The sequence below is a fragment of the Brevundimonas sp. UBA4553 genome (genome assembly GCF_002387245.1).
Lineage (GTDB): Bacteria > Pseudomonadota > Alphaproteobacteria > Caulobacterales > Caulobacteraceae > Brevundimonas.
Map to the genome: position 1 here is coordinate 1 of NZ_DGLD01000023.1, position 57,671 is coordinate 57,671.

Genomic DNA, 57,671 nt, shown 5'->3' on the forward strand with positions numbered 1-57,671 from the left:
CCTCTCCCCTCGGCTCCACCAGGGCGGTTTCCAAGCAATTCGGCGACAGCGATGAGGCGGTGCGCGCCCGCGCGTCAGTTCTCGCGGTAGAAGTTGCAGTACCAGTCGACGAAATGGCCGACGCCCTCTTCGACGGGGGTCGAGGGGGCGTAGTCGAGGGCGGTCAGGGTGTCGGCGACGTCGGCCTCGGTATTGGCCACGTCGCCGTCTTGCATGGGCATGAGGTTTAGTTTCGCCTTGCGACCCAGTTTTTCCTCCAGCACCTCGATGTAGCGCATCAGGGCGACCGGACGGCCGGCGCCCAGGTTGAGGATGCGCCAGGGGGCGACGCCGCTGGTGGCGGGGTTGGGGGCCTTGGCGTCCCAGGTCGGGTCGATCGCGGCGGGGCGGTCCAGCGCCGCGACCACGCCGGTGACGATGTCGTCGACATAGGTGAAGTCGCGCGACATCCTGCCTTCACCGTAAACGTCGATGGGCTCGTCCTTGAGGATGGCGCGGGTGAATTTGAACAGGGCCATGTCCGGGCGGCCCCACGGTCCATAGACGGTAAAGAAGCGCAGCCCCGTGGCCGGGAAACCGAACAGGTGGGCGTAGGAGTGGGCCATGGCCTCATTGGCCAGCTTGGTCGCCGCATAGACGGTCAGCGGATGGTCGGCGGGGTCGCGCACCGAAAACGGCAGAGCGGCGTTGGCGCCGAAGACCGAGCTGGTTGAGGCGAAGACGAGGTTGGTCGCCTTCACCGCGCGGCACCCCTCGAGGATGCTGAGGAAGCCGACGACGTTGGAATCCACATAGGTCTCGGGCGCTTCGAGGCTGTAGCGAACCCCGGCCTGGGCGGCGAGGTGGACGACGCGGCGCGGTTGGCGCTCGGCGAACAGGGCGGCGACGCCGGTGCGGTCGGCCAGGTCGAGCGTGTGGTGACGATAGGCGGGGTAGGCCTGAAGCTGGGCCAGACGGGCGTGCTTGAGCGCCGGGTCGTAATAGGCGTTGAGGTTGTCCAGACCGATGACCGTCTCGCCGCGCTCCAGCAACCGCCGGGCGGTGTGGAAGCCGATGAAGCCGGCGGAGCCGGTGACGAGAACGGGATCGTGGGACATGGGGCTGCGATAGACGGTTGGACGCGGTTTCGCCAGCGGGCGGCGTTTACGGCAGGGCCTCGGCCACGGCGGGGGTCGGCTCGGCGAAGCGGGCGGCGAGGCTGAAACCGCAGGCTAGAACCAGACAGGCGGCGGCGCCGATCAGCACGGGACGGACGGCGCCGACCGGCGGGCTGAGCGGACGCAGGAAGAGCAGGGCGAGCAGGCCGATCAGGGCCAGGGCGCCGGGCAGGTCCATGCCGATGCCGAGGAAGACGAAATGGCCCAGACCCATCAGCCAGGCGCCGCCGAGAACGCCTGCGACGGCGGACGGGATCAGGCCGGCGGGACGCGTCAGGCCGGGGCTGATCAGGGCCGCGAGGGCGGCGGCGATCGCGGCCAGCAGGGCGGGCCAGACGAACAGCAGGGCGGCTTCGGGCGCGGCGCCCTGGACGATGCAGCCAAATAGGAAGACGAGGGCGATGAGGCCCACCCAGCCGCCCCAGGTCGAGGTCGGCGCCTTGACCGGCCACAGCGACAGGGCGGCGGCGATGACGCCTGCGCCGAGCAGGACGGGGCTGAAGCCGCCGACCAGCAGGACCAGAGCGGTCAGGGCAGCGGTGATCCCGGCCACCGTGCGCGGTCGAGACCGGCGCGCTCCCGTCAGGAACAGCAGGGCCAGGGCTAGGATGGTCAGGACGGCGCCCGCCTCCATCCAGGGCAGGCGGCGCAGCAGGACGTAGTAGGTTTCGGATGAGGCGGCGCGGCTCGACATGGGCCCGGCCAGCAGACGCACCGCCTGGGCCAGCACCAGTCCGGCGGAGAGAAACCACAGGCCGTCCAGCAGGCCGCGACCGACCTGTCCGGCGCTCAGACCCGTCGCGCGACGCGCGCGCCAGGCGGCGAAACCGCCGAGCAGGGCGGTCAGGCCGAGCAGCACCCAGCCCGTCGCCGCCGAATGGCTGAGCATCAGGCGGCCGAAGACGTCGGCATAGACGGTGTTCGGCCCCTTGGCGGGTAGGGCGGGGGCGCGCAGCAGGGCGTCGGCGGCTTCCAGCGCTTGGGAGCCGAGGTGCTGCAATCCGCCCTTGTCGAGATTTTCGGGGGTGGCGTCGGCGGAATGATACTGGGCCGGACGGCCGATGAAGGCGAAGTTCAGCCCACCGACGCCCCGATCCTTGGGGATGGTGAAGTCGGTGCCGTTGGGCATCTGCTCGTACATGAAGACGGCCAGCGAGGTGGCGGTGGTCCCACCGTCGGCGCGCATGGCCGCGCGGCGGAACAGGTCGACGGTCGGGCCGGCCTCGCGTCCGGTCTCGAACATGGCGGCGCGGCCGCCGCCGCCGCGCGCCTCCAGATTGACCACGGCGCCGATGCGGTCGCGCAGTGGATGCCCGCCGAAGAAAATGCGGGCGCCGTCCAGGTTCAGCTCCTCCGCATCGGTCAGCAGAACCACCAGATCGCGTTCGATCGGCCCACGAGCCTTGATGGCGCGGACGGCCTCCAGAATGGCGCCGACCCCGGTGGAATCGTCAGCCGCGCCGGGCGACCCGACCACGGTGTCGTAGTGGGCCATCAGCATGACGGCGGGCTGGCTGCGGTCCTTGCCGGGCAAGACGCCGACCAGATTGATCGCCTGATTGTTCGCCGCGTCGGGATCGCCACCCGCCTTTTTCAGGCGCTGGATCGAACCGGGCGACAGCGGCCCGGTCTGTTCCTGCGGCGACAGTCCGAGTTGGGTCATGCGGGCGGTCAGATAGGTGCGGACCCGGGCGTGTTCGGTCGAGCCGACGGGATGCGGGGCGCGGGCGATCTGCTCGACGTCGGTCATGGCGCGCGCGGCCGAGAAGGCGGCGGCGGGGGCCTCGAGGGGACGGGGCTTGGGGACCTGGGTGGTCAGGACCGCCAGCGCGAAGGCGAGCGTCAGCGTTCCGAACAGCAGGGCCAGCCGCATGTGAAAGATCCTCCCCGATCCGGGAGGCAGTAGGGGGGCACAGCGCCCGGATGGCAAGAGGGCGGCGGCAGGTCTCCCCGCCGCCGCCCTCCGATGCCGTCGGCCGTGAAGGCTTAGAAGCGCTTCGACAGCTCCACGCCGTACATGCGCGGCTCGTTGACGAAGGCCGTCAGGTTGTTGAAGTCGATGGCGCCGATGACATTGGCCTCGTCCGTGATGTTGCGGACATAGGCGGCGGCTTCCAGGCCGCGGTTCAGGTCGCGCCAGCCCGCCCGCAGGCCGCCCTCGAACGCCGTGTCCTGCATGAACTCGACCGATTCATAGAGGAAGAGGTTGAAGTCCTTCTGCATGACCCAGTCGGTCGAGGCGAACAGCTCCTGGGCGTCGCCGATGGGGCGGACGTAGGAGAGGGTCAGGTTGGCTGTGTATTCGGGCGCCTGGGGGAAGGGGTTGCCGTCCACGTTGGCGCGGCGGGCCGTGCCGACCATGACGGTCGGATCGGTGACGGTGCAGTTGGCGCCGCAGACGGCGACCAGAAGGTTGCTGTCCTTGATCTCCGTGTGGTTCCAGGCGAAGCCGGCGGCCAGGCTGAAGCCCGCGCCGAGATAGACGTCGCCGTCCAGTTCCACGCCGTAGCCTTCGCCCTTGTCGGCGTTGATCAGACGGTTGGAGTTGTCGGCGCCGCCGATGGCGGTGAACTGCATGTCGCTGACTTCATACAGGTAGGCCGTTGCGTTCAGGCGCGCACGACCGTTCCACAGGCGCGACTTGAGGCCGGCCTCGTAGGACATGACGGTCTCGGAATCGGCGGTGGTCAGGACCGGCAGGTTGCGGCCCTGGATCGACGGACCGCGATAGCCCTTGGCCACGCGGGCGAAGAGGTTGAGGCTGTCGTTGACCTCATAGAGGGCGCTGACGTCCCAGCTGACCTGTTCGTCGCCGACCGAGACCTGACCCTGGGCGTTGGCCGGCGTGCCGATGACCACCCGACCCTGATAGTCGCGGCTGTCGTCGGTGTAGCGCACGCCGCCGGTCACCTTGAAGGCGTCGGTGACCTGATAGTTGGCCTGACCGAAGACGGACCACGAATCCGACTTCTGGGTGATGTCGGTCGCCTTGGTCGGGATCAGACCGCCCACGCCGTCGAAGGTGCCGGACACCAGGTTGATGCGCTCGTCCCAATAGAAGGCGCCGACCTGCCAAGCGAGGCGGTTGTCGCCGTTCGAGGACAGGCGCAGTTCATAGGTGTTCTGCTTCAGATCGCTGGACAGGGTGCCGCTTTCCGAACGGAAGGGGATGGCGCCGCTGTTGACGGGATCGTTCAGCACGCCGCCGTCGATGTCGCCGTCGCCCTGGCTGGAGCCCTGGTAGGCGCCGACCACGCCGGTCAGGGTGGCGGGACCGAAGTCGTAGGCCACCTGCAGCGACTGAGAGGTGGTCTGCTGCTTCTGGAAGTTGTTGCGGCCGCCGTCGTAATAGACCGTGTCGCGGTCGAAGCGGTCGTTCAGCTTGTTCGAGCCCTTGGTCAGGACGTTGGCGCGGTTCATCGTGCCGGTGCCCTCGTAGTCGCGGGCCTGCAGGGTCAGCAGGGTCGACAGGCGCTCGGTGGGGGTCCAGGCGACGTGGACGCGGCCGGCGATGTCGTCGAAGTTGCCGAGGTCCTTGCCGTCCGTCTTGGCGAAGGGCGCGTCATAGGCGTTGTTGACGTAGTCGTCGCGGTGGTTCCACAGGCCGGAGACGCGCATCGACAGGGTTTCGGTCAGCGGCATGGTCACGCCGCCCTCGGCGCGGCTGGAGCCGTAGTTGCCATAGGTCAGCGAGCCGAAACCGCTGAAGTCCTGGCCAGGCTTAGTGGTGTCGATCTTGATCACGCCGGCTGGGGTGTTACGGCCGAACAGGGTGCCCTGCGGGCCGCGCAGCACTTCAAGCTGCTTCACGTCGAACAGGGGGAAGCCCTTCAGATAGACGCTTTCCAGAACAATCTCGTCCATCACCACCGACACCGGCTGCGACGCGGTGAAGTCGAAGTCCACGTTGCCGAGGCCGCGGATGTAGAAGCGCGGGGCGTAGCGGCCGTTCGAGCTTTCGACCTGCAGGCTGGGGACGCGGCCCGACAGGCTAAGGATGTCGGCGCCGCCAGCCGAGATGGCGGTCAGGGTCTCGGGGCTCATCGCCGTGACGGCGAAGGGAACGTCGCGAATGTTCTCGCTGCGGCGCTGGGCGGTGACGACGATTTCGTCGACGCTGACCGCCTGCTCGGCGGCGTCAGCGGTCTGGGCCATGGCGGGCACGGCGACAAGCAGGGCCAGGCCGCTGGCGGTGGCGGCGAGGGCGGTAAGGCGAGGGGACATGGGGGAGGGTCCTCATTGAAACTGGCGAGGGCCTAGGTCCACGGCGCCGCTTTTTCCAGCCTCGACGAGGCTTGGCCGATGAAGCTTTCGCGACACGGACACGGTCGGCGAAAACTCGCGCAGGGAAGCCGGTTTGACGGCCGTCGTGCTATTGTGCGGCGCAATGTCTCATGCGAAACGGCGGGGCTGCGCCGCCTGTTTTCGGTGAGATGTCCCTGAACGCGCCGGGCGCGATACACAGGGACGCCCCATGACGATCACCCCTCTCCATCGCCGCCGTCTGTTCCAGCTGTTGACCGCCGCCGCCGTCACGCCCGGCCTGGCCGCCCTGGTCCCGGCGCCGGAGGCGGGCGTTCTGGGTCGGGTGCTGGCCATGTCTGACCTGCACTCCGCCTATGAGCGGACCGGCCAGCTGCTCGCAGCGCTGGAGGCGGAGATCACCGGGGTCGAGGCGCCGCATCTGATCGTGATCGACGGCGACATCTTCGAACACGGCAACGTCGTGTCGGTGCGTTCGGCAGGCGCGATCGACTGGGCATTCCTGGGCGAGTTGCCCAGGCTGGCGCCGACGGTGGTCAATCTGGGCAACCACGACAACGATCTGACACCGGACCTGCACGAGGTGGTGGCGCGGATGCGATCATTGGGCATCCTGGTGATCAGCAACATCGTCGACGCCCGAACGGGCCAGCCCTACGCCGAGTCCGCCGTGACCGTGCCGCTGGGACAGCGCTCGCTGCGCGTCGTGGGGGCGGGGACGAACGCGCTGAACACCTATCCCAAGGCCAGCCGCGACTGGCTGTCGATCCCAGAGCCCGGAGCCTGGGCGCAGGCGAACCTGAGCCGCCTTCTGGACGGCGCCGACCTGATGCTGGTGGTGAGCCATGCGGGGGTGGCCGGGGATCGCGACATCCTGCCCCTTTTGCCCGACGGCGCCCTGATGATCGGCGGGCACAACCATCTGCTGTTCCAGCATGAGCAGGGCCGCAGCGCCTACGCCCACACCGGTTCATGGAGCAACGCCTATACGACCGCGACCCTGTTCGACGACGGGCGGATCACCGTCGGGTCGACAGCGGTGGACCGCGCCGCCGCGCCGTCGCCGCGCCTGGCGGATCTGATCGAAACGACTCTGGCCGCCCATCTTACGGACGATGAGAAGCGGGTTCTGGGCGTCAGCCCGCGCGCCCTGACGCTGGGCGAGACCGGCCGGGCGGTCGCGGCCGTCATGGCCAAGGCGGCGGGCGTCGACGCCGGTTTCATCGGCCACACGACCATGGGCACCGGTTTGCCGGCAGGCCCGGTGACGCGCTACGCCTTCGACGCAGTGGTGCGGTTCGATGGCAAGCTGATGGTGACGGAGGTTTCGCCCGAGCGGCTGGCGGGCATCATGGCGCGCGCCAATCAGGACCGGCCCATGCCTCTGGCCGAGCGCAGCGGCGACTTCCTCTATGGTGCAGCGAACGATCCTTCCGACGACGCCGTGGTGCGTCTGGTCACGACCGACTGGTGCGCCCTGAACCAAGCCGAGTATTTCGGCGCGACCGACCTCGTCTTCAGCGAGGTTCCCGGGTTGCGGGTCAAGACGACCGCCGCCGCAGGCCTGCTAGGCGGCGCGACTTAGGGCCGATGGAGCCTTCACATAAAGCCCCTTGCGACCGGCGACGGGCCGGAAGGCGACGCTGTCGCTGTCAGGTCGTTCGTCGAGGCCGAGGAAGAGGCAGCCGTCGTCCACCAGCCGACGCTCCAGCCGGTCCAGCACCTGGGCGCGGCGCGCGGGCTCCAGATCGCTCAGCACGTGGCGGCAGAAGATGACGTCGAACTGGCGATCGTCGGCCGGCTCATCGAGCAGATTGGCGCGTTCGAACTTCACCGTGCTGCGCAGTTCCGGGCGGGCGCGCCACTGTTCGTCGGCCTGTTCAAACCAGCGCAGCATGCTGCGGGCCGACAGGCCCCGTTGAATCTCGAACGAGGTGTAAAGGCCGGCTTGAGCCTTCTCGATCGACTGGCGCGACAGGTCCGTGGCGACGATCTCGACGTCGGCGCTGTTCTCCAGCGCGGCGATGGCCAGGGAATAGGCCTCCTGTCCGGTCGATGCGCCGGCGGACCACAGACGGACCTTGCCGCCAGGACGGGCGGCGGTGAGGGCGGGCATCAGCTCACGGGCGAAGACGTCAAAGACTGCACGGTCGCGGCGGAACCAGGTCTCGCTGTTCAGCAGGGCCTCGATCACCGACCAGCCGAGCGAAGCGACCGGCTTGTTCCACAGGCTGGCCAGCATGGCTTCGACGTTGTGATAGCCCTCGCGGCGCGCCACGGGTCCCAGTCGGTGTTCGGCCAGGTGCATCCGATCCCGCGTCAGCCGGAAGCCGGCGCGGGTCGCCAGCAAGGTCTGAAGGCGATCGAAATCCTCCGGCGTCATGACGGTGACTGAACAGCTCCCACTTCGGCGAGTTTGGAATAGAGGATCTCGCCGTCGAAGGGCTTCATAACATAATCGTCGGCTCCTGCGGACAGGGCTTCTGCAATCCGGTCGGCGCGGGTCTCGATCGTGCAGAACAACACCTTGGGCGTCCGCCCGCCTGGCAACTCCCGTAGTCGTCGCAGGAAGGTCAGGCCGTCCATCACCGGCATCTGCCAATCCAGAAGCACCACATAGGGCATGGCGCCCATGCAGTAGGTCAGGGCCTCGACGCCGTCGGCCGCCTCATCCACTTCAAAGCCGAGAGCCTCGACGATGCGACGCGCGACCTTGCGGATGATCCGGCTGTCATCGACGATCAAACAGGTCTTGGGGTCCAACGGCTCTATCCGGTTGCGCGCGAAGCAGAAGCGCGCCTCGCATCATGATCGTTCCTGGGGGTTAACGGACGATGGGCGCCGTTGAAATCAGGCCCCGGTCCGGGCGATCAGACCGACCCGGCCCTCGTCGCTGGCGACATCCAGGCGCCCGCCCGTGTCGTTGACCGCCAGCCACAGCCAGTAGGGCTGGATCCATTGGCCGGCTAGACCTTCGGTTAGCCGTTCGCCTTTCAGGCCGATCAGGGCTTCGGGCTTGAGTCTGGCGCGAGCGCCTTCAGCCGACCCGATCAGCAGCAGGCGGTCGCCCTCCCGTCGCGCAGTGATGGTGGCGACCCCGCCCGTCGGAAGAGCGCTCAGGGTCATCCAGGCCAGGTTGATCAGGATGCGGGACTGGGCCTTAGTGAAGGACTCGCCGTCCGCAATGCGCCAGTCCAGGGTCGCGCGCCCGCCCTCAGACAGGCCGGCGACCAGACCGCGCAACTCGGCCGACGCGAACTGCTCGCTGGTCGTGGCGGCTCCGAAGGCGACGCGGGCGAAGTGGACGTGGGCCACCATCTTCTTCGCGCTCTGACGGATCAGGTTCATGGCGTCGTCGCGCATGTCCTGGGCGGTTGGATCCTCCAGCAGGTCCAGGCCTGACATAATGGCGCCCGCCGGGCTGATGAAATCGTGGCACAGCTTGCCTGCGATGAAGGCGGCCAGTTCGGCGCCGTCGATGGGCAGGTCGGCAGCGGCGAGTTCAGCCGAGGGCGAGGAAGGGTCAGGGAAGGTCATCGTTCGGGCGGTCTGCTGGCGGGAATGGTCAAGGCTGACCTGATTTGCCGGTTCATGAAACCGCGCGCTTGGGCTATCGAAGCGATGACATGACGCACGCCCTCGAGATCGACCTCGCCTCCGGCGCCCTCGCCGAAATCATCGCCGACATCGCCGAGGAGGCTGCGCGTCTCATCCTGCCCTACTGGCGCAGCAACACCGCTGTTGAAACGAAGGCCGACGCCAGCCCGGTGACCGAGGCCGACCGCGCCGCCGAGGCTCTGATCCTCAAGCGGCTGCGAGAGCATTGGCCCGAGGTCGAGGCGGTGGCGGAAGAGGCTGCGGCCGCGGACGGCGTGCCGGCTGCGGTCGGGGACTGGTTCTGGCTGATCGACCCGCTGGACGGGACCCGGGGCTTTGTCCAGGGGCGGGAGAGCTTCACCGTGAATATCGCGTTGATCCACGGCGTCGCGCCAGTGGCCGGCGTGGTGACGGCCCCGGCCCTAGGCGTCACCTGGGCGTCGACGGCCCCCGGCAAGGGCGCCGTCAGACGGGCGCTTGGAGAAGCCTGGCGATCCATCCAGGTTCGCGATCGCCCCGAGGACGGGATCGCCCTCGTTAGCCACAGCATCAGCGACGAAGAGGCGCAGCGCCTGGCCGCCCGTCAGGGGTGCAACCGGTGGCAAGGCACGGACTCGTCGCTCAAATTCTGCATGATCGCCGAGGGGCGCTTCGACGCCTACCCTCGCCTTGGCCCGACGAACGAGTGGGATACGGCGGCGGGGCAGGCGGTGCTGGAGGCCGCAGGCGGGCGGGTGTTGGGCGCCGATGGCTTGCGGTTGGCCTATCGCAAGCCCGGCTTCCTAAACGGCGCCTTTACGGCGCTGGGCGGCTGAGGCTGTCCTCAGGCGGCGGCTGAACCGACGCGCGCCATCTCGATCTGGGCCGACAGACCGGGCGGCAGGTCGCGTTCCGGCACGACGGCGAGGGCTTCCATCCGTTCCGGATTGACCGCGCTGACCATGACGCTGGCGATGGCCGGGTCTGTCAGGGTGAAGGCCAGGCAGATGGATTCCGCGTTCCAGTTCGGAGTCTGATGCAGGAAAGCGAACGATCCCGCATTGGCCAGGCCCGGATCGGTGTTCTTGGCACCAAAGCCGAAGAGACCCTTCTTCCTGGGCGCTGTTCCCGCGCCAGCGGCCTTGCGCTCGGTGGACAGGCTTTCCGGGAAGTAGTCGTAGGTGAAGATGGCCATGTCGCGCTCGCGCGCGGCCCGCATCCGTGACCGGATGCGCCACTCCACATTGGCGTGGAAGGGCGTGTAGAGGACGTCGAACGCTCCCGTCGACACGTAGACGTCCATGACCGGCGCGTCGCCGGACACGCCGAGCAGCCGGACGTGGCCGGCCTTGCGCTGAGCCTTGAGCACGATCAGCGAGGCCTGGGGCAGTTCGTCGTCGGCGGGTTCGTCCAGCACGGCGACGTCGAACCAGCCCAACCCCGAAGCGTGCAGCGCCTGGTCGATGGACCCGCTCAGGCCCTCGGCCGAAAAGTCGCGAAATCCCTTTCTGCGTCCGTCGCCGACGCCGAGGGTCAGGCCGACGCAGACCAGTCGCCGCTCGACGTGGCCCAGGGCCTCGCCGACGATTTCGGCCAAAACGGGGTCGGCGTTCTCGAGGTGGTAGCTGTTCACCCCGGCTTCGAGCGCGGTGAAGATCAGTTCGCTGACGGCGGCGCGGCCGCGCCCGAGCGCCTCGGTTCCCAGGCAGAGGGTGAGGTTCGAGACCGCCGCGCCGGATGTGCCGAACGGACGATAGCGCACGGTCAGCCCGCCTCGACGGGAGCCGAGGTCTCCAGCGCCAGGGCGTGAAGCTCACCGCCCATCTGCCCCTTCAGCGCGCCGTAAACCAGCTGATGCTGTCGCACGCGCGGCAGCCCCCTGAAGGCGGTCGAAACGATCCGTGCGCGATAGTGGTCGCCGTCGCCGGCCAGATCCTCGATGGCGATGTCCGCATCGGGGAAGGCCTCCACCAGATGGGCGCGCAGGACGTCGGCGGACATAGGCATGGGGAACTCTCGAAGAAACGCTCGGGGACTGTGAACTGTAAATCTTAATGAGGGCTGCGGTCGCTGTCAGCCCGCCTGCGCTCGGGGCCGTTGATACAGGGTGACGAGGGAGCCCTTGTAGTCGGCTTCGGCGTAGGGGTTATAGCCGACGCGCCCGGCCAACCTGACGGAGGGCGTGTTGTCAGGCGAGATCATGCAGACGGTGCGCCCTTCCGGCCTGTGGGCGTCGGCCCAGGCCAGGGCGGCCTGCAAAGCCTCGAGCGCCAGGCCCTGACCCTGGAAGGCAGGGGCGACGCCCCAGCCCAGTTCCGGGGCGTCGAAGGCCGGCGTCATCTCGCGGCGATAGTCCAGCACCCCGACGCTGCCGACATAGGCGCCCGTGTTGATCTCGCGGATCGACCAGTTGCCATAGCCCTTGGCCTGCCAGTGACCGAGATCGCGCAGCAGACGGAACCAGACCTCCTCCTCAGACAGACCGCGTCCCATGATATGGTGGGTGAAGTCGGCGTCGGCCCACAGGGCGATCAGGTCGTCCAGGTCGCTGACCGCGACGGGCGTCAGGGTCAGGCGGGCGGTGGTCAGAACAGTCACATCAAACCCAGTTGCTTGAAGCTGGCCACGCCTTCGCGGCCGACGATGAGGTGGTCGTGAACCTGAAGGCTGAGCGAGCGCGCGGCCTCGATCACCTGCCTAGTCATGTCGATGTCGGCGCGGCTGGGGGTCGGGTCGCCCGACGGGTGATTGTGGACGATGATCATGGCGCTGGCCGACAGCTCCAGCGCGCGACGTACTACCTCGCGCGGATAGACCGGGGCGTGATCGACGGTGCCCCGGTTCTGGATCTCGTCGAGGATCAGCTGGTTCTTCTTGTCGAGATAGAGGACGCGGAACTGCTCGCGCGGTTCGTGCTGGAGGCTGAGCCGGACGTAGGCCAGCAGGGCGGTCCAGGAGGAGATGACGGTGCGCTTGTTGGCCTCCTCCTTGGCCACACGACGCGAGACCTCGTGCAGGGCGGCCAGGTCCAGGGCGGTCTCGGCGCCGACCCCCTTGGAACGACCACGGGAATCCTCGGACCGGACCGTCATCAGGTCCTCGACCGAGGCGGCCAGGACGGCGGCCAGCGAGCCGAACCGGGTCAGCAGGGCCTTGGCGATCGGCTTGACGTCGCCCTGCGGCTGATTGCGGAACAGAAACAGCTCCAGCAGTTCGTAGTCAGGCAGGTGATGGAGGCCGGCCGTTCGCGCACGTTCGCGCAGCCGCTCGCGATGACCGGCGTGGTGCGGTTTGGCCTTCGGCGTTTCCGGCGGTTGATCGAGCATCAGCCTCCCCCGAGAGGGAGACTAGCTCAGAATTTCGGGCGGAACAGGCCCTTCGGCGAGGCCGAGAAGATTTCCAGTCCGTCCTCGGTCACCCCGATGGTGTGCTCGCATTGGGACGACAGCGACTTGTCGCGGGTCACGGCGGTCCAGCCGTCGGACAGGACCTTCACCGCCGGCTTGCCCAGGTTCACCATCGGTTCGACGGTGAAGAACATCCCCGGCTTCAGCACGGCCCCCTCGCCGCGCCGGCCGTAGTGCAGGACATTGGGGCTGTCGTGGAAGACGCGGCCGATGCCGTGGCCGCAGAAGTCGCGGACCACGCTCATGCGCTGGGCTTCCACGAACTTCTGGATGGCGTAGCCGATGTCGCCGAAGGTGTTGCCCGGCTTGACCTGGGCCAGGCCCAGTTCAAGCGAGTCATAGGTGACCTCGATCAGCTTCCTGGCGCGAGCATTGACTTCGCCGACCGGATACATCCGGCTTGAGTCGCCGTGCCAGCCGTCGACGATGACCGTGTGGTCGATGTTGACGATGTCGCCTTCCTTCAGGACCTTGTCGCCGGGAATGCCGTGACAGACGACGTGGTTGATCGAGGTGCAGACGGTCTTGGTGTAGCCCTTGTAGCCGAGGCAGGCGGGGATGCCGCCGCGGGCCAGGGTGAATTCGCGCACGAGGTCGTCGAGCTCGCCGGTGGTGACGCCGGGCTTCACGTGCTCGCCGATCATGTCCAGCGCCTCGGCCACCAGACGGCCGGCCTTGCGCATGCCCTCGAAGGCGGCCGCGTCGTGGATGCGGATCTCGTGGCTGCGGACGAAGGCGTCGTTATCCAGGTCGGGGGTCTCGTACATGATCTGCTTTCGGGCGCGCCGCTGGAGAAAGGGGGGCGGCAGGGCTGCTTCTTGGGGGTCAGATGGCGAGACTAGCACAAAACCTCAACCCCGTCAGGCGGCGCCGATGACGCGGGGTAAGGCGGCGCCTATCTGGGGAGGATGACCGATCACCCCGCCCCCACCGCCGCCGTCCTGATCATCGGGGACGAGATCCTGTCCGGCCGGACCCAGGACGTGAACCTGAACGCCATCGCCCGGTTTCTGGCGCCGCTGGGGATCGACCTGATGGAGGCGCGCACGGTCGGTGACCGGCAGGATCAGATCGTGGCGGCGCTGAACGCCCTGCGGAGCGCCCATGACCATGTCTTCACCACCGGGGGCATAGGCCCTACCCACGACGACATCACCGCCGACGCCGTGGGGGCGGCCTTCGGCGTGGCGGTGAGCGAACACCCGGAAGCCCTGGCTATCCTGGAGCGGCGCTACGGGCCGGGCGAGTTCACCGCGGCGCGGCGGCGCATGGCCCGCATCCCCGAGGGAGGAAGCCTGATCGCCAACCCGGTGACCGACGCGCCGGGCTTCCAGATCGGCAATGTCTTCGTCATGGCGGGCGTGCCCAGGATCATGGAGGCCATGCTGCAGGACGTGGCCCCGCGGCTGGCCGCCGGGACAGTGGTCCATAGCCGCGCCATCCGCGTCGTGGGGGTGGGCGAAAGCGCCATCGCGGACGTCCTGAGAGCCGCCGCCGAGGGGCGGCCCGACCTGTCCTTCGGCTCCTATCCCTTTGGCTTCGGCGGCGACCAAACGGTGGGAACCCAGCTGGTGATTCGTGGCCGTGACGGCCGGAAAGTTGACGCGGCGGAACATGATCTTTCTCAAGAACTGCGTTCTTTGGGCATTGATATTGCCGTAACGTAACCTCACCAAGGTGTGAAATTGTGCGACTTCGCCGCCACGGTTTCGCCGATTTGCGGTCCGACAGGGGCCTTGGGCGCAACGCTTTCACGACATAGGCGCTGTGGCTGCTAGCGTCGCCTCCCTCCCCGAACAACGACCCGTCGCATCAGTAAGGACGGGCGGTCCCACATAGGTGAAACAGTATGACTCCCAGGAACATGGTTCGCATCAGCGGCCTCGCGGTCCTTATGGCCTCCGTGGCCGCGCCGGCGTTTGCCGGATCCTTCTATCTGCAGGAACAGTCGGTGCGCGGCGCCGGTCGCGCCTTCTCGGGTGAAGCCGCCGACCGCGGCACGGGCTCGATGTGGTGGAACCCCGCCGCCATCGCCCGCAGCGGCCGCGAGCTGTCGTTCGGCATGCACGCCATCCGCATCGGCTCCGAGGTGAAGAACAACGGCTCCTACGTCACCTATCCGGGCGGCGCCAATGTGCCGGTGGTCAACCCGCGCAACACCGAAGTCGATCCGATCGAAAGCGGCCTGGTGCCGAACTTCGCCTTCTCCACTCCGATCGGCGACCGCTTCGCCGTCGGCGTTTCGGTGGCCGCCCCCTATAATTTCACCACGAAGTACGAGCCGGGTTCGTTCGCCCGCTACGACGCCCTGACCTCGGAGCTTCGCTCGGGCGACGCCAGCCTGACCGTGGCCTATCAGGTCAACGACTGGCTGGACGTCGGCGCCGGCGTGAACGCCCAGTACGTCAAGGCCAAGCTGACCTCGGCCATGCCGTCGGTCTCGCCCCTTCTGCCCGACGGCTCGTCCTCGCTGGAAGGCGACGGCTGGGACTTCGGCTGGAACGTCGGCGCCCAGGTGCACAAGGGCCCGTGGGACTTCGGCCTGTCCTATCGCTCGGCCATCGAGCATGAACTGGACGGCGACGTGAACATCGTCCTGACCGGCCCCCTGGCGCCCAACAGCGTCTCGACCGGCGGCATGGCCAGCTTCAACACCCCGTGGTTCGCCTCGGCCTCGGTCCGTTACGCCGTCAACGACAAGCTGACCCTGAACGCCCAGGTCAACCGCATCGGCTGGTCCGAGTTCGACGCCATCAACGTCGAGTACCCGAACGGCGGCGACTCGATCCATCAGGACTACAAGGACGTCACCACGGGCGCGATCGGCCTGGACTACGCCTTCAGCGACAAGACCACCCTGCGCGCCGGCGTCGGCTATGATCCGACCCCGACCCGCGACAGCCTGCGCACGGCCCGTATCCCGGACGCTGACCGCTGGCTGTTCTCGGTCGGCGGTTCGACCGAGGTGACCGAGGGCGTGACCTTCGACGCCGGCCTGACCTACATCGCCTTCAGCGACTCGGAGATCTACGACGACCGCACCTTCTATGCGGGCACGCCGGCGGCGGTGACCTCGCATCTGCGCGGGACGGCCGAGGGTTCGGCCCTGGTCGCCTCGCTGGGAGCGCGCTGGGCCTTCTGATCCGGCGACATCGCGAACCGGAATGCGGCGGCTCTCTTGCGGGGGCCGCCGTTTTTCATGAGCGGGATTGCACGGCGCCGCGAAAAAAACAGTGCAATTGGTGCAAGGGACGCCGACGGGAAGGTCGGCCCGGGCGGGGGCCAGAGGTGAGGTCGCGCGGCGAAAGCTGCGAAGCGGGGCGTCTGGGCGGTCATGCATGCAGTCTAGGCGCGGGTTGAACCTCGGCGCGCAAAATGGATGAAAGCGGGGCTAGGGCGTTGTTTTCACAGAAGGTGGACTGCGAGGTCTGGAGCGGATGGCGCTCGAGAAATCTTCTCCCATCGGGAGAGGGTGGACGGGGACGGTGAAATTGAAAACGCCGGGCTCTCGAGGAGAGCCCGGCGTTTCAGTCCGGTCGCTGAGCGATGGATCAGCCCTGCGAGCCGTAGCCCTTGCCGCCGTTCGACGGGCGGCGACGGGGGCGGCGCTTCATTTCGCCGACCGGCTTGGGCTCGGCCGAGGGATTGGCGCGCGGCGACGACTTGGGACGCTCGGCCGCCATCGGGTCGTAGACCGCGGCCGGACGTTCGGCGTGGTGGGTGCGGTCACGGTTGGCGCCGCCCTTGCGCTGACGGTGCGGCTGACCGCCGCCCTCCGGCTTGACGCCGTCGCGACGCGGGTTGCGGGCGCGGCCTTCGCCGCCCTCGCCGCCACGTCCGCCGCGACCGCCACGGCCTTCACGTTCGGGCAGGGTGGCCTTCTGCTTGACGCCGGCCGCCATGATCGAGGCGTCCAACTGGGCCAAGGCCTTGTCGTTGCGGCGATCGACGGCCGGGATCTTCTGGCGCGTGACCTTCTCGATGTCCTTGAGCAGCTTCATCTCGTCGCCGGCGACGAAGCTGATGGCCGTGCCGTCGGCGCCCGCGCGGGCCGTACGGCCGATGCGGTGGACGTAGGCTTCCGGCACATAGGGCAGCTCGAAGTTCACCACGTGGGTGACCTTGTCCACGTCGATGCCGCGGGCGGCGATGTCGGTGGCGACCAGAACGCGCAGCTTGCCCTGCTTGAAGGCTTCCAGGGCGCGTTCGCGTTGCGACTGGCTCTTGTTGCCGTGGATGGCGCCGGCTTCGACGCCGCCGGCCTCCAGGTAGGCCGCGACCTTGTCAGCGCCGTGCTTGGTCTTGGTGAAGACCAGGCAGCGCGTATAGGCGGGATCGGAGAAGAGTTCGGTCAGCAGGGCGCGCTTGCGGCCCTGTTCAATGTGGATGACCGACTGCTTGATGCGCTCGACCGTGGTCGACTGCGGCGTGACCTGGACCTTGACCGGGTCCTTCAGCAACTCGCCGGCCAGCTTGCCGATCTCCGACGGCATGGTGGCCGAGAAGAAGAGGTTCTGACGTTTGGCGGGGATGCGGCTGACGATCTGACGGATGGGCTTGATGAAGCCCAGGTCCAGCATCTGGTCGGCTTCGTCGAGGACGAAGATTTCCGTCGACGACAGGTCCAGCGTCTTCTGTTGCAGGTGGTCCAGCAGGCGGCCGGGCGCGGCGACCAGGACGTCGAGGCCCTGTTGCAGGGCGCGTTCCTGCGGGCCGTATTTCACGCCGCCGAAGATGACGGCGACTCGGAAGCCCAGATGGGCGCCGTACTGCTTGAAGCTGTCGGCGATCTGGGTGGCCAGTTCGCGGGTCGGCGACAGGATCAGGGCGCGCGTGGTGCGCGGCTGGGGCGCGATGCGGTTCTCGGCCAGGCGATGCAGGATCGGCAGGGCGAAGGCCGCGGTCTTGCCGGTGCCGGTCTGGGCGATGCCCAGCAGGTCCTTGCCCGCCATGACGTCGGGGATGGCCTTGGCCTGGATCGGCGTCGGCTTTTCGTAGCCGGTCGAAGCCAGCGCCTGGAGAAGGGCCTTGTTCAGGCCCATGGATTCAAAAGTGGTGTTGCTCACGTAGCGTCTTTCGCTTGCGGCGAAGCGTGTCCCCGCGTGCGTCGCGTCGAGAAGGCGGATGCCTTCTGACCGCACGCAACAACAAAGAGACGCACCGCCAGTCCCGATAGAGCTTCGGAATGAAGCCGTCGGGGTGGATCGGGGCGCCGCCCCGCGTGTCCGGACGACGTAATGACTCTGAGGTCTTGCCGGCTGCGTCTGCAATCAGGTCTTCGGGGAGGAAGACCCACACGCGTTGCAGGAAGCCGGCCATCGCATGATGCGATGCAGCGCAGATGGGCCTCAATAAGGGCCAAGTCAAGGCGGCTTGATCGCCGCCTAGACGGTTCGACGTCAGGCGTGGCCGTTCAGGGCGGCGTAGATCTCGTCGTAGCGCCCGTCGATCTCGGCGCGGCGCAAGGGTTTGACCCGCTCGACCAGGACCTCGCCACGGGGGGTGTCGCCGCGTTCGATCAGGCCGATCACCTCGGCCGTATAGTCGGCCAGGGGCATGGAGGCGGGGTTCCGGGCGTGGCCGGGCATGAGGTCGGTGGCAACGGCCGGCGGCGCCAGTTCCAGCACCTCGACCGAGCTTTCGGCCAGCTGGGTGCGCAGGGACTGGGTCCAGGAATGCATGGCCGCCTTGGTGGCGTTGTAGGTCGGGGTGGCGACCAGAGGGATGAAGGCGAGGCCGGAGGTGACCGTGACCACGGTCGAGGCCGGGCGGTGGCGCAGGTGCGGAAGGAGGGCCATGGTCAACCGGATCGGACCCAGCAGGTTGGTGGCGATGGTGGTCTCGGCCGTCTCCAGCGAGAAGGGCTCGGCGGTCAGGTCCTCGGACTGCATGATCCCGGCGTTGTTGACGACGACGTTCAGATCGGGATGCTCCAGTACGACCCGGGCGGCGAAGGCGCGGATAGCGGCGGCGTCCTCCATGTCGAGCGTCGCCCAGGCCATGCCGGGGTGGGCGGCGGCGACGGCCCGCAACGGCGCTTCGCGACGTCCGGTGACGATGACGCGATTGCCGCGCGCGTGCAGGCTCTCGGCCAGGGCGCGGCCGATGCCGCTGCCGCCGCCGGTGATCAGGATGGTGTTGCCGGTGATCTTCATGTCGGGCTCCTTCAACGTGCGCATTCACGCCGAGGCTCAGCTATGGTCTATGCTCTCCTTTAGAAAGTAGGCACCAGAAGCCGCCATACTTACCGGCTGGGAAGATTTGGACATGACGCACTATCCGCCTGCGAGAATTTCGTCGCCTCACAGCGATGACCCGGTCGATCCGCGCGTGGAGGCCCTGGTCAACGAGGTGATCGGCCGGGTGGCGGACAAGTGGACCATGCTGATCCTGGAGGTGCTGGAGCAGCACGGGGAGCAGCGCTTCACCCGCCTGGGCGAACGGGTCGGCGGCATCAGCCAGAAGATGCTGACCCAGACCTTGCGGCAGATGGAACGCGACGGCCTGGTGGTGCGGACCGTGCATCCGGTCATCCCGCCACGCGTCGAATACCGCCTGACCGACCTGGGCGTGACCCTGGCCGAAGCCTTCTGCGGGGTCTGGACCTGGGCGGAGGCGAATCTGGATCGGATCGACGCCGCGCGTCAGGCCTTCGACGCGCGCAAGGCGGCGGGCTAGCCCAGCAGGCTCACCGCCATATTCACCGCCAGGGCCAGGATCACGGTGTTGAACAGGAAGGCCACCAGGCTGTGCAGGGTGGCGATGCGGCGCAGGGTCCGACTGGAGATCTGGATGTCGGCGGTCTGGCTGGCGACGCCGATGATCAGGGCGAAGTGCAGGAAGTCCCAGTAGTCGGGGTCGTCCTCGCCCGGGAAGATCAGGCCCTGACGGTCGCCGCCCGCCTCGGCCGGGGCATAGAACTCGTGCGCGTAGTGCAGGGTGAAGATGACGTGCACGAACAGCCAGGACAGGGCGATGACGCCCATGGAGAAGAAAGCCGAGGCGGCGGACGGCGGGCCGCCCCCCGCCGCCTCCATGACGATGATGAAGACGCTGGCCGCCGCCGCCAGCAGGCTGAGCGGCAGGACCGCGCCGCCAGCCTGATCCAGTTCGGCGGCGCGCTGACGGATGGCCTCGACCGAGCGGGCGCGCATCAGGCGGATGAAGGTCAGGGCCAGGAAGGCCGCGGCGCCAGCGCCCCAGCCCGCCGCCAGCCGCGTCGGCCAGTCGCGGACGCCCGATCCGAGGGCGATGACCGCGACCAGAACCGCCAGCCCCAGCCACAGGGCGGCGTGCAGACGGAACAGGCGGGCGATCCAACTCATGCAGCGGAGCATGCCGCGCTTCTTGATGGCGAGCCAGAGGGCGGTGGTGGAGGTGGTCGAAGGGCTGAACGAATCGGCGCTCGGTCCGTTGAAACGGGCTGGAGGACCGGATCATGGCTGCGCGACCGACCTGGCAGGGGCATCTGAAGCTGTCGCTGGTGACCTGTCCGGTCGCCCTCTACACCGCGACCAGCAGCGTGAACGACGTGCGCTTTCATCTGATCAATCCGGCCACCAACAACCGCATCCGCATGGTGACGACGGACCCGGACACGGGGCCGGTCGAGCGGTCCGATCTGGTCAAGGGGTATGAGGTCTCCAAGGACGAGTACGTCCTGTTCGACGAGGCCGACTTCGACAAGGTGAAGCTGGAAAGCACCAGGACCATCGCCATCGACCAGTTCGTGGACGAGGCCGACATCGACCGGCTTTACTGGGACGACCCCTTCTATGTCGTGCCGGAAAAGGGGGTGGGGGTCGAAGCCTTCGCCGTGATCCGCGAGGCGATGAAGACGGCGGGCAAGATCGCGCTCGGTCAGCTGGTGCTGCGCGGCAAGGAGCGGCAGCTGGCGCTGGAGGTGCATGGCAAGGGGTTGGTGGCCTACACCCTGCGCGCCCACGACGAGGTGAAGTCGGCCGACGACTTCTTCGACGACATCCCGACGGTCAAGGCGGACAAGGACATGGTCGAGATCGCCGCCCGCATCATCGGCCAGAAGGAGGCGGACTTTGATCCGACCCGCTTCCATGACGGCTATGACGAGGCGCTGAGGGAGATGATCAAGGCCAAGCAGAAGGGCGGCAAGGGCGTGGTGGCGGTGGCCGAACCCGACGACACCAACGTCATCGACCTGATGGCGGCGCTGAAGGCCAGTCTGAAGGGGCCGGCTTCGAAGACGGCCCCGGCCAAGCCCGCCGCGAAGAAGGCCGCGCCGAAGAAGAAGGCCGGCTGATCAGCGCTTCTTGCCCAGCTCGGCGGCGATGTCCTTGGTCATGCGGCCGACCTTGCGGTGGGCGGCGGTGATCTGATCGCGGGTCACGCCCCAGCGCTTCATCCAGTATTCGACGGCCTGCCGCTCGGACAGGTCCAGCCGGTCCTTGTCGATAAAGCCACGCTTGTCCTTGAGGCCCGCCATGAGGATGTCCCTTGATCCGCAAAGACAAAGCCTAGCATCAAAGCGGCGAACCGGCCCCTTCGTCGCGTGAAAAAGGGGCCGGGTTTCCTAGCAGCGGGCGGATGCGGGCGCCGTGGTCGTGCGGGTCTCGCGTCGGACCAGCAGCAGGACCAGGAGCAGCCCCGACGCCGCCATGGCCGCTCCGGCCAGGGCGACGGCCGGATAGCCGAGGTTCAGGCCGATGACCGCGCCCCCTAAGGCCGCGCCGATGGCGTTGCCCAGGTTGAAGGCCCCGATGTTCATGGCCGAGGCGAGGTTGGGGGCGTCGCTGGCGGCGGTCATGACCCGCATCTGCAGCGGCGGCACCAGGGCGAAGCTGGCCACGCCCCACAGGAAGATGACCGCGGCGGCGGGCGCCTGCCACGGCATGACGACGGCGAACAGGACCAGCAGGGCGGCGAGGGCGCCGAGGGTGACGATCAGAGTGCGGTCCACAGACCTGTCGGCGAAGCGGCCGCCCAGCCAGTTGCCCACGGTCAGGCCGACGCCATAGACGACCAGCATGGCGGTGACGAAGGCGCTGGAGGCCAGGGTCTGCTCCTTCAGGATCGGGGCGATGTAGGTGAAGACGGTGAACATGGCGCTGGAGCCGATGACGGTCAGGGCCAGGGCGGCCAGGACGGGGCCGCGTTTCAGCACCGCCAGTTCGGCCTTCATGGCGCCGCCGTCGGCCGAGGCCTCGACCGGGCCATGCGGCAGGGTCAGGCGCAGGGCGATCATGGCGAGGGCGCCCAGCCCCGCAATGCCCCAGAAGGAGGCGCGCCAGCCCAGGGTCTCGCCGGCCCAGGCGGCCAGGGGAACGCCCGTGATGTTGGCGATGGTCAGGCCCATGAACATGGCCGCCACCGCGCCCGCGCGCCGGTTCGGCGCCACCACGCTGGCAGCGACGATGGAGCCGACGCCGAAGAAGGCCCCGTGGTTGAACGAGGTCACGACCCGCGCCGCCATCAGGCTCCAGTATTCGGGGGCGACGGCCGACAGCAGGTTGCCCAGGGTGAAGATTCCCATCAGGCCGATCAGCAGGGTCCGGCGCGGCACGCGGCCGGTGGTCAGGGTCATCAGCGGCGCGCCGATCAGCACCCCGAAGGCGTAGGCGCTGACCAGCAGACCCGCCGCCGGGATGGAGACGCCCAGGTCGCCGGCGATGACCGGCAGCATGCCCATGGGGGCGAACTCGGTGACGCCGATGCCGAAGGCGCCGACCGCCAGGGCCAGAAGGGGAGGGTTGAGCTTCATGGAGAGGGGCCTGTCTTGTTTCGAGCGAACAGGTGGCGCAGGCGGAGTGCAGGGAGTAGGGCTGAGTTGAGCCAAACATCTATGCGCTGGAGGCACGAATGAGCGGAATCGCGGTCAATCGCGCGGGCGAGCTGGCGGTGTTCGAGGCGGCGGCGCGCACGGGCGGCTTCTCGGCTGCGGCGCGGGAGCTGAACCTGACGCCCTCGGCGGTCAGCCGCACCGTGGCGCGGACCGAGGCGCGGCTGGGGGTGCGGCTGATGATCCGCACCACCCGTCGTCTGACCCTAACGGCGGAAGGCGAGGCCTATCTGCAGGCCGCGCGACGCATCCTGACCGATCTGGACGACGCCGAGCAGGCCATCGCCGACCAGGGCGCGCCGCGCGGGCGGTTGAGGGTCAGCGTGTCCCAGTCGCACGGGCGACTGCACGTCGTGCCTCTGCTGGGCGACTTCACCGCGCGCTATCCGCACATCCTGGTCGACATCAACCTGACCGATGCGGTGGTCGACATCGCCGCCGGGCAGGCGGACGTCGGCGTGCGCTCGGGTCCGCTGGACGACAGCGGCCTGACGGCGCGCAAGATCGGCGAGACGCGGCGCGTCATCGTGGCCTCGCCCGACTATCTGGCGCGCCGGGGGACGCCAGGGGTTCCCGAAGACCTGCACGGCCATAACTGCCTGAACTTCAACTTTCGTCGGGCGGAGCCTGTCTGGCCCTTCGTGCGCGACGGGCAGGAGTTCCGTCTGACGGTGCAGGGCGGCATCGAGGCCAACAACGGCGAGACTTTGGGCCAGTTGGCGGCGGACGGGGTGGGGATCACCCGGGTCGGAGCCTTCAGCGTGGCCGACGCCATCGCCGCCGGTCGGCTGGTTCCGCTGCTGGAGGATTTCAATCCCGGCGACGTGGAGAACACCCACGCGGTGTTTGTCGGCGGCGCCAACACCCCTGCGCGGGTGCGGGTCTTCGTCGACTTTCTGGCCGAGCGCCTCAGGGCCTAGCCCAGCTTGCGGATCGCCGGCTTGAGCGAGGCGGCCGAGGCGCGAAAATCCGTCCACGGATCGGGCGTCTGCAGCAGGTCGGCGGCGACGTGCAGGTTAAAGGCCCCGGGATCGAGGCCCGGCTTCACCTGATCCCACGACAGGGGAAAGGCGATGCCCGCGCCGGGGCGAGCGCGCGGCGACCAGGGGGCGACGGCGGTGGCCATGCGGCCGTTGCGCAGATAGTCGAGGAAGATCTTTCCGCCCCGCGCCTTCTTGGCCAGGGTGGTGGTGAAGCGGTCGGGGTGGTCGGCCTTCATCGCCTCGGACACCGCCTTGGCGAAGGCCTTGGCCGCATCCCATTCGACCCGGCTGCGGGCGTCGGCCTTGATAGGGACCACGACATGCAGGCCCTTGCCGCCGGTGGTCTTGACGAAGGGCGTCAGGCCGAGGCCTTCAAGGCGAGGTTTCAGCAGCAGGGCGGCGGTGATCACGTCGTCGAAATCGAGGCCTTCATCGGGATCAAGATCGAAGGTGATCTGATCCGGCGTCTCGGGATCGCCGGGCTTGCAGCCCCAGGGGTGCAGTTCCAGCCCCCCGGACTGGCCGACGGCCACCAGTCCGCCGACGTCGACGACGGCGACATAGGGTTTGCGCTCATGGACGTCGATCAGCTGGAGCCGGGGGCTGTGACCGGCCATGGCGTGGCGCTGAAAGAAGGTCTGGCCGGCAATGCCGTCCGGCGCGCGAATGATGGAGACGGGACGGTCCTTGAGGTGCGGCAGGAGACGTTCGGCGGCGGCCTCGTAGTAGCGGACCAGGTCGCCCTTGGTGATCGGGGGGCGGCCGTCGACGCCGGGCCACAGCACCTTGTCAGGGTGGGAAATGGTCACCCCCGCCACGACCAGCTTGCCGGGTTTTGAGGCGGAAGGTCGGGCCGTCGTCGGCGCGCGGGGGGCGTCGGTCACGTCAGCGGGCGCCTTGTCCTCGCGCAGACCCTTGAAGGCGGCCTGACGCAGCGAGCCCGCCTCGGTGTAGCCGCCGTGCTCGATCTCGGCGACCAAGGCGGGCATGGTCCAGTGGATGTCCTTTGCGCCCTTGGGCGCGCCGGCGCCGACGAAGGGCGATCGGTCGGCGGCGACGGCTTTCAGCGCGGGCACGAGCGTCCTGGTCAGGGGCGCCGAATAGCCCGTGCCGACGCGGCCGAGATAACGCAGGCCGCCCTTCGTCCTGACCCCGACCAGCAGGGAGCGGAAGCGGCTGCCGCCCTCTGACGACCAGCCGCCGATGACCACCTCGTCGCGGCCGCGGCACTTGGACTTGACCCAGGAGGCCGAGCGGCCGGCGTGATAGGGGGCGTCGAGCTTCTTGGAGATGACCCCCTCCAGGTCCATGCGGCAGGCGCTCTCCAGAATGGTCTGGCCGCTGGCTCCGAAATGCTCGACGTAGCGCAGACGTCCGGCCGCCGCCCGCGGCGTGCGGTCGATCAGGGCCTGAAGCCGGGCCTTGCGGTGGGACAGCGGCAGCTTGCGCAGGTCTTCCGGGCCGTCGAACAGCAGGTCGAAGGCGAAATAGACCAGACGGTCGGTGGCGCCGTCCGAGATGGCGGTCTGCAAGGCCGAGAAATCGGGCATGTCGTGCGCGTCCAAAGCGCACAGTTCGCCGTCCAGCACGCCGTCGGGCCAGTGGGCGGCGTCGGCCGCCAGCTCGGGAAAGCGTTCGCTCCAGTCCAGACCCTTGCGGGTGCGCAGCGTCGCGCGGCCGTGGCCGGCGGCGACCTGGAGGCGATAGCCGTCGAACTTGATCTCATGCGCCCATCCGGGAGCGGAGGGCGGATGGTCGGCGACCTTGCAAAGCTGGATCGGGACGAAGGCGTGCGGCCGGGCGACGGGGCGAGCGGACAGGGCTGGCTTCGGCTTGGGCGGAGCCTTGCGGCCTGTGGGTTTGGCCGCGGTCCATTCCGCCGAGCCGTCGGCGATCTGGGCCAGGCTGCGGCCGGTGGTGATCGAGGCGTCGATTTCGGCCAGGGCGTCGCCTTCGCCGTCGACGGCGTGTTCGTCCTTTTCCTTGATCAGCAGCCAGTTGGCGCGCTTTGACGGCTTGCCACGGTCGGACTTGAGCCGGATCAGGGCCCAGCCGCCCTTCAGCCGTTCGCCGTCGAGGGTCAGCTTGACCACGCCCTTTTTGAAGGCCGCGTCCAGGTCGGCGTCCTGGGGCGTCCATTCGCCGACGTCCCACATCTGCACCGTCCCGGCGCCGTAGTTGCCGGCGGGGATGGTCCCCTCGAAGCCGCCGTAGTCGAGAGGGTGGTCCTCGACCTCGACCGCCAGACGCTTGACGTGTGGGTCGCGCGACGGGGCCTTGGTCACGGCCCACGACTTCAGCACGCCGTCGTGTTCGATGCGGAAGTCGTAGTGGAGGCGGGTCGCGGCGTGGCGCTGGATCAGATAGCGCAGGCCGCCCTGGCGTGGCTTGGCCTTGCGGCCTTTCGGCTCCGGCGTGACGCCGAAGTTCCGTTTGGCCTGATAGGTGTCCAGCTCGCCGCGTGCGTTCATTCAGCGTGAACGCAGAGGGGCGGGGAAGGCTTCACGCCTGCCCCGCCGGTCGCATCAGTGCAGGGCCTCGCCGTGCTGGCTGTAGTCGAGGCCCTCGATCTCGGCCTCCTTCTCGACGCGCAGGCCGACCGTGTATTTGCAGATCATCAGCACGACGAAGGTGCCGACGGCGCTCCAGACCATGGCGCCGCCCAGGCCGATGGCTTGTTTCAACACGGTGGCGCCTTCGGCGAGCGGGTTGATGGCGGCGTTGGCGAAGACCCCGGTCAGCAGGGCCCCGGCGATGCCGGCCACGCCGTGCACCCCGAAGGCGTCCAGGCTGTCGTCGTACTTGAGTTTGTGTTTCAGCCAGACCGCGCCGACATAGGCGACCGGGCCGGAAATCAGGCCGATGAAGAAGGCCCCCTTGGGGTCGACGAAGCCGGCGGCCGGGGTGATGGCGACCAGACCGGCGACCACGCCGGTCAGCAGACCCAGCAGGGTCGGCTTCTTCTTCAGCGTCCATTCGACCGCGATCCAGCCGACGGCGGCGGCGGCAGGGGCCAGCAGGGTGTTGAAGACGGCGACGGCGGCGATCTCATTGGCGCCGGCGGCCGAGCCGCCGTTGAAGCCCATCCAGCCGACGAACAGCAGACCGGTGCCGATGGCGGTGAAGGCCAGGTTGTGCGGGGCCATGTTGTCGCGGCCCCAGCCGTGGCGCGGGCCGAGCACGATGGCGCAGACCAGACCGGCCACGCCCGCATTGACGTGAACCACGGCGCCGCCCGCGAAGTCGAGCACGCCCAACTCGCCCATCCAGCCGCCGCCCCAGACCTGATGGCAGATCGGCGCATAGACGATCAGGTGCCACAGGGTGAAGAAGAGGACGCTGGCCGAGAACTTGATCCGCTCGGCGAAGGCGCCCGCGATCAGGGCCGGGGTGATGATGGCGAAGGTCAGCTGATAGCCGATCCACAGGAACTCGGGCAGGCCGGGGGTCAGGGCGTGGGCGGTCTTCACCCCGACGCCGTTGAGGAAGAGAGCCTGGGCGCTGCCGATGAAGCCGTTGGCGGGGCCGTCGATGGTGCCGAAGGACAGGGTGTAGCCGGCGACGAACCAGAGGACGGTGACGATGGCCATGGCCGCCGTGGAATGGGCGATGGTGGCGATCAGGTTCTTCTTTCTGACCATGCCGCCGTAGAAGAGGGCCAGACCCGGCAGGGTCATCATCAGCACCAGGGCCGTCGAGGTCAGGATCCAGGCCGTGCCGGCGCCGTCCAGCGCCAGCGGGACCTGATGCGCCAGCAGATCCGGCGGGGCGGCGGCGAAGGCGGGCGCCGCGAGCGCCATGGCGAAAAGGCCGCAACAGAATGCTGCGGCCCTGGAAATCGTCGGTGGTGTCATGAAGGTCTCGGGGAGAAGACGCGGGCGAAATGGGAAGGCGACGTCAGGCCGGTTGGGCCAGCCTGACGTCGGGTTCGGCGGCCTCGGCGGCGAGGACGGTCTTGGGCGCGATGCGGACGAAGCGGGGCGCGAACTGGGGCCAGTCGGCCAGCACGCGCCTGGCCAGGGGCGAGGCGGTGGCGGACGCGTGCGCCTCGATCAGGGCCTTCAGTCGCGCTTCAGCCTCGGCGTCGATGCGACCGACGCCGGCCATGTCTCCGTTCAGGGCCTGAGCCGCGCGACCATCGACGTCCAGCACGAACAGCTCGCCGCCGCTCATGCCCGCCGCCAGGTTCCAGCCGACCGATCCCAGGACAACGACACGACCGCCGGTCATGTATTCGCAGCCGTGCGCGCCCAGACCCTCGACCACGGCCTCGGCGCCGGAGTTGCGGACGGCGAAGCGTTCACCCGCCGCGCCGGCCACGAACAGACCGCCCGAGGTGGCGCCATAGAGGGTGGTGTTGCCGCAGACCTGCTGGTCGGCGCGCCACTCATGGGGGCGGACGTGGATATCGGCGCCGGACAGGCCCTTGCCGACGTAGTCGTTGACCTCGCCGGTGACGTCGAGGATCAGGCCCCTGGCCCCGAAGGCGCCGAAGCTCTGACCGGCGATGCCTTCCAGCTTCAGCTTCAGACGGCCCTGCGGACCCTCCGGACCGAAGCGGCGGACGATGGCGGAAGAGACGCCGGCGCCGGCTGTGCGCTGGGTGTTGTTCAGCGGATAGGACAGCTCCAGCGTCTGGCCGCGCTCCAGGAAGGGGGCGGCGTCCTTGAGCACCAGGGCGTCCAGGCTGTCGGCGATCGGGCGGCGGACCTTGTCGGCCCAGCGGCCGGGACGGTCGACGTCGACCTTCATCAGCAGGGGGTTGAGGTCCAGGTCGTCCAGATGCGAGCCGCCGCGCCGCGTCTGGCGCAGGAGGTCGGTCCGGCCGACGATTTCATCAATCGTGCGGGCGCCGATCGAGGCCAGGATTTCGCGGACCTCCTCGGCGATGAAGGTAAAGAGGTTGACCACCTTCTCCGGCGTGCCGGTGAACTTGGCGCGCAGGCGCTCGTCCTGCGAACAGACGCCGACCGGGCAGGTGTTGGAGTGGCACTGACGCACCATCAGACAGCCCATGGCGATCAGGCCCGAGGTGCCGATGCCGTATTCCTCGGCGCCCAGCAGGGCGGCCAGGACCACGTCGCGGCCGGTGCGGATGCCGCCGTCGGCGCGCAGGGACACCGACGAGCGCAGGTGGTTCAGACTGAGAACCTGATGCGCTTCGGCCAGACCGATCTCCCACGGCATGCCGGCGTGCTTGACCGAGGTCTGGGGCGAGGCGCCCGTGCCGCCGTTGTGGCCGGCGATCAGGATGGCGTCGGCCTTGGCCTTGGCCACGCCTGAAGCAATGGCGCCGATGCCGGTGGCCGAGACCAGTTTGACCGTGACCTTGGCGTCGGGGTTGATCGCCTTCAGGTCGTAGATCAGCTGGGCCAGATCCTCGATCGAATAGATGTCGTGGTGGGGCGGGGGGCTGATCAGCGTCGTGCCCGGAACGGCGTGACGCATCCGCCCGATGAACTCGGTGACCTTGAAGCCGGGCAGCTGGCCGCCCTCGCCGGGCTTGGCGCCCTGGGCCACCTTGATCTCGATCTCGCGGCACTGGTTCAGGTATTCGGCGGTGACGCCGAAGCGGCCCGAGGCCACCTGCTTGACCGCCGAGTTGGCGTTGTCGCCGTTCGGACGGGGGACGTAACGCGCCGGGTCCTCGCCGCCCTCGCCGGAGACGGCGCGCGCGCCCATCCGGTTCATGGCGATGTTCAGGGTCTCGTGGGCCTCAGGGCTGAGGGCGCCCAGCGACATGGCCTGCGACAGGAAGCGGCGGCGGATATCCGAGACGCTTTCGACCTCGTGCAACTGAACGGGGGTCAGGCCCTCCTTGAAATCCAGCAGGTCGCGCAGGGCCAGATCCGGCTGCTCGCGCACGGCCTCGGAGTATTGCTTGAAGCGCTTGTAGTCGCCGCGGTTCACCGCGTCCTGCAGCAGGTGGATGGTCTTCGCGTCATGGGCGTGGGCCTCGCCGCCCGCACGGATGCGGAAGAAGCCGCCCATCGACGGCGACGGCACGGCCGCGCCGAAGGCCACGGTGTGACGCTTGAGCGCCGCCTGCTCCAGACCGGCCAGGCCGATGCCCGAGATGCGCGAGGGCGCGCCGGGGAAGAACTCGGCGGCCAGAGCCCGCGACAGGCCCAGGACCTCGAACTCGCAGCCGCCGCGATAGGCGGAGATGATGCTGATGCCCTTGCGCGCCAGCACCTTCAGCAGGCCGGCTTCGATGCCGTGCTTGTAGTTGAGGCAGGCGTCGTGAAGCGTCAGGCCCGGATAGGCGCCGCGATCCAGACGCTCCTGGAACAGCTCCTGCGCCAGCCACGGATTGACGGCGGTGGCGCCCACCCCGACCAGAACGGCGAAGGCGTGCGGGTCCAGGGTCTCGGCCGACCGCACGACCAGCGAGCAATAGGTCCGCAGACCGGCTGCAATCAGGCGACCGTGGGTGCCGGCGGTGGCCAGGATCATGGGCGCGGCCAGACGCTCGGCCGAGGCGTGTTCGTCGGTCAGGACGATCAGGGTGGCGCCCTCGCGCGCGGCGGCCTCGGCCTCGTCGCGGATGCGGTCGAGCGCCTGACGCAGGCCCGCGCCGGAACGGTCGCCCTCGGCGGGGACCGGGTAGGTGCAGTCGATCACCGTCGTCGAGCCGTCGGCGATGACGCCCAGCAGGCGCTGGTACATGCCGGTGGTCAGGACCGGGCTGTCCAGCACGAAGACTTCGGTCTGGGCCTCGTCCTGGGCCAGGATGTTGCCCAGGTTCTTGAAGCGGGTCTTCAGGCTCATGGCCCCGGCTTCGCGCAAGGGGTCGATGGGCGGGTTGGTGACCTGGGAGAAGTTCTGGCGGAAGTAGTGGGCCAGGGGGCGCGGAAGACTGGACAGGACGGCGGGCGGGGCGTCGTCGCCCATGGAGCCGACCGCCTCCTTGCCGTCGCGGACCAGGGCGTCCAGCAGCAGGTCCAGATCCTCGCGGCTGAAGCCGGCGGCGATCTGGCGACGGATCAAGGCCTCGCCGGTGGCGGCGCGTGGCTCGGGTCCGGGGCCGATGATCGGCTCCAGATCGACCATGTTCTCCAGCCAGTCCGAATAGGGTTGGGCGGCGGCCAGTGCGTCGACGGCTTCGTGTTCGTCGTAGATGCGGCCGTGCTTCAGATCGACGGCGATCAGCTTGCCGGGACCGATGTGCAGGCGGCGCTTGACCCGGCCCTCGGGCAGGGGAACCAGACCGGCCTCGGAGCCCGCCAGCAGCAGGCCGTCCACGGTCTCCACGGCGCGCAAGGGGCGCAGGCCGTTGCGGTCCTTGCCCGCCACGACCCAGCGGCCGTCGACGGCGCACAGGGCGGCGGGGCCGTCCCACGGCTCCATCACGGCGTTGCAGTAGGCATAGAGGGCGCGGTGCTCGGGCTTCATCACCACGTCGTCCGAGGACCAGGCCTCGGGCACCAGCAGGGCCTTGGCGAGGGGGGCGGGACGCCCGGCGCGGACCAGGACTTCGAAGACATTGTCCAGGGCCGCCGAGTCCGAACCGCCCGGCTGGACCACCGGCTTGACCTCATGGTCGCGGTCGCCGAAGGCCGAGGCCGCCATGCGGATCTCGTGGGCGCGCATCCAGTTCAGGTTGCCCTGAAGCGTGTTGATCTCGCCGTTGTGGGCCAGCATGCGGAAGGGCTGGGCCAGCTTCCATTCGGGGAAGGTGTTGGTCGAATAGCGCTGGTGGAAGACGGCGTAGCCGGACTCGACGCTGGGGTCGTTCAGGTCGTGGTAGAGCTGACCCAGCAGCTCGGCGCGGACCATGCCCTTGTAGACGATGGAGCGGGCCGACAGAGAGCAGAGGTAGAAGCCGTTCAGGCCAGACGCCTGCACCGCCTTTTCGATGCGGCGGCGGCACAGGAAGAGTTCGCGCTCCAGCGCCTCGATCTCCATGCCTTCCGGGGCGGCCAGCATGATCTGTTCGATCTCGGGCCGGGTGGCGTCGGCGCGGACGCCGACCACCGACAGGTCCATCGGCGTCTGGCGCCAACCGTAGATGTAGAAGCCCGAGCGGATGGCCTCGGCCTCGACGATGGCGCGGGCGTGGTCCTGGGCGCCCAGGTCGGTGCGCGGCAGGAAGACCTGACCCACGGCGATGGGACCGGGGCGCAGGGTCTGCCCGACGGCGCGCACCTGGGCCGCGAAGAAGGCCTGGGGCAGTTCGATCATGATGCCGGCGCCGTCGCCCGACAGGCCGTCGGCGTCGACCGCGCCGCGGTGGGCCACGGCCTTCAGCGACTTGATGGCCATCTCGACGATCTCGCGGCGCGGCTTGCCGTCGATGGCGCAGACCAGGCCCACGCCGCAGGCGTCGCGTTCCGACGAAGCGTCATAGGCGCCGCCCTCGATCAGGCGGGCGCGGTTCTCTTCATACTGGGCCAGCCAGTTTTGTTGCGATGCGTCGGTCATGCGGCGGCTTCCTGGGTACGCGCGCGCAGGTAACGGTCGATCTCGGCCGCGGCGTCCTGGCCGTCGCGCACGGCCCAGACGACGAGGGAGGCGCCGCGCACGGCGTCTCCGGCGGCGAACACGCCGGGTAGGGTGGTGGCGAAACCGCCACGCGCCACCTGCAGGGTGTTCCACCTGGTCAGGCCGAGGTTGGCGTCGAGCTGTTCACCAAAGGCCTCGGGTTCGAAGCCCAGGGCCTCGATCACCAGGTCGGCGGGCAGGTCGAAGTCCGAGCCGGCCACCGGGGCGATGTCGCGACGCTGGCCGGGAGCGGCGTCGGTCAGGGCCATGCGCTGGGCGCGGACCGCGGTGACAGCCTCGCCCCTGGACATTAGGGCCTTGGGCGCGGCGAGCCACTCGAAGCGGACGCCTTCCTCCTCGGCGTTCTGCACCTCGCGGGCCGAACCCGGCATGTTGTCGCGGTCGCGGCGATAGAGGCAGACGACGCTGTTGGCGCCCTGGCGGATGGCGGTGCGCACGCAGTCCATGGCCGTGTCGCCGCCGCCGACGACGACCACGTCGCGGCCGGCCGCGTGGGGCGCGGACGCATCGGCGGCGTCGCCGCAGTCGACGCGATTCTGGGCGATCAGGAAGTCGAGCGCGGCGACGGTGTCGTTCGGACCGCGACCGGGCACGGCCAGGGTGCGGGCCTGATAGACTCCCATGGCCAGCAGGACGGCGTCATGGCTTGACCGCAGCTCGTCCATCGTGACGTCGACGCCGACACTGGTGTTCAGCACGAACTCGACCCCGCCCTCGATCAGACGGTCGATGCGGCGCTGAACGATGCGCTTCTCCAGCTTGAAGCCGGGAATGCCGTAGGTCAGCAGGCCGCCGGCGCGGTCGTGACGGTCATAGACCGTGACCTGATAGCCTTCGCTGCGCAGGCGGTCGGCGGCGGCCAGACCGGCGGGACCTGACCCGACGATGGCCACGCTCTGGCCGCGTTCGGCCAGGGGGCGGATGGGCTCGACCCAGCCGTTGTCGAAGGCAGTGTCGGCGATCCAGGCCTCGACCGAACCGATGGTGACGCCGTCCCAGCCGGACTGCTGCAGGGTGCAGGCGCCCTCGCACAGGCGGTCCTGCGGACAGATGCGCCCGCAGATTTCGGGCATGGTCGAGGTGGCCGAGGCGACGCGCCAGGCCTCGCGCAGGTCGCCGTCGGCCGACAGGGCCAGCCAGTCTGGGATGTTGTTCTGAAGCGGGCAGGCGTTCTGGCAGAAGGGCACGCCGCAGTCGGTGCAGCGCGACGCCTGGACCGTCCCGCTGTCGGCGGTCGGTTTGAGCGTGATCTCCGTGAAGGCGCGCACGCGCAGCGCGGCCGGCTGTTTTTCAAGCCGTCGCTGTTCAATCAGGAAACCGCCAGGGTTGGATCGTCCGCCTTTTTGCATCTGCTCATTAAGCGAAACATGTGGGGTTTGTGCAAATATTTTCCGTAGTCGGCGGCTAAAATCATGTTTCTGGGCATGAAGCGGCGTCTTAATCGAACATTGACGCACATTGCGACCGATTATCAGTGTGCGCCGCAGCACGAATTTCTGCCGCCGCCCTGACTGCCGCGACCGTCCGTGCGCATTAAATTTTTGAAAGACTAGTTTCTGGCCGGGTAGCAGCGTTACGGTCCCGCCATCGCGACATCGCATTGGGGGACATCATGACTATCGCCGCACGCCGCTTGGCCCTGCTGGGCGGGGCCGCCGTCAGCCTGCTGGCCGCCGCCGCCCACGCTTCTCCGGCGCCTGCAGCAGCGCCCGCCGCCCAGAACCGGGCCGCCGCCGCCGCTCTGCCGGCCCTGCCCGACGTGGACATTCCCTTCACGAAAATGGTCCTGCCCAACGGCCTGACCCTGATCGTCCACGAGGACCACAAGGCGCCGATCGTGGCGGTGAATATCTGGTATCACGTCGGCTCCAAGAACGAGCCGGTGGGCCGTTCGGGCTTCGCTCACCTGTTCGAACACCTGATGTTCAACGGCTCCGAGAACTACAACAACGACTTCTTCAAGGGCACGGAGCTGCTCGGCGCGACCGACCAGAACGGCACCACCAACACCGACCGCACCAACTATTTCCAGAACGTGCCGACCTCGGCCCTGGACTCGATCCTGTGGCTGGAAAGCGATCGGATGGGCCACCTGCAGGGCGCCATCGACCAGGCGCGTCTGGATGAGCAGCGCGGCGTGGTTCAGAACGAGAAGCGTCAGGGCGAGAACCAGCCCTATGGCCGCGTCTGGGACGCCATCACCAACGCCACCTATCCGGCCGACCATCCCTACGGCCACACGGTCATCGGCTCGATGGACGACCTCAACGCGGCGGATCTGGACACCGTGAAGGCGTGGTTCCGCGACTATTACGGCGCGGCTAACGCCACCATCGTCCTGGCTGGCGACATCACGCCCGAGGAAGCCAGAGCCAAGGTCGAGCGCTACTTCGGCGACATCCCGTCGGGCCCGCCGGTGACCCACGCCAACCAGATGATCGCCAAGATGACCGGCGCTCAGAGCGAGACCATGTTCGACCGCGTCGGCCAGCCGCGCCTTTACAAGGTGTGGAACACGCCGCCGACCGGCACCCCGGAAGCCGACTACCTGGGCATGCTGGGTCAGGTGCTGTCGAACGGCCGCAACTCGCGTCTCTACAAGCGCCTGGTGTTCGACGATCAGATCGCCACCTCGGTCGGCGCCTTCAACTCGGAAGCCGAGATCGGCAGCCAGTTCATGGTCATGGTCACCGCCAAGCCCGGTCAGGACCTGGCGCGCATCGAGGCCATCGTCGATGAGGAGATGGCCAAGCTGCTGCGTGACGGCCCGACCGCCGACGAGCTGGAGCGCGCCCGCACCAACGTCGGCGCGGCCTTTATCCGCGGCTCCGAGCGCATCGGCGGCTTTGGCGGCAAGTCCGACATCCTGGCCGAGAGCCAAGTCTATCTGGGCGACCCCGGCGCCTGGAAGGCCAGCTATCAGCGTATCCTAGCGGCGCGTCCGGCGGATCTGACCGGGGCCGGCCGCGCCTGGCTGACCGACGGCAGCTACGCCCTGTCGGTTCTGCCCTTCCCCGAGTATTCGGTGACGGCGACGGATGTCGATCGTTCCAAGGGCGTGCCGACCCCGGGCGCCGTGCCGGCGGCTGACTTCCCCGATATCGAGCACGCCATCCTGTCGAATGGTCTGAAGGTGGTGCTGGCCTCGCGCGACGGCGTGCCCACGGTCAGCATGAACCTGATCGTCAACGCCGGTTCGGCGGCGGACGGCGCCGACAAGGCGGGCATCGCCCAGCTGACGCCGGCGGTCATGACCAACGGCACCAAGACCCTGGATGCGCTGCAGATCAGCGATCGCACCCAACTGCTGGGCGCTACGCTCGGCGCCGGCTCGGCGACCGACTACAGTTCGGTGTCGCTGACGGCCCTGACCTCGCGCCTGGCGCCGTCGCTGGACCTGTTCGCCGACATCATCGAGAACCCCGCGTTCCGCAACGATGACTTCGCCCGCGCCCAGGCGCAGCAGGTGTCCGGCATCCAGCAGGCCAATCGCAGCCCCGGCGCCATCGCCAACCGCATCCTGGCCGCCAACGTCTATGGGCCGCAAAGCCCCTATGGCCGCCCGACCTCGGGCACGGAACAATCGGTGGGCGGGCTGACCTCGGCGGACGCCCAGGCCTTCCATGACACCTGGTTCCGTCCCGACAACGCCACCCTGGTGGTCGTCGGCGACGTCAGCATGGCTGAGCTGAAGACCGAGCTGGAGCGGGCCCTGAGCGGCTGGCGCGCGCCCTCGACGCCGCTGCCGGTCAAGGCCCCGGTCGTGACCGCGACGGCGCCGGCCCAGCCGCGCGTGCTGATCGTGGACCGCGCCGGTCCGCAGTCGATCATCACCGCAGGCCGTCTGGCCCCGGCCTTCGATGCTGCGGCCCAGCCCTCGCAGGTGGCGTTCAACACCGCCCTCGGCGGCGCCTTCACCAGCCGGATCAACATGAACCTGCGTGAGGACAAGCACTGGTCCTATGGCGCCGGCGCCGGCGTGCGCACGGCCAACGGTCCGCGCATGTTCGCCGCGACGGCGGCGGTCCAGGCCGACAAGACGGCCGAGAGCGCAGCGGAAATCCGCCGTGAGCTCAGCGAGGTCGTGGGGTCGCGTCCGGTCACCGAGGCCGAACTGACCGCGGTCAAGGCCAACCTGATCCAGGGCATGGCTGGCGACTGGGAGACCAACGCTTCCGTCATGGGCGACCTGACCCAGATGGTCGTCTTCGGCTTGCCGGAGAACTACTACGACGGCTACGCCGCCGGCGTGAACGCCACCACGCCGCAGTCGGCCTCGGTCGCGGCGCGCGCTATCGTCGGCGACGGTCCGACGACCTGGGTCGTGGTCGGCGACCGCGCCGCCATCGAGCCCAAGATCCGCGCCCTCAACCTGGGCGAGGTTCAGGTGGTGGACACCGAGGGTCGCCCCGTCAACTGACGGACCGACAGGCTGGACCAGAAGAGGGCGGCGCTTCGGCGTCGCCCTTTTTCGTGGCCGCTTTTCCGCCGTTTTCGGAACGGCCGCGCCTTCGACGTGTTCAGCCATAGCCAAGCTGAACCCCGGAGTGAGTGCGACATGCCATCGATTGAACGCGGGCGCGGATTCGGAAGCGTCCTGGTGCGATTGCTCGGGGTGGTCATCGCCCTGATCGGATTGACGCTGACGATCGGCGGGGGGCAGCTGATCATGCTGGGCGGCTCGCCCTATTATCTGGTCGTCGGTCTGCTGATGATCCTGTCAGGGGGGCTGCTGGCCCTGCTGAGGGTCACCGGCGCTTGGCTCTATGTCCTCATCTTCCTCGGCACGGTCGTCTGGGCGGTGTGGGAGGTCGGGCTGAACGGCTGGGCCCTGGTGCCGCGCGTGATCGCGCCGCTGGTGCTGCTGATCCTCGTCGTTCTGTCCTTCCCGGCCCTGAAGCGCGAGGGCGGCGGTGGCAAGCTGGCGCTGGGCGGGATCGGCCTGATCCTGGTGCTGGGCCTGATCTCCGGCGTGGTGGTGGCCCAGGCCAACAAGGCGCGGGTCGAGAGCCCGGTCCCGGCGGCGGGGCAGGGCGGTATCGGCGACCCCGCCCTGATCCGGACGGGGGCCGACTGGCCGGCCTATGGCGGCGCCGACAGCGCCCAGCGCTATTCGCCGCTGACCCAGATCAACAAGGACAATGTGAAAGGCCTGCAACGCGCCTGGACCTTCCGCACCGGCGACCTGCCGGGCGAGCGGTTCGGAGCCGAGACCACGCCGCTGAAGATCGGCGATACCCTGTATCTGTGCTCGGGCCGCAACCGGCTGTTCGCCCTGGACGCGACGACCGGCAAACAGAAGTGGACCTATGACCCGCAGGTCGCCGACGACCAGATCCCCTATACTGCCGCCTGCCGGGGCGTGACCTATTTCGCCCAGCCCGGTGTCGAGGCGACCCAGCCCTGCGCCACGCGGATCATCGAGGGCACGCTGGACGGCCGACTGGTCGCTGTGGACGCGCGCACCGGTGCCCCGTGCGCGGGCTTTGGAACCAATGGCGCAGTCAGCATCAAGACCGGCATGGGCGATCCCTATCCGGGCATGGTGTCCATCACCTCGGCGCCGGTGATCGTGCGCGGGATCATCGTGACCGGACACCAGGTTCTGGACGGGCAGAAACGCTGGAACGCCTCGGGTGTGATCCAGGGCTTCGACGCCGTGACCGGCCAGCTGCGCTTCGCCTGGGACATGATGCGGCCCGACATCACCACCCTGCCGCCGGAAGGTCAGACCTATACGCCGGGGACGCCGAACATGTGGACCACGGCGACGGCGGACGAGGCTCTGGGCCTCGTCTTCCTGCCCATGGGGAACTCGGCGGCGGACTATTATTCCGGTCTGCGTCGTCCGGCCGAGAACGAATACTCAACCTCGCTGGTGGCGCTGGACGTGACGACGGGCAAGCCGCGCTGGCACTTCCAGACGGTGAGGAAGGATGTCTGGGACTATGACCTGGGCTCGCAGGCGACCCTGGTGGACATGCCGACGGCGGCGGGCGTCGTCCCGGCCGTGGTCTTGCCGTCCAAGCAGGGGGACCTCTACATTCTGGACCGCCGCACGGGCCAGCCGCTGCACAAGGTCGAGGAGCGCCGCGTGCCGCAGGGCGGCGTCGAGCCGGCGCAGCGCAGTCCGACCCAGCCCTTCTCGCTGTTCCACACCCTGCGCAAGCCGGACCTGACCGAGCGCGACATGTGGGGCATGTCACCCATCGACCAGATGTTCTGCCGTATCCAGTTCCGCCAGGCGGCCTATGACGGCTACTTCACGCCGCCGACGGCGGATCGGCCCTTCATCCAGTATCCGGGCTACAACGGCGGCTCTGATTGGGGCGGGGTGGCGGTCGATCCGGCGCGCGGCGTGATCGTGGCCAACTACAACGACATGCCCAACCACAACCGCCTGGTGCCGCGCGCCGAGGCTGACCGTCTGGGCTGGTTCCCGCGCGACGACCCCCGCTACATCGAGCGTGAAAAGGAGGCGGCGAACCGCGGCGGCAACCTGTCGAAGTCCAAGGCCGAGGGGGCCGGCGATCCGCAGATCGGCGTGCCCTACGCCATCGACGTCAACGCCGGCTGGCGGGTCAAGTTCACGGGCCTGCTGTGCAAGCAGCCCCCCTATGGCGGCATCCGCACCATCGATCTGAAGACCGGCCGCACCCTGTGGGATCGCCCGTTCGGCACGGCGCGCAAGAACGGGCCGTTCGGCGTCCCCTCCATGCTGCCGGTCGAGATCGGCACGCCGAACAACGGCGGATCGGCGGTGACGGCGGGCGGACTGATCTTCATCGCTGCAGCCACCGACGACCTGATCCGCGCCATCGACATCGAGACGGGCAAGACCGTCTGGTCCGACGTCCTGCCAGCAGGGGGGCAGGCCAATCCGATGATCTATGAGCAGAACGGCCGCCAGTATCTGGTGATCATGGCCGGCGGGCATCACTTCATGGAGACGCCGGAGGGGGATTACGTGATTGCTTACGCCCTGCCGGAAGGCAGGTCGTAAGCTTTCTTTTCGGGGGCCTATCGCCCTTCGGGCTACTTGAGGCCCGCGGGTAGGGACCTAGGTAGGAAACAGGGAAAGGTCGGGCCTTGGCTCCGGCCTTTTCCATTTCAGGGGCGGGTCTGGCCCTGGCCGCGCACCACGTATTTGTAGGTGGTCAGTTGCTCGGCGCCGACGGGGCCGCGCGCGTGGAGTTTTGAGGTCGAGATGCCGATCTCGCCGCCGAAGCCGAACTCGCCGCCGTCGGCGAACTGGGTCGAGGCGTTGATCAGGACGATGGCGCTGTCGACGCCGTTGGCGAAGCGTTCGGCGGCCTCGGGGTCGGTGGTGATGATGGCCTCGGTGTGGCCCGAGCCGTAAGCGCGGATGTGCTCGACCGCGCCCGCTACCCCGTCCACGACCCGGACCGACAGGATGGGGGCCAGATACTCGGTGGTCCAGTCGGCCTCATTCGCTGCGGTCGCCTGGGGGACCAGGGCGCGGGTCTCGGCGTCGCCGCGCAGTTCGCAGCCGGCGGCCATCAGGTCGGCGGCGACGGCGGGCAACAGGCGCTCGGCGGCGGCGCGATCGACCAGCAGGGTCTCGGTGGCGCCGCAGACCGAGACGCGGCGCATCTTGGCGTTGACGACGACGCGGCGGGCGACGTCGAGGTCGGCGGCGGCGTCCAGATAGGTGTGGCAAAGGCCCTCGAGGTGGCCCAGCACAGGCGCTTTCGCTTCCGCCTGAACACGCGCCACCAGGCTCTTGCCACCGCGCGGGATGATCAGGTCGATGGCGCCGTTGAGCCCAGACAGGATGGCGCCCACGGCCTCCCGCTCGGGAACGGGAACCAGCTGGACGGCGTCGGCGGGCAGGCCGGCTGCAGCCACCGCGCGGGTCACTACGGCCGCAATGGCGCGCGAGGAGTCCAGGCAGTCCGAGCCGCAGCGCAGGATGGCGGCGTTGCCCGAGCGCAGGCACAGGGCGGCCGCGTCGGCGGTGACGTTGGGCCGGCTCTCATAGATGACGCCCAGCACGCCGATGGGGGTGCGGACGCGGGCGATGTCGAGGCCGTTGGCGGGGGTCCAGCGGGCAATCTCGGCGCCGACCGGATCAGGCTGGGCGGCGATGGTCTCGACGGCGACCGCCATGCCCTCGACGCGGGCGGGGGTCAGGGCCAGGCGGTCGATCAGGGCTTCCGACAGGCCCGAGGCGCGCCCCCTGTCGATGTCACGGGCGTTGGCGGCCAGGATGTCGGCTTCGGCCGCGCGGAGTCCCTCAGCCAGGCGGTTCAAAGCCTCGGTGCGGGCGTCCGGCGTGGTGGCGCGAAGCGCGTAGGCGGCGTAGCGGGCGCGCCGGCCCATGTCGAGCATGAGGGCGTCAGTCATCGGGTCTCCAGCACCAGGTCGTCGCGATGGATCACGACCGAGGGGCCGCGGTAGCCGATCAGGCTCTCGATCTCGTCCGAATGGCGGCCCCGGATCAGGGCGATCTCGTCGGACGGATAGGCGGCGAGGCCGACGCCGACGATGGTCCCGGACAGATCCAGCAGGCGCAGGCTGTCGCCCTTCTCGAACACGCCGCTGACGGTGACGACGCCTGAGGGGAGCAGGCTCTTGCCTGCCGTCAGGGCGCGCACCGCGCCCTCGTCCAGCGTCAGGGCGCCAGCGGGAGCCATGCTGCCGGCGATCCACTGCTTCCAGGCGGCCAGGGGGGTGGCCGGGGCGGTGATGAGGGTGGCGCGGGCGCCGTCCGCTACGGCCTTCAGAGGATGCAGGGTCTGGCCCGAGGCGATGACGGTGGCGCAGCCCGCGGAGCGGGCGATCTGGGCCGCCGCCAGCTTGGTGGCCATGCCGCCGGTGCCGACCCCGGCCTCGGCGTTGGCGCCGCTGGCCATGTCGAGAATGTCCGGGCCGAGGCTCTCGACCAGGGCGAGGTGGCGGGCCGCGGGATCGCGCCGCGGGTCGGCGGTGTAGAGGCCGTCCACATCGGACAGCAGGACCAGCAGGTCGCCGCGCGCCAGCTGGGCCGCCCGGGCGGCGAGACGGTCGTTGTCGCCGTATCGGATTTCCTCGGTGGCGACGGTGTCGTTCTCGTTGACCACGGGGACGACGCCGTGGGCCAGAAGGGCCTCGACGGTGGCGCGGGCGTTGAGCCAGCGACGGCGGCGTTCGGTGTCGTCGCGGGTCAGCAGAACCTGGGCGGTGATCAGGCCGTGGGGGGCCAGGGCCTCTTCCCAGGCGTGCATCAGCAGGGTCTGGCCGACGGCGGCCGCCGCCTGCTTGTCCTGCAGCCGACCCGGCGAGGTCTTCAGCCGGCCTCGTCCCAGGGCGACGGCGCCGGAAGAGACGACGATGACTTCGCGGCCTTGCCGGCGCAGGTCGGCGATGTCCTGGGCCAGGGACGCCAGCCAGTCGCGGGCCACGGCGCGGGTGGCGGCGTCGACGAGCAGGGAGGAGCCGATCTTGACCACCACGCGGCGCGCGCGCGCCAGCGCCGTCGCAGGCGAGGCCTCGGCGGCGGTCTCGACGGCGAAAGAGGGCGCGGCGGGAGCGGTCACGGCCCTTCACTAGAGCATTGATCGGGCCGGGGTCACGTCTCTATGCGTGAAATCGTGCGACGCGGTCCAAAAGAAAGCGCCCGGCGAGGTTGAACCTGCCGGGCGCGTCCCTGGTGTCGATGAAGGTTTCGGAGATCAGACCTCGGGGTCCGGGGCCTCCGCCCAACCGCCGGCCAGCGCCTTGAAGAGGGCGATCTGGTTGGTCACGACCTGGGCTTCCGAAGCGGCCAGAGCGGCGTCAGCGGCGGCCAGGGCGCGTTCCGACACCAGCAGGGTGAGGAAGTTGTCGGCGCCGGCCTCGAAGCGAAGACGGGACAGACGCACCGCCGTGGCGGCCTGGTCGCGCGCATTGAGCAGGGCCGCACGGCGATCCAGCTCGTTGGCGTAGGCGCTGAGGGCGGTCTCGGTTTCCTGCAGGGCCACCAGCACCGTCTGGTCGAACGTCGCCAGGGCGGCGTCCGTCTGGGCGTCGGCCTGCTTGATGCGGGCGCGGGCCACGGCGATGTTGGGGAAGCTCCAGCTGATCAGCGGACCGACGCTGAAGCGGAAGTTGGCGTCCTCGCCCAGATCCGAGGCGTCCAGCGCAGTCGAGCCGAGCGAGCCCCCCAGGCTGATCGTCGGATAGAGGCTGGCCGTGGCTACGTTCACGCGGGCCGCAGCCGCGGCCAGACGAGCCTCGGCCTGACGCACGTCGGGGCGACGGGCCAGCAGGGCCGCGCCGTCGCCGATCGGGATCGGCTGGGACAGTTGCGGCGGAGCCTGGCAACCGCGCGCCGCTTCGCTGGCCTCGGCCGGGGTGCGGCCGGTCAGGGTGGCAAGGCGGAACAGGGCGCCGTCGCGCTGGGCGCGCAGGGGCGGCAGGGTGGCGCGCGTGGCCTCGAGGGTCGAGGCGGCGCCCGCCACGTCCAGACCGTTGCCGCCGCCGGCGTCGAGCAGTCGGCGGGTCAGGTCCAGGGTTCGGCCCTGCAGCTCGATCGTCCGTTCGGCGACGGCGATCTGGGCGTTGGCCGAGCAGGTGTCGGCATAGGCCCGGGCGGTTTCGGCGGCGACGGTGATCCGCACCACCTCCAGCGCTTCAGCGGCGGCGGCGGCGTCAGCACGGGCCGCCCGGATGGAGGACTCCACCCGGCCGAAAAGATCGACTTCGTAGGAGACGTCCAGGCCGACGCTGTAGGTGTCGACGTCGTCCAGCGTGGCGCCGTTGGCGGTCGGTGCGGTGACCGTCGAGGCGCGGCTGCGGTTGAAGGCGGCGTTGGCGTTGGTGGTGGGCAGGCGGCCGGCGCGCGCCTCGGACAGCGAGGCCCGGACGGCGCGCAGGTTGGCGGCCGCCGCCTCCAGCTCGTTGTTTTCGGTCAGGGCCTGCTGGATCAGACCATCGAGCGTGGCGTCGTTGTACAGCCGCCACCAGTCGGCGCGGGCCGCCTCGGTCGAAACCGAGGCGGATTGCGAGCCGATGAAGGCGCCTTGGCCCTGCGCCGGGACCACGGGGTCCGGCGCCTTGGGCCCGACCGCGCAGGCGGCGAGCAGAAGCGCGGCGCCGGAAGCGGTCAGGAGGGAAAGGGCTTTACGGTTCATCAGGCGTCTCCCAGGCGCGGGTTGGCCGTGGTGGGGGCGGCCGGCGCGGGGTCAGTAGGGTCGTACGGATCATGAGCCGGCGTGCCGTAGGTGGTCGGCAGATCGCGCGGCTTTTCGGGAGTCTTGGGCAACTTGCCCGAGACCCAGCGCATCATGACGTAGAAGACCGGGGTGAAGATCAGGCCGAAGAAGGTCACGCCCAGCATGCCGGAGAAGACCGACGTGCCCAGCGACTGGCGCATTTCGGCGCCCGGGCCGGTCGCCAGCATCAGCGGCACGACGCCGAAGATGAAGGCGAAGGACGTCATCAGGATCGGACGCAGGCGCACCTTGGCGGCGTAAACAGCCGCTTCGAAGCGATCCATGCCCTCTTCCTCTTCCGCCTGCTTGGCAAACTCGACGATCAGGATGGCATTCTTGGCCGCCAGCGCGATCAGAACGACGAGGCCGATCTGGACCAGGATGTTGTTGTCCAGACCGCGGATGTTCACCCCGATCATGGCCGCGAGCAGACACATGGGCACGATCAGCACCACCGCGAGCGGCAGGGTGAAGGCCTCGTATTGCGCCGCCAGAACCAGGAAGACGAAGACCACGGCCATGACGAAGATCATGGAAGCCCCGCCCGACGCCTGCTTCTCCTGCAGGGCCAGTTCGGTCCACTCGTAGCTGAAGCCTTGCGGCAGGGCCTGAGAGGCGAGTTGCTCCATCGTCGCGATGCCTTGGCCGGACGAGACGCCCGGCGCGGCCTGACCCTGAAGCTCGGAAGCCGGGAACAGGTTGTAGCGGACGACGCGAGCCGGACCGGAGTCCTCGCGCAGGTTGGCGATGGAGCCGATCGGAACCATGGCGCCGGTGGCGGAGCGGGTCTTCAGGTTGGCGATGTCGGCGATGTCGTCCCGCGACGAGGGTTCAGCCTGGGCGGTGACGCGGAAGGTGCGACCCAGCAGGTTGAAGTCGTTGATGTAGGACGAGCCGAGATAGACGCCGAGGGTGTCGAACACGGCCGAGGGCTGGACGCCCATCATCAGGGCCTTGTTGCGGTCGACGTCGGCGGCGATGCGGGGCGAGCCGGTGTTGTAGGTCGAGAAGACCTGCTGCACCTGATCGGGCATCTGGGCCGCGCCGCCCATCATGGCGAAGGTGGCGCCTTCCAGAGCGCGATAGCCTGCGCCCGAGCGGTCCTGGATCATCATCTTGAAGCCGTTGCCGTTGCCCAGGCCCTGAACGGCCGGGGGGGCGATGACGAAGATGTTGGCTTCCTCGATGCCGCCGGTGGCTCCGGTGATGGCGCCGGCCAGGGCCGTGGCCGCCTGTTCCTTGGTACGGTTCTCGAAGGCGTCGAGGCGCACGAAGATGGTCGCGGCGTTCGAACCGAACGAGAAGCTGGAGCCGTCGAGACCGGCGAAGGCCACGGTGCCGTCGACACCCTCGGTCTTCTGGATGATCTCGTTAGCGCGCTTCATCACCGCTTCGGTACGGTCCAGCGAAGCGCCGGCCGGAAGCTGGATGACGCCGATCAGGAAGCCCTGATCCTGTTCGGGAATGAAGCCCGAAGGCGTGTCCATCAGACGCCAGCCGGTGATGGCCAGCAGGCCCGCATAGATGATCAGGACGACCATCAGCGAACGCACCAGACGGGCGGTCAGGCGGCCGTACTTGTCCGACAGCCAGTCGAAGCCCTGGTTGAACTTGTCGCCGGCCCAGCGGACGTAATAGACGATCGCGCCCCACAGGCCCGGCTTGCGGACGTTGGCGTGGTCGACGTGCGGCTTGAGCAGCAGGGCGGCCATGGCCGGGGACAGGGTCAGCGACACCAGCAGCGAGATCAGCGCCGCCGAGGCGATGGTGACGGCGAACTGGCGATAGAAGATGCCGGGGATGCCGGGAACGAAGGCGGTCGGGACGAACACCGCCGTCAGCACCAGGCCGATGGCGATCAGGGCGCCCGAAACCTCCTGCATCGAGCGATAGGCGGCCTCCTTGGGCGTGAGGCCTTGCCGCAGGTATCGCTCGACGTTCTCGACCACGACGATGGCGTCATCGACGACGATGCCGACGGCGAGAACCAGGGCGAACAGCGACAGGGAGTTGATCGAATAGCCCAGCGCCAGCTGCACCGCGAAGGTGCCGACCAGGGCCACGGGGATGGCGACGATGGGGATGATGGCGGCGCGCCAGGTCTGCAGGAAGACCATGACGACGATCACGACGAGGACGACGGCTTCCAGCAGGGTGTGCTGCACCGCCTCGACCGAGGCGGCGACGAATTCCGTCGGGTTGTAGGGGATGGAGACGGCCATGCCGGCCGGCAGTTCGGCCTTCAGGGCCTCGACTTCGTCCAGAACACGATTGGCCGTGCCTAGGGCGTTGGCGCCCGGCTGCTGGACGACGGCGACGCCGACGCCACGCTGGCCGTCGAAGAAGCCGCGGATGCCGTAGTCCTGGGCGCCCAGCTCGACGCGGGCGACGTCACGGACGCGGGTCACGCGACCTTGGGCGTCGGTCTTGATGACGACGTCGGCGAACTGGTCGGGGTCGGACAGACGGCCCTGCACCTGCACCGGCAGCTGGAAGGCGGCGGCGTTGGTGGCGAAGGGCGGCTGGCCGATGGCGCCGGCGGCGGCCTGGACGTTCTGGGCGCGCAGGGCGGCGACGATGTCGGGGCCCGTCAGACCGCGCTCAGCCGCCTTGGCCGGGTCGATCCAGATGCGCATCGAGTAGTTGCCGCCGCCGAACACCTGCACCTGGCCCACGCCGTCGATCCGCAACAGGCGGTCGCGCAGCGTCGAGTTGGCGAAGTTGCCGACGTAGTCGTTATCCAGGCTGCCGTCGGGCGAGGTCAGGCCTACGATCATCAGGAAGCCGCTTTCGGCCTTGTTGACCGTCACGCCGATCTGGCGGACCTGCTCGGGAAGCTTGGGCTCGGCCAGGGCGACGCGGTTCTGCACCAGCACCTGCGCGGAATCGAGGTCCGTGCCGGGCTGGAAGGTCACCGTGATGGCCACGGCCCCGTCCGAGGTGGACGAGGAGGTCAGGTACAGCATCTTCTCGACGCCGTTGACCTCTTGCTCGATGGGGGCCGCCACGGTCTCGGCCAGGGTCTCGGCCGAGGCGCCCGGGTAGGCCGCGTTGATGGTGATCGTCGGGGGCGCGATCTCCGGATACTGCGACAGGGGCAGCAGCGGATAGGCGAACAGGCCGATCAGGGTGATGAACACCGATATCACGCCCGCGAAGATCGGGCGGTCGATGAAGAAGCGGGAGATATTCATTTAGGATCAGCCGGCGTTGGCGAAGGAGGCGCTGGAAGCCGGCGCCGCCTGGGTGACCGGAGCGCCGCCCGCCTGGGGCGCGACCGGAGCGATGGTGCCGTTCTTGGGCGCGACCTTCATGCCCGGCATCTGGATGCGCTGACCGCCGGCGATGATGACGCGGTCGGTCGGCTTCAGGCCGGAACGGATGACGCGCAGACCGTCGACGAGCGGGCCCGTCTGCACGGCGCGCGGCTCGGTCGTGCCGTCAGGCTTGACGACGATGACCACGCGGCGGGCGGCGTCGGTCGAGATGGCCGCGTCCGGAACCAGCAGGGCCTGATAGGCGCCGGCGCCGGCCAGTTGGGCCTGACCGAACATGCCCGGCTTCAGGAAGCCGTCGCCGTTCTGGACCACGGCGCGCAGACGGATGGTGCCCGAGGCGGCGTCGATCGCGTTGTCGGTGAAGTCCAGCGTTCCGGTGCGGTCGTAGCTGGTCTCATCCTGCAGGCGGATGCGGATCGGCGCGGCGCCGCCCGAGCGGACCTCGCGCTGATACTTCAGCGCCAGAGCTTCGGAGCCGTCGAAGACGAAGTAGATCGGCGAGGACGAGACGATGGTGGTCAGCACGTCGCCGGCCGAGGAGCCGCCGCCGACCAGGTTGCCCGGATCGACGCGGCGGTCGGAGACGCGGCCTGCGATGGGGGCGGTGACGCGCGTGAACTCGACGTCCAGCTGACGGGCGCGGATGGCGGCGTTGGCGGCCGAAACGGCGGCCTGGGCCTGGGCCACGGCGCCGCGCTTGGCGTCGACTTCGGCCTGGGACACGGCCTGCGAGGCCAGCAGGCCTTCGGAGCGCGAGAACTCGGTGCGGGCCAGGGTCAGCTGGGCCTGGGCCTGGGCCAGTTGGGCCTGGGCGGAGCCGAGCGCGGCTTGGGCCGGGCGGGCGTCGAGGGTGAAGAGTAACTGGCCCTGACGCACGAAGTCGCCGTCCTTGAAGTGGACGGCCTGGATGTAGCCGCCGACGCGCGCACGCACATCGACCGAGCGGGTGGCCTCGAAGCGACCCGTGACTTCATCCCAGTCCACGACCTGACGCGCCAGCGGCGTGGCGACGGTGACGGGGGGAGCCTGGGGTGCGGGGGCCTCGCCTCCCTTGGAACAGCCGTAGAGGGCGGCCGTCATCAGAACGGACGCGACCGCGATCTTAACCGTGCGCATCGGCGCATTCTCCTGTGGGAGGGGATTTCATACAGTAACAGACCAGCGCTCTTCGGGGGAGGAAGTCGCCAGTCAACGTTGGGTGACTTAATGATGATCGCGGTTCAGCTTGTCAACGCCTGATGACAAAGCCATATAGGGTTTAAGGTTTATTGGAGTGTGACCCTTTGGTCCTTTGCGACGCCCCCCGACCGCGTAACGCCAACGCGACCCGCCAGGCCATTCTGGAGGCGGCGCGGGAGCGCTTTTGTTCCGACAGTTACGACGACGTCGGCATGCGCGACGTCGCGCGCGACGTGGGCGTGGACGCCGCCTTGATCAGCCGCTACTTCGGCTCCAAGGAAGATCTGTTCGTCGCCGTTCTGGACAGCTGCAAGAACGGCCGCGACCTGATGGACGGCCCGCGCGAGGATTTCGGCGAGCGCCTGTCGCGGGAGATCGTCTACGGCGAGGTCATGCCGTGTCAGGACGACGGGGCGGGCGCCAAGATGCGCGGCCTGCTGATCCTGTTGCGCTCGGTCGGTTCGGCCAAGGCCATGGACGTCATGCAGCGGACCTCCAACAATCGCTTCTTTGACCCGCTGGCCGCGTGGATCGGCGGGCCGGACGCCCCGGTGCGGGCGCGCCTGGCGGCTGGGCTGATCATGGGCATGGCGATCGGGCGGGAGTTGTCGGACGGCTACGCCTCGCTGGATGAGACTCAGAAGGCGGAGCTGGCGCGGCGGATGGCCGTGGCCCTGCAAAGCCTGATCGACAGCTGAATGCAAAAAGGGCGGACCGCGAGGCCCGCCCTTTCTCTTTAATGACCAAGTGCGGACGCTCAGGCCCAGTGCATCGGCACGTGGCGGGCGGCGGCCCAGTGGATGGCGCGGATGGCGTCGACGATGGCGCGGGTGGCCTCGACCGTGCCCAGGGCCCCGCCCAGATCGGCGGTGACGGCGCCCGAAGCCAGAACCGCAGCGACGGCGGCCTCGATCGAATCCGCCTCGTCCTCCAGATCGAAGCTGTGACGCAGCATCATGGCCGCCGACAGCACCATGCCGACCGGGTTGGCCAGATCCTGCCCGGCGATGTCCGGCGCCGAGCCGTGGATCGGCTCGAACAGACCGGGGCCGTCGGCGCCCAGAGAGGCCGAGGGCAGCAGGCCGATGGAGCCGCCCAGCACGGAAATCTCGTCCGACAGGATGTCGCCGAACATGTTCTCGGTCAGGATGACGTCATAGTCGCGCGGCTTGCGGATCAGGTGCATGGCCATGGAGTCGACCAGGGCGTGCTCCAGGGTGATCTGCGGATACTCCTCGGCGTGGATGCGGGTCACGACCTCACGCCACAGGCGGCTGGTCTCCATGACATTGGCCTTGTCGACCGAGGTGACCTTGCCGCGACGCTGGCCGGCGGCCTGGAAGGCGGCGCGGGCGACGCGCTCGATCTCCTCGACCGTATAGACGCACAGGTCCGAGGCGCTGGTTTCGGTGCGGGTCTTCTCGCCGAAATAGACGCCGCTGGTCAGTTCGCGGAAGACGATCAGATCGACGCCCTCGACGATCTCCTTCTTCAGCGGCGAGCGGTGGGCCAGGACGGGCGAGACCTGCAGGGGGCGCAGGTTGGCGTACAGGCCCATGGCCTTGCGGATGGCCAGCAGCCCCTGTTCGGGACGGACCTTGGCGCCGTCCCACTTGGGACCGCCGACCGCGCCCAGCAGGACGGCGTCGGCGGCCAGACAGGCGGCTTTCGTTTCCTCGGGCAGGGCCTCGCCCGTCGCGTCGATGGCGGCGCCGCCGATCAGGTGCTCGGTGAACTCGAAGCGGTGGCCGTAGATGTCGCCGATGCAGGTCAGGACCCGCTCGGCGGCCAGGGCGACCTCAGATCCGACGCCGTCGCCGGGCAGGACCACGATGTTGAAGGTGCGGGTGTTGGGCATCAGATGGTCTCCGGTTCACGGACGCGTTCGTAGGTCTGGATGTCGGGCAGCCGGGCTTGCAGCCAGCCGAGGGTGTCGACGCCGTCGAGCAGGCACTGGCGGGCGAAGGCTTCGACCTTGAAGGGGACGGCCGGGGCGTTGCCGCGCCGGATCTCGTTCGCGTCCAGATCGATGGTCACCGGCTGCTCGGGATGGGCGGCCAGATCGTCCCAGACGGCCTGATCGACGACGATGGGCAGCAGGCCGTTCTTCAGGGCGTTGGAGGTGAAGATGTCGGCGATCTCGGTCGAGATCACCGCCCGGAAGCCGTAGTCCAGCAGGGCCCAGGGCGCATGCTCGCGCGACGAGCCGCAGGCGAAGTTGGGGCCGGCCAGCAGGATGCGCTGCTCGGTCGGGTCGATGCGGTTCAGCACCGCCTCAGGCCGGGCCGAGCCGTCCGCCTCATAGCGCCAGTCGTGGAAGGCGTGGGCGCCCAGACCTTCGCGCGTGGTGGTGGTCAGAAAGCGGGCCGGGATGATCTGGTCTGTGTCGATATTGGCCTGGCTCAGGGTCAGGGTCTTCGACGTCAAGGTCTTGAACGGTTCAGACATGATGTCTCTCCCCTACCGCCTCGCGCGCGGCGCTCGGCTGCATGAGGGGAGCCTCCAGATAGGCGCGCGGGTCGGTCAGGACGCCGGCGACGGCGCTGGCCGCCGCCGTGGCGGGGCTGGCCAGGATGGTGCGGGCGCCCTTGCCCTGGCGGCCCTCGAAATTGCGGTTGGAGGTCGACACGGCCAACTGGCCGGGGCCGACGAAGTCGCCGTTCATGGCGATGCACATGGAGCAGCCGGGGATGCGCCATTCGGCCCCCGCCTCGGTGAAGACCTTGTCCAGACCTTCAGCCTCGGCGTCGCGACGCACGGCCTCGGAGCCGGGGACCACCAGCATCCGCACGCCGGGCTGAACCTTGCGGCCGCGCAGGACGTCGGCGGCGGCGCGCAGGTCGGGCAGACGGCCGTTGGTGCAGCTGCCGATGAAGACCACGTCGACCTTGTGGCCGGTCGTGGCTTCGCCCGCCGTAAAGCCCATGTAGGCGATGGCCTTGCGGTCGGAGTCCGAGCGAGGCTGGGGTACGGGCGCGCCGACGGGAGCGCCCGCGTCGGGAGTGGTGCCCCATGTGGCCATGGGTCGGATGGCGGCGCCGTCCAGTACGACCTCCTTGTCGAACACCGCGCCGGGGTCGGTGGCCAGGCTCAGCCAGTCGGCGGCGGCGGCCTCGTAGTCGGCAGGGACGTGACGACGCCCGCGCAGCCAGTCGGTGGTGACGCGGTCGGGGGCGATCATGCCCGCGCGGGCTCCCGCCTCGATGGACATGTTGCACAGGGTCATGCGCCCTTCCATGTCCAGCGACCGCACGGCCTCGCCCGCGTATTCGATGACGTAGCCGGTGCCGCCGCCGAAGCCGATGGCGGCGATGACGGCCAGGGCCACATCCTTGCCTGAGACGCCGGGGCGCAGGGCGCCGTCAACCGTCACGCGCATGGATCTGGCGCGGCGTTGCAGCAGACATTGGGTGGCCAGGACGTGCCCGACCTCGGAGGTGCCGATACCGAAGGCCAGGGCGCCGAAAGCCCCGTGGGTGGCGGTGTGGCTGTCGCCGCAGACCACGGTCATGCCCGGCTGGGTCAGGCCCAGCTCAGGTCCCATGACGTGGACGACCCCGCGCTGGTCTGAGCCCCAGCCGGCCAGTTCGACGCCGTGACGGGCGCAGTTGGCCTCCAGGGTCTCGACCTGATTTCTGGCGGCGGCGGTGAAGTAGGGGCGCTGGCCATCTGGCCCGGCGGGCAGGGTGGGGGTCGAGTGATCCAGGGTGGCGAAGGTGCGGTCGGGGCGGCGGACCTTCAGTCCGCGCGCCTCGATTTCGGAAAAGGCTTGGGGCGAGGTGACTTCGTGGACCAGATGCAGGTCCACATACATGACGCCCGGTGTTTCGGCTGTTTCCGGCACGACGACGTGCCGGTTCCAGACCTTCTCGTACAGAGTCCTAGGCGGGCTCATGCACACGCTCCTTGGGCGAGGTCGAAGCCTCGCCGATGGGTTCCAGCCAGCCGAAGCGGTCCGGCGTCGTGCCGTCGAACAGGCCGCGGAAAGCCTTGTTGACCGCCTTGGTGATCGGGCCGGGGCCGGCGGCGCGCGTCGGGATGCCGTCGATGGAGCGGACGGGGGTGATCTCGGCGGCGGTGCCGGTCATGAAGACCTCGTCGGCGACATAGAGGGCCTCGCGCGGCAGGATCTGTTCGCGCGCCTCATAGCCCAGGCCGCGCGCCAGCTTCATCACGGTGTCGCGGGTGATGCCCTGCAGAATGGAGGCGGCGGCGGGCGGGGTCATCAGCACCCCGTCCTTGACCACGAACAGGTTTTCGCCAGCGCCTTCCGACAGGCGGCCGTCGACGCCCAGGGCGATGCCTTCGCCGAAGCCGCCGACGCGGGCTTCACGTCCGATCAGATAGCCAGACAGATAGTTGCCGCCTGCCTTGGCGCCCGCCGGGATGGTGTTGGGGGCGACGCGGTTCCAGCTGGAGATGCAGGCGTCGACGCCCTTCTCCAGAGCTTCCTCGCCCAGATAGGCGCCCCAGGGGAAGGCCGAGATCATGACGTCGGTGCGGATGGCGTCAGGCGACGGGGTCACGCCCATGCCGCACTCGCCCAGGAAGGCCAGAGGCCGCAAGTAGGCCGAACGCAGGCCCTCGGAACGGACCACGTCCTTGCAGGCCTGAACCAGCTCGTCCTCGGTGAAGGGCAGGGGGAAGTGATAGATGCGCGCGCTGTCGAACAGGCGGCGGATGTGGTCGGTCAGGCGAAAGCCGCACGGGCCGTTGGGGGTGTCATAGACACGGATGCCCTCGAACACCGAGGTGCCGTAGTGCAGGGCGTGGCTCATGACGTGAATCTTCGCGTCGGCCCAGGGCGTCAGGTCGCCGTTGATCCAGATATTCTTAGCCAGCGGCTGCATAGGTCTTGTCCATCTGTGCGAAGCCTGCCCCATTCGCCGTATTGGCTGTCACAGCCGCGATGATGGCGGTCAGCTCCGCGTCATTGATTTCGCCGATCTGGTCGGCGCGTTGCTTGAAGCCGGCGAAGACGTCGGCCAGGCGCTGGCCTTCCAGCACATGGCCCAGGGCCTCGGCCCGCTTGCCGACCGCATGGCGGCCGGAATGCTTGCCCAGCACGAAGTAGCTGCCCTCGAAACCGACGTCCTCGGGACGCATGATCTCGTAGGTGCGGGCGTCGGCCATCATGCCGTGCTGGTGGATCCCGGCCTCGTGGGCGAAGGCGTTCAGGCCGACGATGGCCTTGTTGCGGGCGATGACCGTCTCGGTCACTTCGCGCAGGGTTTCCGAGGCGCGCACCAGGTGGCGGCTCTCGGCGGATACGCTGACGCCATAGCGGTCCGCGCGGGTGCGCAGGGCCATGATGATCTCCTCGATGGATGCGTTGCCGGCCCGTTCGCCAATGCCGTTGATCGCGCCCTCGATCTGACGCGCGCCGCCCTCGACGGCGGCCAGGGAGTTGGCGACGGCCAGACCCAGGTCGTTGTGGGCGTGCGACGAGAAGATCACGTCGGAATGGCGCGGGCGGATGATCCCGTCCAGATAGGCAAACCTTTGGCGCGCTTCTTCCGGCGTGGCGTAACCGACAGTGTCGGGCACGTTCAGCGTCTGGGCCCCCGCGTCGGCGGCGGCCATCAGGGCCTCGGCCAGGAACTCCGGCTCGGTGCGGAAGGCGTCCTCGGCCGAGAACTCGACGTCGTCGAACATCGAGGCGGCGTATTCCACCGTGCGGGAAATCGTAGCCAGCACCTCGTTGGTGCTCATCCGCAGCTTGGCCGAGCGGTGGATCGGGCTGGTGGCCAGGAAGACGTGACAACGGCGATGCGATCTGGGCGCCGGCGACAGGGCCCGGAACGAGGCGTCGATGTCCTTCTCGTTGGCGCGCGACAGGGAAGCGAAGACCGGTCCCTCGATTTCGCCCGCCACACGGCGGATGCATTCCTCGTCGCCCGGCGAGGCGGCGGCGAAGCCGGCCTCGATCACGTCCACGCCCAGGTCGCGCAGGACATGGGCCATCTTCAGCTTGGCCTCGGCCGACATGGAGAAGCCGGGCGCCTGTTCGCCGTCGCGCAGGGTGGTGTCGAAGATGATGACGCGGTTGGGATCCGACGCCGCAATCTCGGCGGTTCTGGATACTCGTTCTACTCGGGACATTTTACGCGGCCTCGGACTGGTAGGCAGGGGCGGCGATGCGCGAGACGCCGAACAGGCGGTCGATCTGGCAGCCCAGGTTGTCGATGGAGCGCGCGGCGTCGCGGCCGCGCACGGTCAGGGCGATGCGGCGCGAGGGGCCTTCGTCCGCCATGCTCATGCCGTCGATGTGGAAGCCCCGGCGTTCCACCAGGCCGATGAGACGCTGAAGCGAGCCGTCGGCCCGGTCGATCTGGATGTGAATGGTGTCGCTCATGCTCATGCGCCTTCCATCATTTCAGCGTTGCTCTTGCCCGGCGGAACCAGAGGCCAGACGTTCTCTTTGGGGTTGATGACCACGTGGGCCAGGCAGGGGCCGTCGGCGGCCAGCAGCCGGGCGATGCCGTCCTCGACCTGATCGCGACGGTCGATGCGGAAAGCCTCGACGCCGAAGGCCTCGGCCACCTTCACGAAGTCCGGGTTGTCGGACAGATCGACTTCGGAATAGTTCTCCTCGAAGAACAGCTCCTGCCACTGGCGCACCAGGCCCAGGGAGGAGTTGTCCAGCAGGACAATCTTCAGCGCGACGCCGTAGCGCTTCAGCGTCGCCAGCTCCTGGATGTTCATCATGAAGCCGCCGTCGCCGGCGATGGTGACGACCGTGGCCGACGGGTCGGCCAGTTTGGCGCCCAGACCGGCCGGCAGGCCGAAGCCCATGGCGCCCAGACCGCCCGAGGTGATGTGGGCTTCCGGCTTGGAGAAGCGGCAGTGCTGGGCGGCCCACATCTGATGCTGGCCGACGTCGCAGGCGGCGACGAAGCGGTCGCCGGCGGCCTCGGACAGCTGCTTCAGCAGGGCGGGCGCATAGACGCCTTCGCCCGGCGCGTCATAGCGGGCGGCGTGGTGGGCGGCGGCCGAGGCGCAGCGGATGACCCAGGGGTCGATGGCCAGAGGAGCGGCGGCCAGACGCGCGGTCAGGGCCTCGACGCCAGGCTTCAGTTCGCCGGCGACCGCGACATGGGTCTCGCGCAGCTTGCCGATCTCGGAGGCGTCGACGTCGAAATGGACGACGCGGGCGTGGGGCGCAAACTCGGCCAGCTTGCCCGTGGCGCGGTCGTCGAAACGGGCGCCCAGGACGATCAGCAGGTCGGATGACTGGACCGCCTCGTTGGCGGCGCGCGTGCCGTGCATGCCCAGCATCCCCAGGAAGCCGGGCGCGTCGGTGGGAACCGTGCCCAGGGCGTTCAGGGTGGCGACGGTCGGGATGCCGGTGGCCTCGGCGAAGGCGCGGACGGCCTCGGTCGCACAGCCGATCTTCACCCCGCCGCCGATGTAGATCAGCGGCCGCTCTGCGGCGCGGATGAAGCTCTCGGCGTCGGCAATGGCGTCGTGGTCGACCTCAGCCGTTTCGTTGGGGATGTTGAAGCCGAAGGGAGCGGTCGCTGTGGCGAACTGGACGTCCTTGGGCAGGTCGACCAGGACCGGACCGGGGCGACCCGAGGCGGCGATGTGGAAGGCCTGTTCGACGGCGGCCGGGATCTCCGACGCGTCGCGCACCAGTATAGAGTGCTTCACGATCGGCAGGGTGACGCCCAGGATGTCGATCTCCTGGAAGGCGTCGGTGCCCATGACGCCTTGGGGGACGTTGCCGGTGATGCAGACCATGGGCACCGAATCCATCATGGCGTTGGCGATGCCGGTGATCAGATTGGTGGCGCCGGGGCCGGAGGTGGCCATGCAGACGCCGACCTTGCCCGAGGCGCGGGCATAGGCGTCTGCGGCGAAGGCCGCGCCCTGTTCGTGGCGGACCAGGATATGCTTCAGGCCCGTGCCGGTCAGGGCGTCGTAGATGGGCATGATGGCGCCGCCGGGGTAGCCGAAGACCACCTCCACGCCCATCCGCTCCAGGCTGGAGACGAGCAGGCGCGCGCCGGTGGCCGTGTCGTTCACGGTCGCCGGAGCGGAGGCGGTTTTCAGGGCGGGCGCGGCGGCGCTCATCGGGTCAGTCTCTCTTTATATATATGCGGGTCAGGCGGCTTCAGACTTGGGGGTCTGCAGCCAGGCCATGCGCTCGCGCAGACGGGCGCCCGTCTGTTCGATGTGGGATTGGCGATCGGCGTCCAGCCAGGCGTCGTACTGCGGCTTGCCGGCCTCGTTCTCGGCGATCCAGTTGCGCGCGAAGGTGCCGTCCTGGATCTCGGTCAGGACGGTCTTCATGCGGGCGCGGGTTTCATCGGTGATGACGCGCGGGCCCGAGGCGACGGCGCCCCACTTGGCGGTTTCCGAGATGAAGTGGTGCATCTTGGAGATGCCCCCCTCGTAGAACAGGTCCACGATCAGCTTCAGCTCGTGCAGGCACTCGAAGTAGGCGATCTCGGGCTGATAGCCGGCCTCGACCAGAGTGTTGAAACCCGAGATGACCAGCTCCTTGGCGCCGCCGCACAGGACGGCCTGTTCGCCGAACAGATCGGTTTCGGTTTCTTCGCGGAACGAGGTCTCCAGCAGGCCGCCGGTCGCGCCGCCGATGCCCTTGGCGTAGCCCATGGCCCGATCGCGCGCCTTGCCGGTCGCGTCCTTCTCGATGGCGAACAGGCTGGGGACGCCGCGACCGCGCGCGAACTCGCGGCGAACCAGATCGCCCGGACCCTTGGGCGCGACCAGGATGACGTCCATGTCGTCGCGCGGGGTGATGCGGTCGTAGATGATGGAGAAGCCGTGGGCGAACAGCAGGGCGGCGCCCGGCTTGGCGTTGGGTTCGATGATGTCGCGATAGACCTCGTTCTGGATCATGTCCGGGGTCAGGATGGCGATGATGTCGGCGCCGCGAACGGCCTCGGCCGGCTCGGCGGTGGGGACGCCGTCGGCGGTCGCGTGTTTCCAGCCCGTGCCGCCCTGACGCACGCCGACGACGACGTCATGACCCGAATCCTTCAGGTTCTGCGCGTGGGCGCGACCCTGCGAGCCGTAGCCGATGACGGCGATGCGCTGGCAGGCGATGGCGCCCGGCTTGATGTCGTCGTTGGTGTAGATGGTGATGGCCATGGGTCAGGCGTCCTCAGAAATCTGGTCGGTGGGGATGGCGGCGTTGGAATAGGTTTCGGCGGTTTGAGCCGGGGGCGGATTGGGGATGGTCACGGCCCCTTGCGAGGCGGAGGCGACGGCGGCGCGGTATTTCGCGAAAACGCCTTGCGCCGGGCGGACCTGGTTGGGGGCGAAGTCCGCCCGGCGCGCCTCCAGATCGACGAGCACATCGATCCGGCGGTTGGTGACATCGATGACGATCGGATCGCCATCGCGAATGAGAGCAATCGGGCCGCCGACCGCCGCTTCGGGCGAGACGTGGCCGGCGACGAAGCCGTAGCTGGCGCCCGAGAAGCGGCCGTCGGTCAGCAGGGCGACGTTCTCGACCTTGCGGCCCTTCAGGGCGGCGGTGACCTGCAGCATCTCGCGCATGCCGGGCCCGCCCTTGGGCCCTTCGTAGCGGATGATGATGACGTCGCCTTCGCCGACCGAGCCGTCCTGAACCGCGTGGAAGGCGTCTTCCTCGCAGTCGAAGACGGCGGCCGGGCCTTCGAAGCGGTCGACCTTGTGGCCGGTCAGCTTGATGACCGCGCCTTCCGGGGCGACGTCGCCATAGATGACCGCGTAGGAGCCGCGCGCCATGACGGGCGCGTCCATGCTGGTGACGACCTGCTGACCCGGGGTCTCCTCGGCCTCGGCGGCTTCGGCGAACAGGCTGCGGCCGCTGACGGTCGGGGTGTTGACGATCTTGCCGGCCTCGGCCAGGCGCTGGGCGACCAGGCGCGTGCCGCCCGCCGCGAACAGGTGCGAGGCCAGAAAGCGGCCGCCCGGCTTCAGGTCGCAGATGACTGGGGCCTCGACGCAGGCCTGGTGGCAGTCCTCGATGCCGAAGTCGACGCCGGCCTCGGCCGCGATGGCGGTCAGGTGCATGACGGCGTTGGTCGAGCCGCCCGAGGCCGAGACGGCGATGGCCGCGTTCTTCAGGCTGACCTTGGTGATGTATTTGCGGGCGGTGTCGCCGTCGAAGACCCGCTCGACGATCAGGCGGCCGCAACGCTCACCCTCGGCGCCCTTGCCGGAATCGACGGCGGGGACGTCGTTGGCGCCCATGGGGCTGACGCCCATGATCGACAGGGCCATGGCCATGGTGTTGGCGGTGAACTGACCGCCGCAGGCGCCGGCGCCGGGGCAGACCGCGCTCTCCACCGCCTTCAG

The 57,671-nt window shown here is 68.8% G+C and carries 44 protein-coding genes (1 of these 44 running past the window's edge); 10 read left to right on the forward strand and 34 right to left on the reverse strand.

Annotated features, from left to right (window positions below; genetic code table 11):
- Window positions 1–74: 74 nt before the first annotated feature.
- From B4A39_RS16180 to B4A39_RS16190, 3 genes are all read right to left on the reverse strand, one after another.
- Window positions 75–1,097: an NAD-dependent epimerase/dehydratase family protein gene (locus B4A39_RS16180; protein ID WP_292037854.1), complete on the reverse strand. Its 1,023-nt coding sequence runs from the start codon at window positions 1,095–1,097 to the stop codon at window positions 75–77.
- A 46-nt stretch (window positions 1,098–1,143) separates the two neighbouring features.
- A complete protein-coding gene (locus tag B4A39_RS16185) occupies window positions 1,144–3,030 on the reverse strand; it encodes a M28 family peptidase (RefSeq protein ID WP_292037862.1) in 1,887 nt (628 codons plus the stop codon).
- Between the two features lie 113 nt (window positions 3,031–3,143).
- On the reverse strand, window positions 3,144–5,381 hold the full coding sequence (locus tag B4A39_RS16190; protein WP_292037865.1) for a TonB-dependent receptor: 2,238 nt from the start codon (window positions 5,379–5,381) through the stop codon (window positions 3,144–3,146).
- Between the two features lie 250 nt (window positions 5,382–5,631).
- Here B4A39_RS16190 and B4A39_RS16195 point away from each other — a divergent pair, with 250 nt between their 5' ends.
- Window positions 5,632–7,005, forward strand: a complete 1,374-nt coding sequence (locus B4A39_RS16195) for a metallophosphoesterase (RefSeq protein WP_292037869.1) — start codon at window positions 5,632–5,634, stop codon at window positions 7,003–7,005.
- Here B4A39_RS16195 and B4A39_RS16200 read toward each other — a convergent pair.
- The 3 genes from B4A39_RS16200 to chpT form a co-directional block, all read right to left on the reverse strand.
- On the reverse strand, window positions 6,988–7,803 hold the full coding sequence (locus tag B4A39_RS16200; protein ID WP_292037877.1) for a CheR family methyltransferase: 816 nt from the start codon (window positions 7,801–7,803) through the stop codon (window positions 6,988–6,990). The two genes, B4A39_RS16195 and B4A39_RS16200, sit on opposite strands and share 18 nt — an antisense overlap.
- Window positions 7,800–8,183, reverse strand: a complete 384-nt coding sequence (locus B4A39_RS16205) for a response regulator (protein ID WP_292037885.1) — start codon at window positions 8,181–8,183, stop codon at window positions 7,800–7,802. Before B4A39_RS16205 ends, B4A39_RS16200 begins: the two co-directional genes overlap by 4 nt.
- Before the next feature lie 87 nt (window positions 8,184–8,270).
- Window positions 8,271–8,957, reverse strand: coding sequence for a histidine phosphotransferase ChpT (chpT, locus tag B4A39_RS16210; RefSeq protein WP_292037892.1), 687 nt, complete (start codon window positions 8,955–8,957; stop codon window positions 8,271–8,273).
- An 89-nt stretch (window positions 8,958–9,046) separates the two neighbouring features.
- Here chpT and cysQ point away from each other — a divergent pair, with 89 nt between their 5' ends.
- Window positions 9,047–9,832 (forward strand): 3'(2'),5'-bisphosphate nucleotidase CysQ, encoded by a 786-nt coding sequence (cysQ, locus tag B4A39_RS16215; RefSeq protein ID WP_292037895.1) that lies wholly within the window; start codon window positions 9,047–9,049, stop codon window positions 9,830–9,832.
- Between the two features lie 8 nt (window positions 9,833–9,840).
- Here the strand turns inward: cysQ and B4A39_RS16220 are convergent, their stop codons facing one another.
- From B4A39_RS16220 to map, 5 genes are all read right to left on the reverse strand, one after another.
- Window positions 9,841–10,758, reverse strand: coding sequence for an oxidoreductase (locus B4A39_RS16220; RefSeq protein ID WP_292037898.1), 918 nt, complete (start codon window positions 10,756–10,758; stop codon window positions 9,841–9,843).
- 2 nt (window positions 10,759–10,760) lie between these two features.
- Window positions 10,761–11,003: a BolA family transcriptional regulator gene (locus B4A39_RS16225; protein WP_292037903.1), complete on the reverse strand. Its 243-nt coding sequence runs from the start codon at window positions 11,001–11,003 to the stop codon at window positions 10,761–10,763.
- A 66-nt stretch (window positions 11,004–11,069) separates the two neighbouring features.
- Window positions 11,070–11,594, reverse strand: coding sequence for a GNAT family N-acetyltransferase (locus tag B4A39_RS16230; protein WP_292037909.1), 525 nt, complete (start codon window positions 11,592–11,594; stop codon window positions 11,070–11,072).
- On the reverse strand, window positions 11,591–12,322 hold the full coding sequence (gene radC / locus B4A39_RS16235) for a RadC family protein (protein WP_292037916.1): 732 nt from the start codon (window positions 12,320–12,322) through the stop codon (window positions 11,591–11,593). The genes B4A39_RS16230 and radC overlap by 4 nt, the downstream gene beginning before the upstream one ends.
- 26 nt (window positions 12,323–12,348) lie before the next feature.
- Window positions 12,349–13,170 carry a type I methionyl aminopeptidase gene (gene map / locus B4A39_RS16240; protein ID WP_292037922.1) on the reverse strand — a complete coding sequence of 274 codons (822 nt, stop codon included), beginning with the start codon at window positions 13,168–13,170 and terminating at the stop codon, window positions 12,349–12,351.
- A gap of 141 nt (window positions 13,171–13,311) precedes the next feature.
- Here map and B4A39_RS16245 point away from each other — a divergent pair, with 141 nt between their 5' ends.
- Together B4A39_RS16245 and B4A39_RS16250 are read left to right on the forward strand one after the other, a co-directional pair.
- A complete protein-coding gene (locus tag B4A39_RS16245) occupies window positions 13,312–14,070 on the forward strand; it encodes a competence/damage-inducible protein A (protein ID WP_292037927.1) in 759 nt (252 codons plus the stop codon).
- 197 nt (window positions 14,071–14,267) lie between these two features.
- On the forward strand, window positions 14,268–15,545 hold the full coding sequence (locus tag B4A39_RS16250) for an OmpP1/FadL family transporter (protein WP_292037930.1): 1,278 nt from the start codon (window positions 14,268–14,270) through the stop codon (window positions 15,543–15,545).
- A 409-nt stretch (window positions 15,546–15,954) separates the two neighbouring features.
- On the opposite strand, the gene B4A39_RS16255 is transcribed toward B4A39_RS16250, so the two are convergent.
- Window positions 15,955–17,445 carry a DEAD/DEAH box helicase gene (locus B4A39_RS16255; protein WP_292038103.1) on the reverse strand — a complete coding sequence of 497 codons (1,491 nt, stop codon included), beginning with the start codon at window positions 17,443–17,445 and terminating at the stop codon, window positions 15,955–15,957.
- A gap of 357 nt (window positions 17,446–17,802) precedes the next feature.
- Window positions 17,803–18,558 (reverse strand): SDR family oxidoreductase, encoded by a 756-nt coding sequence (locus B4A39_RS16260; protein ID WP_292037937.1) that lies wholly within the window; start codon window positions 18,556–18,558, stop codon window positions 17,803–17,805.
- Between the two features lie 112 nt (window positions 18,559–18,670).
- On the opposite strand from B4A39_RS16260, the gene B4A39_RS16265 reads away from it, so the two are divergent.
- The gene (locus tag B4A39_RS16265; RefSeq protein WP_292037940.1) at window positions 18,671–19,081 is read left to right on the forward strand and encodes a winged helix-turn-helix transcriptional regulator; all 411 of its coding nucleotides are present in this window, start codon (window positions 18,671–18,673) and stop codon (window positions 19,079–19,081) included.
- Here B4A39_RS16265 and B4A39_RS16270 read toward each other — a convergent pair.
- The gene (locus tag B4A39_RS16270) at window positions 19,078–19,740 is read right to left on the reverse strand and encodes a DUF1345 domain-containing protein (protein ID WP_292037947.1); all 663 of its coding nucleotides are present in this window, start codon (window positions 19,738–19,740) and stop codon (window positions 19,078–19,080) included. The two genes, B4A39_RS16265 and B4A39_RS16270, sit on opposite strands and share 4 nt — an antisense overlap.
- A 101-nt stretch (window positions 19,741–19,841) precedes the next feature.
- Here B4A39_RS16270 and B4A39_RS16275 point away from each other — a divergent pair, with 101 nt between their 5' ends.
- Window positions 19,842–20,681, forward strand: coding sequence for a Ku protein (locus tag B4A39_RS16275; RefSeq protein ID WP_292037953.1), 840 nt, complete (start codon window positions 19,842–19,844; stop codon window positions 20,679–20,681).
- On the opposite strand, the gene B4A39_RS16280 is transcribed toward B4A39_RS16275, so the two are convergent.
- Window positions 20,682–20,864, reverse strand: coding sequence for a DUF3606 domain-containing protein (locus tag B4A39_RS16280; RefSeq protein ID WP_047413801.1), 183 nt, complete (start codon window positions 20,862–20,864; stop codon window positions 20,682–20,684). It abuts the gene before it with no gap.
- Window positions 20,865–20,951: 87 nt separating this feature from the next.
- A complete protein-coding gene (locus B4A39_RS16285) occupies window positions 20,952–22,139 on the reverse strand; it encodes an MFS transporter (protein ID WP_292037977.1) in 1,188 nt (395 codons plus the stop codon).
- Between the two features lie 98 nt (window positions 22,140–22,237).
- Here B4A39_RS16285 and B4A39_RS16290 point away from each other — a divergent pair, with 98 nt between their 5' ends.
- On the forward strand, window positions 22,238–23,137 hold the full coding sequence (locus B4A39_RS16290; RefSeq protein WP_292037980.1) for a LysR family transcriptional regulator: 900 nt from the start codon (window positions 22,238–22,240) through the stop codon (window positions 23,135–23,137).
- Here the strand turns inward: B4A39_RS16290 and ligD are convergent.
- The 4 genes from ligD to B4A39_RS16310 all read right to left on the reverse strand — a co-directional run bounded on the left by ligD (window position 23,134) and on the right by B4A39_RS16310 (window position 33,054).
- Entirely contained in the window at window positions 23,134–25,671 is a 2,538-nt protein-coding gene (gene ligD / locus B4A39_RS16295) for a DNA ligase D (protein ID WP_292037985.1), read from the reverse strand. The genes B4A39_RS16290 and ligD overlap by 4 nt on opposite strands.
- 54 nt (window positions 25,672–25,725) lie before the next feature.
- Window positions 25,726–27,000, reverse strand: a complete 1,275-nt coding sequence (locus tag B4A39_RS16300; RefSeq protein ID WP_292037989.1) for an ammonium transporter — start codon at window positions 26,998–27,000, stop codon at window positions 25,726–25,728.
- A gap of 97 nt (window positions 27,001–27,097) precedes the next feature.
- The gene (gene gltB / locus B4A39_RS16305; protein WP_292037992.1) at window positions 27,098–31,624 is read right to left on the reverse strand and encodes a glutamate synthase large subunit; all 4,527 of its coding nucleotides are present in this window, start codon (window positions 31,622–31,624) and stop codon (window positions 27,098–27,100) included.
- A complete protein-coding gene (locus B4A39_RS16310; RefSeq protein ID WP_292037994.1) occupies window positions 31,621–33,054 on the reverse strand; it encodes an NAD(P)-dependent oxidoreductase in 1,434 nt (477 codons plus the stop codon). The genes gltB and B4A39_RS16310 overlap by 4 nt, the downstream gene beginning before the upstream one ends.
- A 263-nt stretch (window positions 33,055–33,317) precedes the next feature.
- Between B4A39_RS16310 and B4A39_RS16315 the strand changes: the two genes are divergently transcribed.
- Window positions 33,318–36,125 (forward strand): M16 family metallopeptidase, encoded by a 2,808-nt coding sequence (locus B4A39_RS16315; protein WP_292037996.1) that lies wholly within the window; start codon window positions 33,318–33,320, stop codon window positions 36,123–36,125.
- A 180-nt stretch (window positions 36,126–36,305) separates the two neighbouring features.
- Complete coding sequence (locus B4A39_RS16320) at window positions 36,306–38,708, forward strand: membrane-bound PQQ-dependent dehydrogenase, glucose/quinate/shikimate family (protein WP_292038002.1); 2,403 nt, start codon at window positions 36,306–36,308, stop codon at window positions 38,706–38,708.
- A gap of 107 nt (window positions 38,709–38,815) precedes the next feature.
- Here B4A39_RS16320 and B4A39_RS16325 read toward each other — a convergent pair whose 3' ends face one another.
- From B4A39_RS16325 to B4A39_RS16345, 5 genes are all read right to left on the reverse strand, one after another.
- Window positions 38,816–40,072 (reverse strand): glutamate-5-semialdehyde dehydrogenase, encoded by a 1,257-nt coding sequence (locus tag B4A39_RS16325; RefSeq protein ID WP_292038009.1) that lies wholly within the window; start codon window positions 40,070–40,072, stop codon window positions 38,816–38,818.
- Window positions 40,069–41,178: a glutamate 5-kinase gene (gene proB, locus B4A39_RS16330; protein WP_292038115.1), complete on the reverse strand. Its 1,110-nt coding sequence runs from the start codon at window positions 41,176–41,178 to the stop codon at window positions 40,069–40,071. The genes B4A39_RS16325 and proB overlap by 4 nt, the downstream gene beginning before the upstream one ends.
- 201 nt (window positions 41,179–41,379) lie before the next feature.
- The gene (locus B4A39_RS16335; RefSeq protein ID WP_292038016.1) at window positions 41,380–42,819 is read right to left on the reverse strand and encodes an efflux transporter outer membrane subunit; all 1,440 of its coding nucleotides are present in this window, start codon (window positions 42,817–42,819) and stop codon (window positions 41,380–41,382) included.
- Window positions 42,819–46,094: an efflux RND transporter permease subunit gene (locus B4A39_RS16340; protein WP_292038018.1), complete on the reverse strand. Its 3,276-nt coding sequence runs from the start codon at window positions 46,092–46,094 to the stop codon at window positions 42,819–42,821. The genes B4A39_RS16335 and B4A39_RS16340 overlap by 1 nt, the downstream gene beginning before the upstream one ends.
- A gap of 6 nt (window positions 46,095–46,100) precedes the next feature.
- Window positions 46,101–47,294 carry an efflux RND transporter periplasmic adaptor subunit gene (locus tag B4A39_RS16345; protein ID WP_292038027.1) on the reverse strand — a complete coding sequence of 398 codons (1,194 nt, stop codon included), beginning with the start codon at window positions 47,292–47,294 and terminating at the stop codon, window positions 46,101–46,103.
- Window positions 47,295–47,461: 167 nt separating this feature from the next.
- Between B4A39_RS16345 and B4A39_RS16350 the strand changes: the two genes are divergently transcribed.
- A complete protein-coding gene (locus B4A39_RS16350; protein ID WP_292038036.1) occupies window positions 47,462–48,055 on the forward strand; it encodes a TetR/AcrR family transcriptional regulator in 594 nt (197 codons plus the stop codon).
- A gap of 59 nt (window positions 48,056–48,114) precedes the next feature.
- On the opposite strand, the gene leuB is transcribed toward B4A39_RS16350, so the two are convergent.
- The 9 genes in view from leuB to B4A39_RS16395 are tightly spaced (at most 30 nt apart) and all read right to left on the reverse strand, a layout consistent with a single transcriptional unit that may run on beyond the window.
- Entirely contained in the window at window positions 48,115–49,215 is a 1,101-nt protein-coding gene (leuB, locus tag B4A39_RS16355; protein ID WP_292038043.1) for a 3-isopropylmalate dehydrogenase, read from the reverse strand.
- Complete coding sequence (gene leuD / locus B4A39_RS16360; RefSeq protein WP_292038046.1) at window positions 49,215–49,805, reverse strand: 3-isopropylmalate dehydratase small subunit; 591 nt, start codon at window positions 49,803–49,805, stop codon at window positions 49,215–49,217. The genes leuB and leuD overlap by 1 nt, the downstream gene beginning before the upstream one ends.
- Entirely contained in the window at window positions 49,798–51,252 is a 1,455-nt protein-coding gene (gene leuC, locus B4A39_RS16365; RefSeq protein WP_292038053.1) for a 3-isopropylmalate dehydratase large subunit, read from the reverse strand. The genes leuD and leuC overlap by 8 nt, the downstream gene beginning before the upstream one ends.
- On the reverse strand, window positions 51,239–52,207 hold the full coding sequence (locus tag B4A39_RS16370) for a branched-chain amino acid transaminase (RefSeq protein ID WP_292038058.1): 969 nt from the start codon (window positions 52,205–52,207) through the stop codon (window positions 51,239–51,241). Before B4A39_RS16370 ends, leuC begins: the two co-directional genes overlap by 14 nt.
- A complete protein-coding gene (locus B4A39_RS16375) occupies window positions 52,191–53,459 on the reverse strand; it encodes a 2-isopropylmalate synthase (protein ID WP_292038061.1) in 1,269 nt (422 codons plus the stop codon). Before B4A39_RS16375 ends, B4A39_RS16370 begins: the two co-directional genes overlap by 17 nt.
- 1 nt (window position 53,460) lies before the next feature.
- Complete coding sequence (locus B4A39_RS16380; RefSeq protein WP_292038067.1) at window positions 53,461–53,712, reverse strand: ACT domain-containing protein; 252 nt, start codon at window positions 53,710–53,712, stop codon at window positions 53,461–53,463.
- A 2-nt stretch (window positions 53,713–53,714) separates the two neighbouring features.
- Window positions 53,715–55,433 carry an acetolactate synthase 2 catalytic subunit gene (ilvG, locus tag B4A39_RS16385; protein WP_292038085.1) on the reverse strand — a complete coding sequence of 573 codons (1,719 nt, stop codon included), beginning with the start codon at window positions 55,431–55,433 and terminating at the stop codon, window positions 53,715–53,717.
- A 30-nt stretch (window positions 55,434–55,463) separates the two neighbouring features.
- Window positions 55,464–56,477: a ketol-acid reductoisomerase gene (ilvC, locus tag B4A39_RS16390; RefSeq protein ID WP_292038093.1), complete on the reverse strand. Its 1,014-nt coding sequence runs from the start codon at window positions 56,475–56,477 to the stop codon at window positions 55,464–55,466.
- 3 nt (window positions 56,478–56,480) lie between these two features.
- Window positions 56,481–57,671, reverse strand: the 3' portion of a protein-coding gene (locus tag B4A39_RS16395) for a dihydroxy-acid dehydratase (protein WP_292038100.1). The gene runs 564 nt beyond the window's last position; the window shows 1,191 of its 1,755 coding nt (coding positions 565–1,755); its start codon lies off the right edge, out of view — the gene reads right to left on this strand; it ends in the stop codon at window positions 56,481–56,483.

What these genes read in the sequence shown, in the direction of transcription:
- B4A39_RS16275 (WP_292037953.1), top strand. Translation starts at nt 19,842, where the DNA reads ATGGCTGCGCGACCGACCTGGCAGGGGCATCTGAAGCTGTCGCTGGTG.
- B4A39_RS16370 (WP_292038058.1), bottom strand. Translation starts at nt 52,207, where the DNA reads ATGCAGCCGCTGGCTAAGAATATCTGGATCAACGGCGACCTGACGCCC.
- B4A39_RS16380 (WP_292038067.1), bottom strand. Translation starts at nt 53,712, where the DNA reads ATGAGCGACACCATTCACATCCAGATCGACCGGGCCGACGGCTCGCTT.
- B4A39_RS16260 (WP_292037937.1), bottom strand. Translation starts at nt 18,558, where the DNA reads ATGAAGATCACCGGCAACACCATCCTGATCACCGGCGGCGGCAGCGGC.
- B4A39_RS16285 (WP_292037977.1), bottom strand. Translation starts at nt 22,139, where the DNA reads ATGAAGCTCAACCCTCCCCTTCTGGCCCTGGCGGTCGGCGCCTTCGGC.
- B4A39_RS16195 (WP_292037869.1), top strand. Translation starts at nt 5,632, where the DNA reads ATGACGATCACCCCTCTCCATCGCCGCCGTCTGTTCCAGCTGTTGACC.
- B4A39_RS16265 (WP_292037940.1), top strand. Translation starts at nt 18,671, where the DNA reads ATGACGCACTATCCGCCTGCGAGAATTTCGTCGCCTCACAGCGATGAC.
- chpT (WP_292037892.1), bottom strand. Translation starts at nt 8,957, where the DNA reads ATGACCTTCCCTGACCCTTCCTCGCCCTCGGCTGAACTCGCCGCTGCC.
- B4A39_RS16190 (WP_292037865.1), bottom strand. Translation starts at nt 5,381, where the DNA reads ATGTCCCCTCGCCTTACCGCCCTCGCCGCCACCGCCAGCGGCCTGGCC.
- B4A39_RS16255 (WP_292038103.1), bottom strand. Translation starts at nt 17,445, where the DNA reads ATGGGCCTGAACAAGGCCCTTCTCCAGGCGCTGGCTTCGACCGGCTAC.
- B4A39_RS16315 (WP_292037996.1), top strand. Translation starts at nt 33,318, where the DNA reads ATGACTATCGCCGCACGCCGCTTGGCCCTGCTGGGCGGGGCCGCCGTC.
- B4A39_RS16200 (WP_292037877.1), bottom strand. Translation starts at nt 7,803, where the DNA reads ATGACGCCGGAGGATTTCGATCGCCTTCAGACCTTGCTGGCGACCCGC.
- B4A39_RS16300 (WP_292037989.1), bottom strand. Translation starts at nt 27,000, where the DNA reads ATGGCGCTCGCGGCGCCCGCCTTCGCCGCCGCCCCGCCGGATCTGCTG.
- B4A39_RS16335 (WP_292038016.1), bottom strand. Translation starts at nt 42,819, where the DNA reads ATGAACCGTAAAGCCCTTTCCCTCCTGACCGCTTCCGGCGCCGCGCTT.
- B4A39_RS16290 (WP_292037980.1), top strand. Translation starts at nt 22,238, where the DNA reads ATGAGCGGAATCGCGGTCAATCGCGCGGGCGAGCTGGCGGTGTTCGAG.
- B4A39_RS16340 (WP_292038018.1), bottom strand. Translation starts at nt 46,094, where the DNA reads ATGAATATCTCCCGCTTCTTCATCGACCGCCCGATCTTCGCGGGCGTG.
- gltB (WP_292037992.1), bottom strand. Translation starts at nt 31,624, where the DNA reads ATGACCGACGCATCGCAACAAAACTGGCTGGCCCAGTATGAAGAGAAC.
- leuC (WP_292038053.1), bottom strand. Translation starts at nt 51,252, where the DNA reads ATGAGCCCGCCTAGGACTCTGTACGAGAAGGTCTGGAACCGGCACGTC.
- map (WP_292037922.1), bottom strand. Translation starts at nt 13,170, where the DNA reads ATGTACGAGACCCCCGACCTGGATAACGACGCCTTCGTCCGCAGCCAC.
- B4A39_RS16245 (WP_292037927.1), top strand. Translation starts at nt 13,312, where the DNA reads ATGACCGATCACCCCGCCCCCACCGCCGCCGTCCTGATCATCGGGGAC.
- B4A39_RS16270 (WP_292037947.1), bottom strand. Translation starts at nt 19,740, where the DNA reads ATGCTCCGCTGCATGAGTTGGATCGCCCGCCTGTTCCGTCTGCACGCC.
- B4A39_RS16345 (WP_292038027.1), bottom strand. Translation starts at nt 47,294, where the DNA reads ATGCGCACGGTTAAGATCGCGGTCGCGTCCGTTCTGATGACGGCCGCC.
- B4A39_RS16250 (WP_292037930.1), top strand. Translation starts at nt 14,268, where the DNA reads ATGGTTCGCATCAGCGGCCTCGCGGTCCTTATGGCCTCCGTGGCCGCG.
- B4A39_RS16225 (WP_292037903.1), bottom strand. Translation starts at nt 11,003, where the DNA reads ATGCCTATGTCCGCCGACGTCCTGCGCGCCCATCTGGTGGAGGCCTTC.
- ligD (WP_292037985.1), bottom strand. Translation starts at nt 25,671, where the DNA reads ATGAACGCACGCGGCGAGCTGGACACCTATCAGGCCAAACGGAACTTC.
- B4A39_RS16325 (WP_292038009.1), bottom strand. Translation starts at nt 40,072, where the DNA reads ATGACTGACGCCCTCATGCTCGACATGGGCCGGCGCGCCCGCTACGCC.
- cysQ (WP_292037895.1), top strand. Translation starts at nt 9,047, where the DNA reads ATGACGCACGCCCTCGAGATCGACCTCGCCTCCGGCGCCCTCGCCGAA.
- B4A39_RS16180 (WP_292037854.1), bottom strand. Translation starts at nt 1,097, where the DNA reads ATGTCCCACGATCCCGTTCTCGTCACCGGCTCCGCCGGCTTCATCGGC.
- B4A39_RS16185 (WP_292037862.1), bottom strand. Translation starts at nt 3,030, where the DNA reads ATGCGGCTGGCCCTGCTGTTCGGAACGCTGACGCTCGCCTTCGCGCTG.
- radC (WP_292037916.1), bottom strand. Translation starts at nt 12,322, where the DNA reads ATGCTCGATCAACCGCCGGAAACGCCGAAGGCCAAACCGCACCACGCC.
- ilvC (WP_292038093.1), bottom strand. Translation starts at nt 56,477, where the DNA reads ATGGCCATCACCATCTACACCAACGACGACATCAAGCCGGGCGCCATC.
- ilvG (WP_292038085.1), bottom strand. Translation starts at nt 55,433, where the DNA reads ATGAGCGCCGCCGCGCCCGCCCTGAAAACCGCCTCCGCTCCGGCGACC.
- leuB (WP_292038043.1), bottom strand. Translation starts at nt 49,215, where the DNA reads ATGCCCAACACCCGCACCTTCAACATCGTGGTCCTGCCCGGCGACGGC.
- B4A39_RS16280 (WP_047413801.1), bottom strand. Translation starts at nt 20,864, where the DNA reads ATGGCGGGCCTCAAGGACAAGCGTGGCTTTATCGACAAGGACCGGCTG.
- leuD (WP_292038046.1), bottom strand. Translation starts at nt 49,805, where the DNA reads ATGTCTGAACCGTTCAAGACCTTGACGTCGAAGACCCTGACCCTGAGC.
- B4A39_RS16310 (WP_292037994.1), bottom strand. Translation starts at nt 33,054, where the DNA reads ATGCAAAAAGGCGGACGATCCAACCCTGGCGGTTTCCTGATTGAACAG.
- B4A39_RS16375 (WP_292038061.1), bottom strand. Translation starts at nt 53,459, where the DNA reads ATGTCCCGAGTAGAACGAGTATCCAGAACCGCCGAGATTGCGGCGTCG.